Origin of the sequence: Thiocystis minor, from assembly GCF_016653465.1 — a bacterium.
In the GTDB taxonomy this organism is placed as follows: domain Bacteria; phylum Pseudomonadota; class Gammaproteobacteria; order Chromatiales; family Chromatiaceae; genus Chromatium; species Chromatium minus.
On sequence record NZ_NHSQ01000041.1, the window covers coordinates 1 to 41,409 of the forward strand.

The following is a 41,409-nucleotide window of genomic DNA, read 5'->3' on the forward strand; positions in this document are numbered from 1 at the left end:
GCGGCGCCGAATTCCTCTGTGTCCTGGGATTCATCCTCGACGGGCGACCCTTCTCGGTGGCTTGTGACGTGAGGCGTGCCTGGCCCTAATGGTGGCGCTTGATTAGTTTTGTACTGTACTGAGCATATTAATATAAAATATTGATTTTTAAATGTTTTTTAAAATACTAAATTGAAGTCGATATTTTCATTCTCCACTCTTGATTCTGTTGATGTACTTAAGTATTGAGGCGAGTCGAATCGTTTTTCGACTGCATGGACACACGACAAAAACCGCGCTGCCGGGGGAGGACGAAGCTAATGATCCAATCACGCCTGCCTGGGCCTGGGCTGCGGAAGCGGTCGGCACTGAATGTAGAGCCTGCTTGCCCTGCGGCCGCCGATCGATACCAGCCGCTCCTGTCAACGATCTCGGTCGATCTCGCGGCACAAAACCACTCATCGCGCCATCACGGCAAACCAACCGTCGCGCACCGGATCCGTCGCGGGGTCGGCAGCCATGGCGGCGGTACGAATCTCCCCCGCCCGTGTCCTCGGGGATGCCAATGGGAACGAGGCGAGACGCCGGTTGGCCCACAAGGGCGGCTGATCCAGGCGACACCATGCGTTCGCCACGACCGCGTGGCCTGTCAGCATCCGGCGGCAGAGAAAGAGGAAGCACCATGCTAGATGCGCGGACGATCGGCCTGCTGAGGCGCTTGCCAAACAGCTTGGGCACTCCGAAAGAGCATCTTGTCCCTGGGATGGGAACGACAGCGGAAATCGCGGGAGCAGAGTCGGCTCGGTGCGGCAGTGGGAGGGCAAGATTCGTCATCACATTAACCATCCGTTGGATATGGTTCGCCTTATGCCTGGCATCGAGCGTGGTTTTTAGTCTCTAGTTATGTATCATCCATACATTGAGTGGGTGTGTAAAGAAACGGCGCTGGTTCAGTTTGGCTTGGAAATAAAAAACCACCGTCACGACGGGCTTCCGCCCTCCCTTGCGGCCCCGGGCCACGGCGGCGGACAAACCTGCCTTGGTGCGCTCGCGGATCAGATCACGCTCAAATTGTCCGAGCGCACCGAAAACGTGGAAGATGAGGCGACCGCCGGAGGTGGTGGTGTCGAGGGCTTCGCTCAAGGAGCGAAATCCCACACCACGCGCCTCCAGTCCGGCAACAACCGCGATCAGATGAGGCAAGGAGCGGCCCAGCCGATCAAGTCGCCAAACCCCAAGGACATCTCGCGAAGAGGTGTTCTGAGCGGAGTCGTGGTCAGTGTCGATGATTGCCAATCGGTGAGCGATCAACTCACGTGCGATAGCGAGCACGTCGCCGACCTTCATCAAAAATGGTGGAAGGTCGAGGAGGATCACACGTCGCTCAAGTCCAAGGCGGCTTTGGCCAATCACCGACACGGACGCGGCGTACGCAGGGTAACCACGCGATCCTCTCGATCTGCACGGTCTTAGCTCGACTGCCTCACACGGATCCACGCACTCAGTAATTTCGCGCGCCACGCGCAGCTCTCTGTCGAGGCGCTATGGATGGCTGACGGAATTTTCGAGGGGCGTGTGCATAAACCTGCCGCCAGCGGCTAATCTGGCGGTGGTTTCAGCGGAGAAAGTTCCCAGACATGTCATCGACAGCTCCCGACCGTGTTCGATCTGAAAGCGGTCAACCCGACAGCGGTGGTCGATGAGGATACCCGCGCCCCGCAACAGATCATCGGCCATATCGAGGCGCAGGGGCGCATCGTCTCCGAGGCATTGGCCAGGCTCTCGGCACTGCTGGCAGAGGGCGACTGAAGCGATGCCTTGCCTGATTCCTTTCACCTAAAAAAGAGCAGTCAGCTTCCAGCCTCAACATATCCGCTGGCGGCTGGCGGCTGGCGGCTGGCGGCTCATTCTAATGTCCCGTGTCGGCAATCCTGCCATCCAGAAAATGGATGACCCGATGCGCATAGTCAGCCATCTCGGCCTCGTGGGTGACCATCAACACGGTGATCCCTTGGTCGCGGTTGAGTCCGGTCAACAGCTCCATGATCTCGTGACTGCGCGCGGTGTCGAGGTTGCCGGTGGGCTCGTCGGCGAGCAGCAGGCTGGGTTGGGTGACAATGGCGCGCGCGATGGCGACCCGTTGCTGCTGACCGCCCGAGAGTTCGCCTGGCGTATGGTGCTCCCAGCCGGTGAGTCCGACCCGTTCCAAGGCTTGGCGCGCGCGGGTATGCCGTTCGAGTGTTGGCGTGCGGCGATAGATGAGCGGGAGTTCGACGTTTTCCAGGGCCGAGGTCCGGTTGAGCAGGTTGAAGCCCTGAAAGACGAAGCCGAGATAATGACGGCGCAGCAGCGCGCGCTGATCGCGGTCCAGGGATTCCACCAGCACCCCGCGAAAGCGATAGGAGCCGCCGCTCGGGGTATCCAGACAACCCAGAATGTTCATGGCGGTGGATTTGCCGGAACCGCTCGGTCCCATCACGGCGACGAATTCGGCCTGACGAATGATCAGATCCACGCCGTCCAGCGCGCGCATCGCGGCCAGCCCGCTACCATAGACCTTGGCGACCTGCCGGAACTCGATCAATGGCGCCGGATCGCTTGTCGTGGAGGTCGCATCGGGCTGATTCACGAGGCGCGCCCCGGACGCTCCGCGTCCACCAGCACCGGAGTGCCTGGCTCCAGCGGGTCGCCAAGCACCTCCGTCATGACTCCATCGGTGAGACCAATCTTGAAGGTGATCAAGGCCGGCTCGCCATCGCGAAGAATCCAGGCGCGCCCTTCCTTGCCGTTACGCTGACCGGTTTCGGTCTGCCGCTTGGATCTCGGCGGGCGTCTTGGCAGCAAGAGACCGACCAGACTCGGACCGCTCTCTTCCGCCTTGGGCTGGGGCGGGGTGAAGCGCAGGGCGAGGTTGGGGACCAGCAGCAGATCCCGCTCCTCGCGCACCAGGATATCGGCGGTCGCGGTCATCCCCGGACGCAGCGACAGATCGGCGTTGTCGACCGCCAGCAGGGCCGCGAAGGTCACCACGCCATTGACTGTCTCGGGGGCAAAGCGGACTTGGGTGATGGTCGCCGGAAACGTCCGGTGCGGATAGGCGTCGACCGTGAAGGTCGCCGGCTGGCCCTCCGCGACCTGCCCCACATCCGCCTCGTCCACCGCCACTTTGAGTTCCATCTGGGTGAGATTTTCGGCCAGGGTAAAGAGCACCGGCGTTTGCAGCGAGGCGGCGACGGTCTGCCCCGGCTCGACCACGCGATTAAGCACGATGCCGTCGATGGGCGAGCGGATGACCGTTTTTTCCAGGGTCCGACGATCGGCGTCGAGCTGGGCCTGAGCTTGATCGACCTTGGCATGGGCCACCGCCAGCGCGGCGCTCGCCCGCTCGGCCGCCGCGACCGCCGTGTCGAGTTCCTCCGGCGAGGCGAGACGTTTGGCGACCAGATCGCGCGTGCGGCCGAGCTTGCTCGCCGTCTCGTTGGCGGTTGCCTGGGCCTCGTCGACCTGCGCCCTGGCCAATTCCAGCGCCGCCGCGGACTGACGCTCCTTCGCCTGCGATTGGTCCGGATCGAGCCGGGCCAACACCTCTCCCCGCTTGACCCGGGCGTTGAAATCGACTTCCACGCTCTGGATGGTGCCCGACACCTCGGTGCCGACATCGACCTGGATCACCGGCTGCAACTGCCCGGTGGCCGTCACCTTGACGGTCAGATCGCCGCGTCGTATCTCATCCGTTTTGAAATCGATATGATCGCTGTTCTGGTTCCCGAACAGGAGCGTTCCGGCCAATGTCAGTCCGAGCACCGCCAGGGCGGTCAGCCAGAGCCATGGCCGTTGCCAGCCCGGCCGTCGTCCAGCAAGGCCGATCCGTTCGGCGATCGTGGTGTCGTGGGGTTCTCCCTCTAGGGTCATGCGGGTTACTCCAAAGGTTGCCAGACCACCGACCGTCAGGATTCATGGCGGTCCAGGACAGGCTATTCTCGAATCATGGAAACATTGAGGATCCAACCGGTCAATGCCTTCCAATCACGACCAGCGAGGGAGCGCGAATCAAACCATTGCACGGCGGTTTGGAACGGGGCATCCGCGACGATCCTTGTCGTTGTCGTTGTCGTTGTCGTTATCCGATTCGACAACGACAACGACAACGACAGTGAAAACAAGAACGACGACCGCGCGACGGGGTATTCACCCCGTCGCAACGTTTTCTGAACACCGGGATTTTGTCATCAATGCGCGAGGTCACGCATAGGCGTCGACGCCAACGAAGGCGCGAAGATCCTCGCGGACCTGAACCCGTTGAGCGGACTCATACGCCGAGAGCGCGCGCCGCGCATGGAGATTGTCCGTCGCCAGACGGATCGGCTCGGGAGCCCGCTGACGGAGAGACATCGGTTCCGCCTGCTGAACATTCGGCACGGCGCGACGGGTCAAGGGCACCTGCGTCTGCGCCTGCGGCGAAACGAAGGGGATTACCCGAGCATCCCTTTCCAGCCGCTGCTCCACGGGCAGCGGATAGGATGACGGGATCAATGAACCGGGAATCTGCATCTATCACCATGTGCAGCGCCGATGGCTTGACGAAGGAATGGCGCAACTTGAGTATCGTACGAAATGCGCCACCTTACCGAGATCCGTTTCAGACGCCAGCCGCTTCGAGGATTGACCGTATGACGAATCAATGGCGAGATTTTCTCACCGCCCGCAATGCCCATGTTGAAGACGACGGCGGCCTCCGCTTTCCCAAGGTCGATGGCCCGAGCGACAACCGGTTGTTCGATCTGTCTCATCTGGGGCTGATCGCGGTCCGCGGCGCGGACGCGGACACTTTCCTGCAAGGCCAGTTGACCAACGACATTCGCGAAGTCACCGCGACCCATACGCATCTGAGCGGCTACTGTAGCCAGAAGGGACGCCTCCTGGCGAGTTTTCGGGTCATGCGCATCGCCGACACCCTTTATCTTCAGACGCCCGCGGAGCGGTCGCCCGACGCACTCAAACGCTTGCGTATCTTCATTCTGCGCAGCAAGGTCGTCCTGGAAGACGCGAGCAACGACCTGATTCGCATCGGTATCGCCGGCGATCGCCTCGCGGATCTGCTCGCCGGTCAGGGTCTTATACTGCCGGAACGGGACAACGATTGCGCGAGCGATGAAACGCTGTCCGTGATCCGACTCCCCGGAGCAATCCCGCGTTGCGAGATCCTCGGCCCATTCGCTGCCATCGGTCCGCTTTGGGATCAGCTCGCCGGCCAGGCCACGCCCGCCAACCGTCTCGACTGGACGCTGCTGGATGTTCGGGCGGGGATTCCAAATATCCACAGCCAGACCGCCGAGGTCTTCATCCCGCAGATGATCAATCTGCAACTGATCGATGGCGTCAGCTTCCACAAGGGCTGCTACACCGGCCAGGAAGTGGTCGCGCGCATGCAGCATCTGGGCAAAATCAAACGCCGGATGTATCTCGCCGAGGTCGACTCGCCGGCGCCGCCGCAACCGGGCGAGGAACTCCACGCGCCTTCCAGTACTTCCCAGCAGGCCGCCGGCTGGGTGGTCGATGCCGCGCCGATCGACGAAGGGCGCCATGCGCTGCTCGCGGTCGTCGAGGTCAGCGCGGCCGAGGGAGGCGAGGTGCGACTTGGCGAACAGGGACCGGTGCTGCGCCTGCAAGCGCCGCCCTATGGGTTTCCCGAATCCTAACGTCAGGCACGCACGACCCAGATCCGTCGGCCCTGGGGGCTGATCGCCTCGGCGCTGACGGTGCGCTCGGCGATCGGCGGCTGACCCGAGCGACGATCGAAGACGATCAGCCAACCCGTGTCCAGCCACAATCCGGCCAGATACCCATCCAACTGCTCCAGTCCGGCGGCCAACGGATCGACCGCCCCCTCGCGCCAGACCTTGAGTTCCAGGCCGAGCGTGACCGCGCCATACCGCAGACAGAGATCCATGCGGCCCGAGCCGATGGCGTATTCGCGCTCCAGCGTCCCGCCACCGTTGATGACACGATGCAGAAAGGCCATGAGCACCAGATGGGGGGCGATTTCGTGATAGGGCGCGCTTTTCAGCAGCGGCTGGCCATGCTGGCGCCAGAAGGTGAGAAAGGCGTCGAGCAGGCGGTCGGGGTTCAGACTGGCGTCGGCGTTCAGCCAGGTCGGGGCGATCCGGGGCAGCGAGTCTTGCGGGCCGCTGGCGAGGGCGCGTGGCAAGACCTCGCGGTAGATGGGATTGGCGACCACCAGCCCACCCGCGCCATCGCGGCGCAGCAGGCCAAGATCCACTAGATACTGCCGCTCATCCTCCGGCACCGTCTCCAGCGCGGTTCCGGCCAGCATCGGCTCGATGACTCGCCGCACCCGCTCCTCGCGCAGTTTGTCGGCCAGTTGATCCAGATGCGTCACCCGATTGACGATCAGATACTCCTTCGCCTGGTCGATCAGCGCCGCCGTGACCGGGCGGGCGCGGGCGCGTCCCTCCGGCATCTCGAAGCAGACACGATAGGCCAGGGCATTGACCAGCCAGGGCTGCCCCTGGGTCAACGTCCAGACCCGCTCCAGCGCCTCGGGGGTGAACGACTGCCCGGTCTCGGCGGTGTGCTCGCGCAACAGGGCCGTGACCTCGGCGGCGTCGAAATCGCCCAGACGCAGCGATTTTGCCTTGATATTGAAGGCACTGCCGCCGGTGATCGGCGTGGCTTCCGAGCTGGCATGAATCCGGTAGTCGCGTAGATCCCGCACCCCGCAGAGAATGACGGTCTGCGGAAAGGACGCGGGACGCTGCGGATAACCGGCGCGCAGTTGGCGCAGCAGCGAGATCAGGGTATCGCCCACCAGGGCATCCACCTCGTCGAGCAGCAGCACCAGCGGTTGCGGAGACTGGGCGCACCAGCGGGTGAGAAACGCCTCCAGGCCCACCAGCGCCGATGGCCCCTGCAGCACCTCGCGGGCCAGCGCGTCGGCCCCGGCATCCCCCAAGCGCCAGCCGGCGCTATTGGCGATCGCCTGCACAACGGCACCAATCCCGGCCTCGACTCGCTCGCGCGCAGCCTGCGCGGCCTCGATATTGACGTAGAGCGCCCGGTAGCGTCCCTCCCGGTTCAGGTGCTCCATCAGCGCCAGCAGACAGGTGGTTTTGCCGGTCTGGCGCGGGGCGTGGAGCAGGAAATATTTCTTGCGATCGATCAGCGCCAGCACCTCATCCAGATCCCATCGCGCGAGCGGCGGAAGCGTGTAATGATCGGCGAGGCAGTTCGGGCCTTCGGTGTTGAAAAATCGCATGGGGGACTCCTGGACGCCGAGGCGCATCATGTCTTGCTCTCGGGGCGCCGACATCTTGATCGACCGACAAAGATGTGACGACCGGCCGTCAGGTCGCCGCCTCCGGGCGCATGTGCGGAAACAGCAGGACATCGCGGATCGAGGGCGAGTCGGTGAAGAGCATCACCAGTCGGTCGATCCCAATCCCCTCCCCCGCCGTGGGCGGCATGCCGTGTTCGAGGGCACGGATATAATCGGCGTCGAAGAACATGGCTTCCAGATCGCCGGCGTCTTTTTCGGCGACCTGTTGGCGGAAGCGCTCGGCCTGATCCTCGGCGTCGTTCAGCTCGGAGAAGCCGTTGGCGATCTCGCGCCCGCCGACGAAGAACTCGAAACGGTCGGTGACGAATGGATTGTCGTCGTTGCGCCGCGCCAGGGGTGACACCTCGGTCGGATACTGGGTGATGAAGGTCGGATCCAGCAGCCGGCTTTCAACCGTTTGCTCGAACAGCTCGATCTGAATCTTCCCCAGCCCCCAGGTCGGTTTGAGGGCGATCTTCAAGCGTGCGGCCACCGCGCGGGCGCGCTCCAGATCGTCGACATCCTCGGGCGTCAGTTCGGGATTGTGGTGCAGGATCGCCTCGCGCACGCTCATCCGCGCGAAGGGTTGGCCGAACTCGTAGCTCGCGCCCTGATACTCGATGCGGGTATATCCGAGCACCTGAAGCGCCATCTGGCGCAGCATGTCCTCGGTCAGGTCCATCAGATCTCGATAGTCCGCGTAGGCTTCGTAGAACTCCAGCATCGTGAACTCGGGGTTATGCCGGGTCGACAAGCCTTCGTTTCTGAAATTGCGGTTGATTTCGTAGACCTTTTCCAGACCGCCGACGACGAGTCGCTTGAGAAACAGCTCGGGGGCGATGCGCAGGAACAACTGCATGTCCAGCGCGTTATGGTGAGTCACGAAAGGGCGCGCGACCGCCCCGCCGGGGATCACCTGCATCATCGGGGTCTCGACTTCCAGATAACCCCGCCCATTCAGATACTCGCGGATGAACTGAACGATGGCCGTGCGGATGCGGAAGGTCTCGCGCGTCCCGCTGTTCATGATGAGATCCAGATACCGCTGACGGTAACGGCTTTCCATGTCGGTCAGACCGTGGAATTTCTCGGGCAGCGGACGCAGCGCCTTGGTCAAGAGACGGAGACTGTCGCAGCGGATCGACAGCTCGCCGGTCTTTGTCTTAAAGAGCACGCCCTCGGCGCCGAGGATATCGCCCAGATCCAGATCGCGCTTGAAGCTGGCATAGTCATCCTCGCCGATCAGATCGCGCTGGACGAAGATCTGGATGCGCCCCGACAGATCCTGAAGGTGCGCGAAGCTCGCCTTGCCCATGACGCGGCGCGTCATCAGACGCCCGGCTACCTTGACCCGCAGATCGCGCGTCGCCAGCGATTCGGCCTCCTGCTCGCCGTACTCGGCCAGGAGTTCGCCGGCCACCGCATCGCGCCGAAAGTCGTTTGGGAAGGCGATGCCCTGCTCGCGCAGATGCGTCAGCTTCTCGCGTCGTTGGGCGATCAACTTGTTTTCGTCCGGCACCTCATGGGGCGCCGAATTGGGATTGGTCTCGGTCGGGGGTTCGTTCATCCGTTTGGGATCTCCAGGGCAACAGGGTGATTTCCGGAAAACCGCATCTCGGCGCACCCAGGCGCGCAAGGGACAGGATTCACGGGAGTTAGCAAGATTGACAGGATTCTTCGTCTTGGTCGTCGTTCCGAGCACCGTCGGAGCCCCCTGGGAGCGCCACCCTGGGAGCGCCGACTTGCAGTCGGCGCTCCCAGGGCGCTTAAAGCCCGCTTTTGAGGCTAGCCTCGATAAAGGGATCGAGATTCCCGTCCAGCACCGATTGCGTATTGGCGATTTCCACGCCGGTGCGCAGATCCTTGATCCGCGACTGGTCCAGCACATAGGAGCGGATCTGACTGCCCCAGCCGATGTCGGACTTGGTGTCCTCCAGCGCGTCCTGCGTGGCGCGGCGCTTCTGCATCTCCAGCTCATAGAGTTTGGCCTTGAGCTGTTTCATCGCCTGATCCTTGTTCTTATGCTGCGAGCGGTCGTTCTGGCACTGAGTCACGGTGTTGGTCGGCAGATGGGTGATGCGTACCGCCGACTCGGTCCGGTTGACGTGCTGACCGCCGGCACCGCTCGCCCGATAGACATCGATGCGAAGATCCGCCGGATTGATCTCGATCTCGATGCTGTCGTCGACCTCGGGCGAGACGAACACGGAGGCAAAGGAGGTATGACGACGATTGCCCGAATCGAACGGCGACTTGCGCACCAGCCGATGCACGCCGATCTCGGTGCGCAACCAGCCATAGGCGTAATCGCCCTCGAACTTGATGGTGGCCGACTTGATCCCCGCGACTTCGCCGGGCGAAACCTCCATGAGTTCGGTCTTGAAACCGCGCCGCTCGCCCCAGCGCAGATACATGCGCAACAGCATTTCGGCCCAATCCTGCGCCTCGGTGCCGCCCGAGCCGGACTGGATATCGACGAAGGCGTTATTGGCGTCCATCTCGCCGGCGAACATGCGCCGGAATTCCAGTTCGGCCACGCGCGCTTCATGGGTCTGGAGATCGGCGACCAGCGACTCGACGGTCGCCTCATCGCCTTCCTCGACGGCCATGGAGAGCATGTCATCGGTGTCGGTGAGCGCGGTCGTCAGCTCGTCAATGGTGAGCACGATCGCTTCCAACTGCGCACGCTCGCGGCCCAAAGCCTGAGCGCGGCTCGGATCGTTCCAGATGGTCGGATCCTCAAGCTCCCGCAGAACCTCGGTCAGTCGTTCCTGGCGATCCGCATAGTCAAAGATACCCCCGGAGGGACTCGACGCGCCCCCGCAGGTCGTTGATCTGGGAAGTGATCGGGTTGAGATCGAGCATGGTCGGCTCCGGCGGATAAAACCGTGCAGTATAGTGGGCCTGCATCGCCGAATAAACCGCCGTGACAGCGCCTGCTGGCGCGAGCGCGTCCAGAGCCGATGCGCAAGAGAACGCATGTGATGCCTGCGGCGGATTAAGCGCCCCAACCGTCTTGCAGCGACCGCCCGCATAACGACGACCAGTCATCCTCGGAAAGCTCCAGTTCCCGCCGGGCGGCGTCCCGATAGGCGATCATCTCGGGCAGTTCGTGGTTCCCCAGCGAGAGTGCAATCAGGTAATGCGACAGTTGCGCGATGGCGATCAGCGAGTGTACTCGTGGATCGTCCAGCGCATGGTCACGCGCGGCGTGATGATGATAGATCGCCAAAGCCAGATGTTCGGGAAGCTGCCAGGTGCTGGCCAGCAGGAAGCCGACGGTGGCGTGATCCGCGCCCAGGGCGGCGCGTTCGTGCTCCATCAGCGATTGGGGCGCGCCGAAGCGCAGTACCCATTCGTAGCCGTAATTCTCCAGCAGATCGGCGAAGATCAGGCTGCCGACATCGTGCATGAGGCCAAACAGGTAGGCTTCTTCCGAGCCGATGCCCTCGACCAGACCCGAGATGATCGTCGCCACGCGGGCCTGTTCCATGATGGATTCCCAGACGACGCGGGCCGAACCCTTGGCGTCTCCAAGCATGCGCTCGATCGAGGTCGCGGTGACCAGATTGACCAGTTGGTTGATCCCCAGCAGCATGACGGCCTGTTGAACGCTGGCGATCTTGGTCCGGCGCGCGAAGATCGGCGCGTTGACCTTCTTGAGAATCTGTCCGGTCAACGCGAGATCCTGCGCGATGAGATCGGCGACGACCCTCAGGTTCGGTTCCGGTCGGGTCAGTTCCGCGCGCAACGCGAGCACCACATCGGGAATCTGCGGAACCCTGGCTTTGCGCACGGCCTGGAAAGCCGCTTCGAGAGCCGCTTTCGGCGGATATGGCGAAATGATCGAGCACTGGGAAGGCGTTGTCATCTGGTCGGCCCTGGATACGCTGGTCATGACGAGCCTCTGGACTCGGCACCAACGCGAAGCTTAACCCAAACGGCCGGCGCGTCCGCGATTTCCCCGTCACATCCCTGAACCCTGATCTGTGCCCCGCATAAAAGGCAATCGATCTCTCTGGAACTGATCTGACCATCCCGCGACCTAATAGAGATAGCCTGATCCTGGGCGCTGAATCAGTTGCGACTCCCGTGACCAACGTCATGAACACTGATGCCGCCTTACGCCTGCTTGGCGAATCGCCCGACGCGCTGATCGCGACCGACGCTCAGGGACGGGTGATCTATTGGAGCCAAGGCGCGGAGACCGTCTTCGGTTATCCCCGCGCGGAAGCGGTCGGTCAGGCATTGAATGCGCTGGCGCAATGGCTCAAGGCCCATCCGCGGCTGCGCCAGATCCCGCTGGTGGCGGTGACGGCGCTGGCCATGGTAGGCGACCGGGAACGTGTGCTTGCCGCCGGCTTCTACGGTTATCTCGCCAAGCCCATCGCGCCCCGTGCCTTCGTCGGTCAGGTCGAGGCGTTTCTGCCTTGGAGACGGTGGCGACGCTGCTGGGACGGCCGCAAGCCTTGCTGTTCGTGCGAGCCGCCCAGGACATTCTGAACGTCCGCCACGCGGCGGCCGGTCTAATGGATCAGGGTGGCCGGGTCGTCCATCTGGCGACCCGCGGGCTGCCGGACGCGGTGCATCACGCCCTGGCCACCCAACCGCCGAGCGGCCTGATCGCCCAAGCGCTGCGACAGGGAACCCCGCAAAGCATTCGGGACTGGTCCGGCGAGACTCCGCCGCCGGGACTGCCGGACGGCCATCCGCCCCTGCGGACCCTGCTGGCGTTGCCCGTCCACTCGGCAGTGCGCACCTACGGCTGGCTCTATCTCGCCGACAAGCTGGGCGCGGACGCCTTCGCCATTGAGGACGAACAGATCGCCGCCACCTTCGCCGCCCAACTCGCCCTGGCGTGCGAAAACCTCGCGCTCTTCGAGGAGGCCCAGGAGTACGCCCGCGAGTTGGAGCGGGAGGTGACCGAGCGGCGCGCGAGCGAGTTGCGCTTTCGCCACGCGGTCGAGGAAGGGGCGTTCGCGCTGGCCTGGATCGGTCTGCCGGACGGCGAGTCACTGCGACCGCGCGCATGGCGGGCGCGGGATCCGCAGGCGCACCCCCAAGCCATTGGACCAGCGGTCAGCGCCGCGGACGAGGCCGAGGCGCGACGGGTGCTCGACAGCGGGCGGGTGTCGATCCGCAACGATCTGCGCCTGGAGGAGTCCGCCGCCGGGCCGCTGGATCCTCCCTGGGCCTGGATGTCCGGTCGCGGGCCGCGCTCCCCCTGAGCCGGGACGGAGCACTGGTCGGCGTGTTGATGCTCTACGCGCGCGAGGCTGGTTTTTTCGACGCGGAAGAACAGCGCCTGCTCGCGAACTGGCGGGAGATATTTCATTTGCCCTGCAATACATCGCCAAGGCGGAGCGCCTCGACTATCTGGCCTACTACGACCCGCTCACCGCTCTGCCCAATCGCAGTCTCTTCGTGGACCGGCTCGGTCAATTGCTGCAAGGCGCCCACCACGAAGGCTCCCAGGTCGCGGTGATCCTGGTGGATCTGGACCATTTCAAACGCATCAACGATACACTGGGCCGTCATGTCGGCGATGGCGTGCTCCAGGCGGTGGCGGAACGTCTCGCCGCCACACTGGAAGAACCTTCCAGCCTGGCGCGCGTGGGGGCGGATACCTTTGCCATCGCGATCGCCGCGCTGCCCGCCGGAGCCGATGCCATGGCGATTTTGAGACGCTGCATCGTCGATGGAAACGCGGCAGTTCGCGGTTCATCTCCAGCCCAAGGTGAGTCTGCGCGACGGCACGATCGTCAGCGCCGAGGCGCTGCTTCGTTGGAACCATCCGACCCGGGGTCTGGCCTCCCCCGCGAGCTTTATTCCGCTGGCGGAGGAAAGCGGGCTCATCGTCCCCCTCGGCGCGTGGGTGCTGCGCACCGTTTGCGCCCAGCAGGCCGACTGGCAGAAGAAGAGCCTGCGCACGGTTCCGGTGGGGGTGAATCTATCGGCGGTCCAGTTTCGCGAGAGTCGGGGGCTATTTCCTTTTCATGCCGTGAAGATCGACCGCGCCTTCATCGTCGATATCGTCCATAACCCGGAAGACGCCGCCATTGCCAGTGCGATCATCACCATGGCGCGGCGTCTGGGTCTGACCGTGGTGGCGGAAGGCGTGGAGACGGTCGATCAGCTCGACTATCTGCGCGCCGCGGGCTGCGACGAAATGCAGGGGTATCTGTTCAGCCAGGCGGTGCCGCTGGAGACGTTCGCGGCCATGCTAAGGCGGGAAAGCGTCTGGCCCTGCCAGCCGCGCGCGACCGCGATTGACGGCAGCGTTGGCAGGCGATGCAATCAGACGGACGGCGTCGACCAAAACCGATCAAGCGCGACAATCGTCTCCGGGAGCCTCTCCCAATGCGGCAGCCCCAAATTCGGGGCGAGCCGGACCCGCTGCCAGTTGGGATGTCTGGCGACGAACGCATCCAGGTGCTCGAAGGTAATGTACGGATCCTGATCGGCAATCGCCAACACCGGCAGATCCGTCAGCTTGGCATAGAGCCGATCCATCGCATTGGGCGTAAAGAGTTGCATGGAGAGGAAGGTCAGGGGCGCGTGCCGGGCGCCCGGCTGATGGGACGTGGCATGCGCATAGTCGATGACCTCGGCGGGGACATCGCCCACGAAGGAGCGGCCCAAAAAATAGCGGATGCTGGGACGGGATGCCACCAGGTCATAAAGCCCCTGACTCACGAGCGGGATGGTCAACGCCTTGTGCGCAATCCTCGCGCTCCGCAAGCTCGGTACCGGACGCAGGCTGAATCCGGTCGGCGAAATGACGACGAGCGAGGCGACCTGCCCCGGCGTCGCGAGGGCCGCGCGGGCGGCGAACTCCGCGCTCAGCGAGAGCGCGAGGACATCCGCGGGTTGCTGGACGATCTGACGCAAAAAATCCGCGAGGGCATTGGCATAGAGATCTGGCGTATAGGGCCGCGCTCCGCGCTCGGAGTGGCCGAAACCCGGCAGGTCGAGGCTGTACACCGGCCGCTGGCCGCGATACTGCTCGAACAGCGGCCGCATCTCGAAGCTGCTGGGCGCGGCATTGATACTGTGCACCAGCACCAGGGGCCGGCCGTCGCCCTTCGTGTCGACGTAATAGGCGATCCGCCCGGCACGTTCGCTGACGAAATCGAATCTGGGCGCCGTCAAGGCGTCGGCAAGTACTGACTTGTTCAAACATAGCTCCTGAGACGTGGTTTAAGGCATCTCGTCAAGGAATTGCGGTCGTTCGATGGCGTAGCCCTGTGCGTAATCCACCCCGATATCCTGCAGCAGTTCCAGAATCTCGCTGTTTTCCACGTACTCTGCAATGGTTTTCTTCCCCATGAAATGGGCGATCTCATTGAATGATTTAACGATTTCTCGGTCGTGAGGGCTGATCAAAATATCCTTGACAAAGGATCCGTCGATCTTGACATAGTCGACCGGTAACTGTTTCAGATAGCTGTAGGACGACATGCCAGAGCCGAAATCGTCCAGCGCAATACGGCAGCCCAATGCCTTGATCTCGCCCAGAATCATGGCCGCCTGTTCGAGATTCACGATGGCGGCCGTCTCGGTGACCTCGAAACTGACGACATCGACTGGCACCTGAAAACGTTCCAGGCTGGAGCGAATGAATTTCAGCAGATCCGGATCGCTGAGCGACTGTCCCGAGAGATTGATGGCGATACCGCCGATCGCTCGCGCCTGAACCGGATGTTCATTGAGCCATCGGAAGGCGGTCTCGATCACCTGGCGATCGACCTCGCGCATCCGATTGAACGCTTCGGCGGCGGCGATAAAGGATTGCAGCGGGAGCGGAGCCCCCTGGTCATCGTAAACGCTGAGCAGGATTTCGCAATGCGGCGTCAGTTCGCGATTGGGATCGATCGGAACGATCCGCTGATAACGCAGACGATGGCGGCCGGATTTGATGACATCCTCCGCTTGCGCCCAGCCGCGCAAGTGATCCAACTGACGGACAATGATCGCATCGTTCTCGCTGAAGAGGAGGACACGATCCCCCCCCTCCCGATGCGAGGCCAGACAGGCCACGCTCGCCGCCGACATCAGCGTTTCCGGACTGGTCGCGTCGTCGCTCAGCAGCACCATGCCGAGACTGCCCGCCAGCCGGAATGGTTTGCCTTGCAGATCGCAGGGCATCGTCGTCAACCCGGCGCGAATCGCCTCGCCGATTTCGGACGCGTGGTCGCGATTCATCGCCGGCATGAGCAAACCGAAGCGGCATCCGCCCAGGTAGGCGAGACAGAACGCGTCCGGAACCACATTTTCCAACAGTCTGGCGACCGCCACCAGGATGCGCTCGCCAGCCGAATAGCCAAAGGTTCCGGTGAGCGTGTCGTAACGATCCAGTTCCAGGAACGCCAGGGCATGCGTGGCGTCGGAATCCTTGCCTGACAGGAGCAGTTGGGTCAGCGAATCCAGCAAACGTCGCTGATTGGCCAGGCCGGTCAATGGATCGTGCGTTTCGTGATAAATGAGACGTTCCTGCATCTCCGTCAACGCAGCGTCGGCGGCACGGGCGACCACCCGCTTGGCGGTCGGCGCCCCCTCGGCGTGCGCCTGACCGCGCGCAAAGGCCTCGGCCAGGCGCTGGCGGCGCAGCACCTTCACCTTCTTGCCCATCGTATCGGTAATCGCCAGGCGAGAACCGTCGTCGTTGCGCCAGATGAGTCGCAGTACCTTGCTCGCGTCCTTGTTCCGCATCCACAGCAGAGCGCCGAGCGGCAAGCCGCTGACCCGCGCCAGCCCCCGCTCCCAGTCCGCGGCGGACAGATCCGCCGGAATCCGTTCGGGTTCGCTCTCGGCATCCGGAATCAAGGGAGAAAAAATCAGAAAATCCTCATCCCGAGAGAGGGATGCGGAGACGCGACGCACGCCGGTTTCAATCCGCCCCAGCAGTTCATTACTACGGATCGAGTCAATTCCGATGTAACTCAGGCCCGCGCGCAGTTGCTCGATCATCGACTCCAGGGTAAGGGACTCCCGCGCGTCGCCTTCTCCCTCGCCCACGTCCTCGCCACCGCTCATGCGGTGCAGACTCAGCAGGAGATTCCAGTACCGATGCCAGCGCGCCCCTGCAATTCCCCCATTGGCACACGCCGATTCCAGCAGGCTCCGCCAGCCAACCTGAACCAATTCATCGACGGCCTGGTGAATCCGCCGTCCGGTCAGTGCGCTGTTCAGCCGTTCGCGCACCTGCTCGCGCGCCAGGCGTTCCCGCTCTTTCGCCTCGCAGACATTCACCCAGTTGACGATATTGTCTTGATAGTCGCGACCCGCCTTGGATTCGATGGTTTCCAGCCGTTTGGATAGTTCATTCAGCGCGGCGGGATCCCGCTCATCGCTGGAGACCAGCGTTTGAGCCGCTTCCTCGAACTCGCGCTGTAAGCCCCGATCGTCGCCTTCCTGATTCAGCAGGAACAGCGCAAGTTGTTCTAACTGATTCAGCAGGGTGACCAGCGGTTGACGGGTATCCGCCATCGCGCCCGGCTCGGTGACCGCCATGGACAGAAAACGCCTGGACAAGGACTTGATGAGCGATTTGATCTGTGGCGGGGTCGAGGGATCTGTCAGCATGTGCGACAGGAGCCGGTCGGTCACATCGACCCGTTCCTCAACCTGCGGAGACATCACCGGCTGGCGCTCGGGATGACTCCCGTCCTGTTTCGGCTCGGCGCTTCGCAGCCATTGGGCGACCAGTTCCCGCAGCGGGCGGTCTGGGTCTGCCTCGGGGAGTTGGAAATCGACGGGCAGTTGGGAGAGCAGATCGGCGACGCGCCGCCCACCCGCGTAATGGCGCGTCGGTCGCCTCTGCGCCCGGTACGCCGACCCGGAGGGGTACAGAGCCAACCGATCGGCGGCCTGCGTGTCCTGAATCGTCTCTGACTCAGCGCGCTGGACTCCGGCTGGCGCGGCCGCGACGCGGTCCTGGGGGGGGGCGAAATCCGGCGTGTCGCTCGGAACTGCGTATCTCGTGGCATCGGCTGCTACCGAGGTCTGGATATCGGTGTCTGTCGTCCGCGGCGGCTCGATGTCGGCGAGTCCCGAGGACGTCCAGGCCCGCAACACCTCCCGATAAAAAGCGCCCAGATTGCTCGATAAATGGTTGGCGACAATCCGCATGGACAGTCTTTGCAGTTCCTTGCCGAGGCCAATTTCGCTCAGTGCCTGCTCAATGGTTTCGGCCAGTGCCAGGGGCTCCATCGGGAGTGACGTATCCTGGAAAATCGCGGAGACCTGGGTGCGCAGGGCGTCCAGCGGTTCGCGTAACTCTTCCTCCAGACGGTTGGCCAATTCCGATTTCGCCAGCCAGACCTCGAATTCTTCCTGATCGACGAGTTGCAAACCGTCCGCCGGGGGGGCAGCCTCCATTCTGGCGGTTGGAACGGCACCCGCGTTTTTCGCCTTGCCGAGATTCCGCAAGGCGTCGAGCAATTCCTGACGGATCCGGCGCGGGATGCTTTCATCCTGAATCGCCCTGGCCAGCAGGCCGATTTCGCCTGTAAAGCGCGCGCGCTCGGCATCGCTCATCGCGCGCTCGCTGTGCGACCAGAGATCCTCCACGAGGCTCTCCAAGAGCGAATCGAGCATGCTGTCCAGACCCTGCCGTCCCACTTCCTGCAAGACCTCGCGCGCCCGAAGCCGGCCGGGATTCAGCTCGAGATCCGCCTCCGGCGGACGCGCCGCGGCGGCCGTCTCGCCAATAAAACGGGCAAGACGCGCCCGGCCATTCCCCTCCAGCCGGATAAACCGCGCGCCCAGCCCGCGATCGACGCGATGGAGAATCTCGACCACGGCCTGAACGGGATCCATGCTCTGCGCGTCCGGCAGGTCAAAATGCAGATCGACATGTTCGCCCGAGACAAAAGGCAGTTCCGGCGCTGTCGCGGAGCTGTCCAGAAGCACGCCGCCATTGCAGATATTCAGCACCCTGCAATTGGTCGGAAGCTGATTGCGGCCGCGCACCTTTGCGTGCAGATCAACCGGATGACGGGTCTGAATGCGACGCTCTCTATACTGTCTTTGTTGGTCAGTCATGTTCTGGATAATACGTATTGGACCATCGGATGCCAGCAGGAAACCTCAGCGAAGATACACCCCGTCCATTCCGATCTTACCGGGTCCGTTGAGTACATAAATCCCCGCTGAATTCGCCTTGACGTGGAACCCCAGGCGGCCGTCGCTGGCGATTTCCGCCCCCGTCACGGCGTCGCGATACACGCCGGGCTTGACGCCCTCGATCGCGATTTGTTGCTCGGCCCCGATCGCCAGACCGACAATGACATAACTCCCGCCCTCTGAATAGTCGCGCACAAAGCGCATTCCACTGCCCCATTCGGCGAGATGGCTCATCCGCGCCTTCTGCAGCGCGGGAATGGCCCGGCGGATCAGATTCAGACGCTGGATGTGACGATACAGCGGATGCGCCTGGGTCTGAGCGATCCGTTCATCGGTCAGATGATCGCCGAAATAGGCGCGACCGGTCCGATGCAGCGTATCGCGCTCGCCCTCGACATCCTGGGGCGCGCCCTTCATGAACTCGATCTCCTCGCCATAATAGAGACAGGGGATGCCGCGCGCGGTCCAGATCAGATTATAGGCGGCCGCCGCCATCCATTGATCGCCCTTAAAACGGTATTTGAAATCGTTGTCCGGACCGACATCGTGATTCTGCAAAAAGGTCACAAGCTGCGTCACATCGCCATAGATCCAGTCCATGCCGAGGATTTGCGCGGTTCCGGCATAGGTACCCTTGCTCACGGTATCGCGAAAGGTCGAGAACAGACCGAAATCGAGCTGCGGAAACCCCGAGTCCCCGCCCGCTTCTGGATCCAGCGGATCGTGTCCGAGCCGCGTGTACCACCAGGGCCGGATCTGCGACGGGCCATTGTCGCCACCGCCCAGATCGCCCCAGCCATAGCCCTTGACCAAATTCTCGCCGAACACGAACAGGCCCGGTTTGTGCGCCTTCCAGGCATTGATGTATTCGAGCAGATTATCGCGCTCGACATGCTTGACGGTGTCGATGCGCAGCGCATCCACGCCCATGTCCAGATAGCGATTGATGGCGTTGATGAGGTAGTCCTTCACGTTCTGACGCTCGGTGGCCAGATCGATACAGTCGCCCGCCAGATGTTTTTGCTGGAGCGGATGGGCGCTCTCCCAATCGCCGCCGCAGATGAAGCCCTCCTGATGATACCAGTCGGGGTCCAGATCCTGGGCGTCGATCCCGAAGAAGCGTCCGGGGCGATAACCGGGCTGGGGGACGGTCTCGCCGGTCTTGGGGTCGAGCAGCGGCTCGCTGCCATCCGGGTCGCGCGCGTGGCGCTCGCGGTACCACGCGGGCGCGAGCGGATTGTCGATGTCGTCGCGATTCGGCCAGGCATAGTTGCCGAGGTTGCCCTGATAGGGACCGTGATCCACCCGGCCCGGCTCGGAACCCTGCGGCACATAATATTTGATCGGCAGATGGTCGATATGGACCTGTCCGCGAATGCCGTACTGACAGGAATGATTGACCACCACGTCCTGAATGATCTTGATGCCCTTGGCGTGCGCCGCGTCGATCAGATCCTGATAGGTGGCGTCAGGCGACTCCAGGCGCGGATCGATGCGGGTCCAGTCGTAGGGGTGATAGCCGTGATAGTCCAGACCGGAGCGGTTCTCCACCGGCGGGGTGATCCAGATGGCGGTGAAACCAAGGTCGCGAAGATAGTCCAAACGCTGGATCAGACCCTTGAAATCGCCGCGCCAGTGGGGGTCGACCGGGTTGCCGGATTCGTCGAACTGGATACGGTCGCGGCAGAAAAAATTGTTCGAGGGATCGCCGTCGTAGAAACGGGTCGTCAGCAGAAAATAGATGGTCTCCTCGCGGAAATCGGTACGCTCATGCAGCGGACGCGGTTCGCTGGACACCTGAGATCGGGGCGGCGCTGGGGGGATGACGGGCGTGGATCGATGCTCGGGTCTGCTCGCGGACCAATGTCCGCTGGCGTTCAGCCAGCCATTCACGCTGCGGAACTGGTCCTTCGTCTGTCGACCCTGGCCGTCGTGGAAAACCAGGTAGAGCGACTTCAGGCCATGAAACCGGATGCTGAACCAACCGTCGCCCTGGGGCTCCATGGCAACACCCGGCCAATCGCTCTCGGCGCCGCCCGGATGACCGGTCCAATAATGGACATGGATGGTGTCGGCCCAATCCTCGGGCCGTTCGAAATGGACAATCAAATCCGGCATCGTGAACGTCCTCCAAATCAAACTGTAAAGATGCTTTCAGGCGTCAGCCACCGATCCCGTGACACTGCGGAGCGGCGTCACGGGAAGATCGCTGCCACGTGCAATCCGAATCAGCCCCGCCAGGTCGCGAAGGCCCGATCCAAGCTCGCCTGGATGCTCGACAGCAACCGCTCGATGGGCTTTTTGTGGACGCTGTACTTGAGCTTCAACAGTTCCTTCTCCTCGCTCGCCGCCAGCAGATAATCGTCGCTGGTCTGAATGGCGTCCACCAGCCCAAGCTCCACGGCGCGCTGGCCGTGCCAATATTCGCCGGTCGCCACCCGCTCCAGATCAAGGGCGGGACGGTACTCGGCAACGAAGCTCTTGAACAGCTCGTGCGTCTCCTCCAACTGTTCGCGCAGCTTCTGGCGGCCTTCGTCCGTGTTTTCGCCGAAAACGGTAAGGGTGCGCTTGTACTCGCCCGCCGTATGCAGCTCGAAATCGACCCCGTGACGCTCCAGCAGACGATGGAAGTTGGGCAACTCGGCGAGCACGCCGATGGAGCCCAGAATGGCGAAGGGCGCGGCAAGAATGCGGTCGGCCACGCAGGCCATCAGATACCCGCCGCTGGCCGCGACCTTGTCGACCGCGACCGTCAGCGGGATGCCCTTGGCCCGAATGCGCGCCAACTGGGAGGCCGCGAGTCCGTGTTCGCTGACCATGCCGCCGGCATTATCGAGCCGCACCAGCACCTCGTCGCCCGGCTGCGCCTCCAGCAGGAGCGCGGTCACCAGCACCCGGAGCGCGGCGACCTCGCTGGCTCGGATATCGCCGTTGAACTCGATGACGAACAAACGCGGGCGGTCGCTCTGCGCCGCCTTCTCGCGTTCCTTTTCGCGCTTGCGTTCGGCCTTGAGAAAGGTCTTGTAGGCCTTTTTCGGCAGCGAGAATTCCTTGAGTGCCTGGGTCAGCGAACGATAGCGCTCATTGAGATCGGTGATCTCCAGATGTTCGCTATGATCGCTGCCCTGCCGGGCGCGGAGCGCCAGGATCAGAAGCACGGCGATCCCGAGAACCAGCGTCAGGGTTTTGGCCAGAAACAGACCGTAATCGAACAGCGAGGCAAACAGCAGATCCATCATGATAATCGTGGTCAGTGGTCAAGCGTGAAATCCAAAGAGCGCGGCGACACGAAATCAATGCGCGCATCCGCGACGCTCAAGCGAGCGTCGCGGATGCGCGGTGGGGCGCCAGCGTGAAGTTAGCGCGATGGATCATAATATACGGCGGCGTCGAAGACGGAGAAATCACGCGATCGTTGGCGAAATCGCGCGAATCAAAGGTGGAACTGCGCCTGCGTCACATCCTGGCCTGCGACGACATCGAAGACTCGCCGTGCGCTGGCCGTACTGAATAACAAGCCGGATCTGGCGGACCTCGCGTCAACGGTCTGGAACTGGTCGCCGCCGGCATCGGAAAAAAGGAGGCAAAAGAGCGGGCGCAAGCCATTGCCGGGCGATTCGGCAAGCTTAAGGTCAAGAAAGAAAAACGAACCACGCAACGACCTGAAAATCGAACAACTTACCCATTTCAACCCGGAATGAAGAAAGCGCCATCGATGCCTTGGCCTAAGCGGTCTCAGCCCGAGACGCAGACTCGTCCGCGACATCGACGATCGCCCTGACCCAGGACTCCATCGCCAAATTGGCCAGCGGCATGGGCGCTTCCAGAAAGGTCACCACGAAGCTGTCCGGCTTCTCGACCACACCGATGGAACGAGGGCGCACGGCCATCACATGGGCATTCGGCAGATGCGTACCAAAACAAAAGACGATGTGCTTGGCGGCCAGGATGTCATGAGCGATCTCGCCCTCGGGGAGCGCGCTGGTGTGCTCGAAATGATCGAAGGTGGCGATAAGCCGGGCAATTTTGTGCTCGCTCACGCAGTCGTTCAGATAGGCGATGATGGCGTCGACATCGCTGAAGCGGGTCTCGGTCTTCGGCACTTCCAGGGTATAAACGGGGTATTTCTCTTGCAGGAGGAACTGTTGCATAAATGCTCTCTGGATGGTTCGGAGGTGGGTGGATAACCGACTAAAATTCTAAGCAATGTCGCGCGGCAAGCATTGAAGATTCGCAATTCCGACGCGCCACATGCCGAGAGCGCCGCCAGTCAGCTCGCTTGACAAGGCCGGTTTTTGCATTACATTGTTAGCACTCTAACGGGTCGAGTGCTAACAAACCTCGCGCCAAGTGCTTGAGTTGTCCTGACCAACCCCAGCTTCCATCAAACCCTGAGATTCCCCGAGGGAGATCGCTATCCATGAAACTCCGCCCTTTACATGACCGTGTCGTCATCCGCCGCAGCGAGGAGGAACGCACCTCCGCCGGCGGGATCCTGATCCCGGACAGTGCCGCCGAAAAGCCGATCCAGGGCGAGGTGATCGCAGTCGGCAACGGCAAGCTGCTCGACAATGGCGGCGTGCGACCGCTCGACGTCAAAGTCGGCGACCGGGTGCTGTTCGGTAAATATTCGGGCACCGAGGTCAAGCTGGCCGACGAAAAACTGCTGGTGATGCGCGAAGACGACATCATGGGCGTCATCGCCTAGCGTCCCGCCGACGCTTCACTGATCACCGATCACTGACCACTCCATTCTTCACCGAGGCTCGAACCGCATGACCGCAAAACAGATTTTTTTTAGCGAACAATCCCGCACCAAGATGCTGCGCGGCGTGGACATCCTCGCCAACGCCGTCAAGGTCACGCTCGGTCCCAAGGGCCGCAATGTCGTGATCGAGAAGTCCTGGGGCGCGCCCACGGTCACCAAGGACGGCGTGTCGGTCGCCAAGGCGATCGAACTCAAAGACAAGTTCGAGAACATGGGCGCGCAAATGGTCAAGGAGGTCGCCTCCAAGACCTCCGATGTCGCCGGCGACGGCACCACCACCGCCACCGTGCTCGCCCAGGCGATGGTCCGCGAGGGTCTGAAGGCGGTCGCCGCCGGCATGAACCCGATGGACATCAAGCGTGGTATCGATCAGGCCGTCGAAGCCTCGGTCGCGGAACTCCAGAAACTCTCCCGTCCCTGCTCGACCAATAAGGAAATCGCCCAGGTCGGCACCATCTCGGCCAATACCGATGAGTCGATCGGCAACATCATCGCCGAAGCGATGGAAAAGGTCGGCAAGGAAGGCGTGATCACGGTCGAGGAAGGCAAGTCGCTGAACAACGAACTCGACCTGGTCGAGGGTATGCAGTTCGACCGCGGCTATCTGTCGCCCTACTTCATCAATAACCAGCAGAGCCAGAAGGCCGATCTGGAAGATCCCTACATTCTGCTGCACGACAAAAAGATCTCGAACATCCGCGATCTGCTCCCCATTCTGGAAGCCATCGCCAAGGCCGGTCGGCCGCTGCTGATCGTCGCCGAGGATATCGAGGGCGAGGCGCTGGCGACCCTGGTCGTGAACAATCTGCGCGGCATTCTCAAGGTCTGCGCGGTCAAGGCGCCCGGCTTCGGCGATCGTCGCAAGGCGATGTTGCAGGATATCGCCACCCTCACCGGCGCGACCGTCATCGCCGAGGAAGTCGGTCTGTCGCTCGATAAGGCGACCCTGAACGAGCTGGGTTCGGCCAAGAAGATTCAGGTCGGCAAGGACGACGCGACCATCATCGACGGCGCCGGTTCGCATGACGACATCAAGGCGCGTTGCGAGCAGATCCGCAGTCAGGTCGAGGACACCACCTCCGACTATGACCGCGAGAAGCTCCAGGAACGTCTGGCCAAGCTGGCCGGCGGCGTCGCGGTCATCAAGGTTGGCGCGGCCACCGAGATGGAGATGAAAGAAAAGAAGATGCGCGTCGAGGATGCGCTGCACGCCACGCGCGCGGCGGTCGAGGAAGGCATCGTCCCCGGCGGCGGCGTCGCGCTCGTGCGTGCCATCGGCGCGGTCAAGGATCTGAAGGGTGCGAACGCCGATCAGGATGTTGGCATCGCCATCGCGCGTCGTGCCATGGAAGAGCCGCTGCGTCAGATCGTCGCCAACGCGGGCGAGGAATCCTCCGTGGTCATGAGCAAAGTCGCGGAAGGCACCGGCAGCTTCGGCTATAACGCCGCCAACGGCGAATATGGCGACATGATGGCGATGGGCATCATCGACCCGACCAAGGTCTCGCGCACCGCGCTACAGAATGCCGCGTCGGTCGCCGGTCTGATGATCACCACTGAGGCGATGGTCGCCGACGAACCCAAGAAGGAAAAGGGGGCGGCGGGTCCAGGCGCTGGCGGCATGGATGATATGGACTATTGATGATTTCACTCGCGTAAAATCATGTGATTGTTCGATGAGTTAAACAGGAAACGTGCGTGCCCGAACTCGGGCACGCTCGCGGCCTTTCCTCCAAGCAATCTGCCGACAAAGCATGCCGACAGACCATCCTCCCTTTGCGGGTTATTCTTGTCCGAATGTCATTCGGTCGTCACATGATGCGATGTCCGAATGACAATTGTCAATTGACCCGTCATCGAAAAAAGCCGTAAATAGCCCGCTTGATCTTCCGGTGCCCGGATGGCCTTCGCCTGATGGGTTAAACGGGAAGTCGGTGCGCGCGCCTTCATGGATGCGCAATGCCGACGCTGCCCCCGCAACGGTAGACGAGCGAACCGCATCCGACGCTGGATGCGGTTCAAGACGCGACCAGATGCCACTGTGATCACTCATGGGAAGGCGTCGCGTTGGGGTTATGCCCGCTCGTAAGCCCGGAGACCGGCCAGAAGATCCGGGGTCGTCGACTTTTCCTGATTTGGAACGGTGGACGGTCTCTCACCGGGGTCGCGTGGGGCGGCTGGCCGGGATGCTGGCCCCGTCGTTTTCCCGTGGTCTCGCTCTCGTCCCGACTCCTCGCCGATCCTCCCTGGATTGGCCCGCGCGGGTGCGCTCGGGTCGCTGTTGGAGCCTTTCGATGAATTACCCTTTGATGCTGGCTGCGCTAATCGTGCCGCTGACCAGTCTTGCCCTCGCCGACGAGACCGCAACGACGCTGGATCCGGTAGTGGTCACCGCCACCCGCACGCCCGAACCCGAAAGCCAGACCCTGGCCTCGGTCACCGTGATCGATCGTGCCGAGATCGAGCGCCGTCAGGCGCGCTCGGTTCCGGATCTGCTGCGCGGCGTTCCGGGCGTTTCCATCGCCCAGAGTGGCGGGGCCGGTCATCCGGCCTCCATCTTTCTGCGCGGTACCAATGCCGATCATGTGCTGATCCTGATCGACGGGGTCAAGGTAGGTTCGTCAACCCTGGGCACCGCGCCGCTGCAAAACCTGCCGATCGAGCAGATCGATCGCATCGAGGTCGTGCGCGGTCCGCGTTCGAGCCTCTATGGCTCCGAAGCCATCGGCGGCGTTATTCAGATCTTCACCAAACGGGGTGGCGGTCCACTAACCGCCCGCGCAAGTATCGGTGGGGGCACACTCAGCACAGGGAGCGTTTCCGCCGGAGTATCCGGGGGTGGCGACCAGGGGTGGTTCAATCTGGGCGCCAACCTCGACCGCACCGACGGAATCAACGCCTGCGACGGACGCCCCTCCCCTTTCGCCGGCTGCGGGGTCACTCAGCCCGACCGGGATAGCTACCGCAATGTCGGCGTGAGTCTACGCGCCGGCTATGAATTCAGCGACGCGGCCAAGCTCGATGTGCATCTGCTGCGCTCCGAGAACCGTTCGGATTTCGACGGCTCGCTCTTCTCCGGCAACGTTTCGCGCGCCGAACAGCAGGTGGTCGGCGGCTCGGCGACACTAAAACCGCTGGAGCCTTGGACGCTGATTCTGGCCGCCGGGTACAGTTGGGACAAGTACCGCGCCTTTTATGAAGACGCGGCGATCGATCTCGACGATCTCTTTGTCGACAGTTTCAACACCGAGCGCGAGACCTATTCGTTACAGAATAATGTCGCGATCCTGCCCGGCCAGCTTGCAACACTTGGCTTCGATTACCTGAACGACCGGGTCGATGGCACGGTCGACTACAACGAGGACTCGCGCGACAACCTTGGCGTCTTCGGCGAGTATCAGGGCCGCTTTGGCGCCACTGATCTGAAACTCAGTCTGCGTCAGGACGACAACCAGCAGTTTGGCGCCCATGTCACGGGCAACGCGGCGCTGGGATACCTGTTCGACAACGGGATCCAGGTATCGCTGTCTTATGGCAGCGCCTTCAAGGCGCCGACCTTCAACGACCTCTATTATCCCAACTTCGGCAACCCGGATCTGGATCCGGAACAATCGCGCAGTCTGGAACTGGGGCTTGGCGGCAGTCTGCCGCTCGGGACGGAGGCGTCCGGGCGCTGGGGGCTCAGTCTTTATCAGACCGACATCGACGACATGATCGCCTTCGATGCCACGACCTTTGCCGCCGCCAACATCGCCAGCGCGCGCATCCAGGGGGTCGAGGCGTCTGGGTCGGCGCGGATTCTGGATTTCGATCTGGGCGCCAGTCTGACCCTGCTGAATCCGGAGAATCGTTCCGATGACGCCAACCAGGGCAACCTGCTACCGCGCCGTCCCGAGCAGAGCTTCCAGCTCGACCTCGACCGCCAGTTCCAGCGCTGGTCGGCTGGCGCGACACTCTTCGTCGCCGGACGACGCTTCGACGATCTGGCCAACCGCACGCGGCTCGATGGCTACACCCTCATCGATCTGCGGGCCGAATATGCCATCACGCCCGCCTTGCGGCTCCAGGCACGGCTGGAGAATGTTTTCGACGAGGAGTATGAAACCGCCTCTCTGTTCAACCAACCGGGTCGGGCGGCGTATCTGACCCTGCGGTATGAGTTTCAGCCGGGGGCGAAGTGAAGGTTCCAGAGGGCCGACGGCAAAGTCGGCGTTCCCAGGCGCACAAACCGCCCATGTCATGCCGGGCACGGTTACAATGCTCGACGAACCCAATGTCCATTCACCCGGCAACCCGACGTTGATCGCGTGGCCGCTCACAGGAGAAACCAAGCCCATGAACGACACCACGGATTCCCGCTCCCGTCTCCTGATCGGACTGGGCCTGGCTGCGCTCATGGCCGCGACCCGCGGGCAGTTTTTCGCACCACTCGTGCATTTGACCCTGGTCGGCGTTCGCTCCCGTTCGCGAACCGCACGGGTGCGTCCGCAATGACCGATGCACTGCTGAGCGCGCCCGGCCAACTGATCCTGGTCGGCAACGAAACCAACCTGGAGAGCGCCCCGCTGGATGCCATCACCCGCCGGTCCCGCGACCTGGCCGGCACCCTGCATCAGGATCTCGCCGCCCGCTGCGATCAGATCATCCTAACCGTGACCAGTCTGCCATTGACGGTCACGGGAGGCGCGGCATGATCGCTGGACTCGCCTGGCTCAACGAACCCTGTCTTCCGGTCGACCGCACGGCGGCCGAGGCCGCGCGCCGGCGTCAGGACCAGCTCACCAAACCGCGCGGTTCGCTGGGCCGGCTGGAAGAACTCGCCATCCGGCTCGCCGGTCTTCAAGGCAAGCCCATGCCCGCGGCCGACCCAGTCCAGATCCTGCTGTTCGCCGCCGATCATGGCGTCGCGGCCGAGAGTGTCTCCGTCTTTCCGCAGTCGGTGACGAACCAGATGGTGCACAACATCGCCCGTGGCGGCGCGGCCATCTCGGTGCTGGCGGCGGCGCTCGGCGCGCGCCTGGAGATCATCGATCTGGGGATGGTCACCGATCCCGGCCCCATCGAAGGCGTGCGTTCCGAGCGGCTGGGCTCCGGCAGCGGCAACATCGCCCGCGAGCCAGCCATGACCTCCGAACAACAGGCGGGCGCCATGAACGCCGGCCGGGCCGCCGTCGAGCGCGCCATCGATAGCGGCGCCAGACTGCTGATCGGCGGCGAGATGGGCATCGCCAACACCACCCCGGCGGCGGCGCTCGCCTGCGCCCTGCTGGATCTGCCACCCGCCGAGCTGGTCGGTCCCGGCACCGGTCTGGACGCCACCGGGATCGCGCACAAGACCGAGGTGGTTGCCACCGCCCTGGCGCGGCATGCCACGCCCGGCAGCACGCCCATGGAACTGCTCGGTCGACTCGGCGGCTTCGAGATCGCCGCCCTGACCGGCGCCTATCTCACCGCGGCCCAACGCGGTCTGCCGGTGCTGGTCGACGGTTTTATCGTCAGTGCGGCGGCCCTCGTGGCAGCACGCATCCAGCCCGATGTCCGCGACTGGCTGCTGTTCGCGCACAACTCGGCGGAACCCGGTCACCGGGCCATCCTGGAGGCGCTGGACGCCGATCCGCTGCTTGCGCTCGGGATGCGTCTCGGCGAGGCCAGCGGCGCGGCGACGGCGGTTCCGCTGCTGCGTTTGGCCTGCGCGCTGCACCAGAACATGGCGACCTTCGCCGAAGCCGGCGTGAGCGAGGGTTGAGAATGACCGACCGTTTTCTGGATCTGTTGCGACTTCGTCCGCTCTGGATCGCCGGGCGCTTCCTGACTCGCCTCCCCTTCCCCGATCCGGGTTGCGTCACGCCCGCCGAAGCGGGCTGGGCGGTGCCCTGGTATCCGTTCGTCGGATTGCTGCTGGGCGGACTGATCGCGCTGGTCGCCTGGACGCTCGGGAGCACGGACCCCAGCGTCGCGGCGGCGCTGACCCTGCTCCTCTGGGTCTGGTCCACTGGCGGGCTGCATCTGGACGGACTCGCCGATAGCGCGGACGCCTGGGTCGGCGGTCTGGCAAGCCGCGAACGCACCCTGGAGATCATGAAGGATCCGCGCAGCGGTCCGGCGGCCGTCACCGCGATCGCGCTGGTGTTGATCGCCAAATGGGCGGGACTGGCGGCACTGATCGCCCACGGCGAATCCTGGCTGCTGTTGTGGATTCCGCTGCTGGCGCGCACCCAGTTACCGCTGCTGCTCCTGACGACGCCCTATGCGCGCAAACGCGGCATGGCCTCGGATCAGGTCAACCAGCTCCCGCGCCGGGCGGCGTGGATGGCGGGCGTGCTCGTGCTGGCGGGATGCCCGCTGAGCCTCGGCTGGATCGGCGGCTTGACAGGCGTCTTGATGGGGCTGGCGCTGGTGCTGGGATCGCTGCTCATCCTGCTGCTCGCCCGACGGTCCATGCTCGCGCGCATCGCCGGATTCACTGGCGATACCGCCGGCGCCTTGGTCGAAATCACCGAAACCCTGCTCCTGCTCGCCACCGCCCTCCTCGCCATCCCTTTCTGAATTATCCCTTGAAAATTAGCAACCTATTGACATCGTTCGGCATCCTGTGTCAACAATAGCCCCAGAGTGTATGCGGTGCACCTTGTCTCGCTGACCTGATCGATCCGTCCGGGGTGCCGGCGGGCGATGGCCGAGCGCCGGTTGACCGCGCTGAATTCATTGTGACGCGAGGAGAATTGGGCCATGTATAGCTGGATCCAACCCGAAAAATCTCTTTATTATCAAGCGCATTTGATTAAGGATCTGTTCGGCGACTGGACCCTGGTGTCCAGTTGGGGCGTGATCGATTCGCGCCGGGGTCGCGTGCGTAAAACCGGCGTCCCTTCTTACCAGGCTGGACTCGAACGGATCAATGCCATCGACAAACGGCGACGACTTCACGGCTATCGACTCGTACAGGGCAAGCCGATGCAATGAACGGATCCAAGCGCTTCGGCTCGCATTTACGGCAACCGGCACTGTTTCGCGTCATGTTCATCATCACCTTAAATCTCTCGATAGCCTGCGCGAGCGTCGCCCAGGAAGCCGCTCAGCCAGATCCATTCCACGTCGAGTGGAGCCAGTCGCGCCTAAGCGTACAGGCTCACAATATTCCTCTTCGGCGAATTTTGAGCGAAATCGCCAGCAAAACCGACATCCAGATGAATGGCATCGACTCGCTACGGGAAACCGTGACGGTCAACCTCGATCAAGCCCCTCTTTACGATGGATTACGCACGATTCTGGACGGCAAGGATTATGTCCTCATTCATTTCCATGAATCATCGGACCATCCGCCAACCCTGACACTGATGATTTTGGGTCAGCCAGGCTCCTCGCCCTCGCCTTTCGTCTATACTCCTAGTCATACACAAGGCGATCAACAAGAGACGACTCTCGACCCGAACGAACGCCTCTCGCAGTTAGAGGGTTCGATCAAAGAGCAGCCTGCCAATTTGCGAGACATCCTTCATGCGGCTGCCCAGGACAGCGAGCCTTTTGTCAGAGAACTCGCCTATCGACAACTGTACGCACTTGACGAAGATGACGCTCGCAACTTGCTGGAGAGAGACGCATCCAGCGATGACGTCGATCGCCGAAGAACCGCGCTGTCCTCGTTCTTTGACCTCTATCACGCATCTCATCCATCAGACGTGTTAGACATGCTCACAGAAGCCGCCAGTGACGACAATCTTGATATACGAACGACCGCCTTCGAGTCGTTAACTCGCTTGGAAGGCGGATTAGTGGAAATCGAAAGAAAATTGGACGACCCTGATCCAGAAGTCAGGATCGTTGCTATCGATGTAATGGCCTCGCAAGGTCAGGAGTCGGCATGGAATGCCATCTCGCTGCTGCGACAAGATCCGGACGAGCAGGTTCGTTCTCGAGTCAATAACTTGTTTTTAGAATTAAATCATGAGGATACATCATATCCAGCGGGTTCTATCGAGTAAAACACACGTTGATAATGATTTTTAAGTCAATCTACCTTCATCTTTCAGGGCCATGAATCATGAGAAAAAGCCGATTACTCATTCTTACCTTCTGCACGTTACTGACGAATGTTACCTTCGCGGGCGACTTGTCGATTCCAGCGAGCAAAAAAGGTTTTGGATTTGACCCCGGCCTGCGTGCGGGCACGGATTTCGTCGCGGGAGATGTCATCGTGGGCCTCTCGACGAAAGGCAAGCAAGAAGGAGTGTTGAATGCCGCCCGGGCGATGCAAGGTCGACTGGAAAAGAAGATGGAAGATGGGAGTGCGGTTCTGCTTCACTTCGGTAACGAGAAAGCGGCACAGGCAGCAATCAAAGCGTTGGCCGTTCGCAGCGACGTACTATTTGTCGAACGCAACGGGTTCGCGCGCATTCCCCCTCTCCCTGACCTGAACAACATGCGGCCTCAGAAATCGGTTCGGAGCACGGCAAATCCTCGCCCCATGTCGGTTTCGACCGATCCAGGAACGGGATTTCAATGGCACCACACCGTCATCCGCAAGACGGCCGCCTTACCTGTCTTCTCTGCCACCCCGCCGACGGTGGCCGTCATCGACTCCGGGGTCGACTACACGCATCCGGATCTCGCTGGCAAGGTCATCAAGGGCAAAAACTCCGTGGCCAATAACTTCGATCCTTACGATGACGATAGCCATGGAACGCACGTTGCCGGAATCGTCGCCGCCAGGAGCGCGAACGGCAGCTATGGCGAGGGCGTGTGTCCAAATTGCAAAATTCTTGCGGTCAAAGTTTTGAACAGCACGGGTTCAGGTACTTGGTTCGATGTTGCAAACGGCATGGCCTGGGTGGTGTCGGTTCGAGGCAACCCGACTTACGGATCCCCCAAGGTTGTCAACATGAGTCTTGGCGGATCGGCCAGCGCGTTAATTTCGACCCAGGTCACCGCCATGAAGAATGCCGGCATGATACTGGTCGCCGCGGCTGGTAATGACAACACAACAAGTCCTATCTCTGCTTATCCTGGCGCCTATCCCAATACCGCCTTGCGGGTCATGGCGACCGAGCAACATGACTGCCGTGCCTATTTTTCCAATTTCAGCCCGTCGACAGCTCCCGGTCAATACAACATCGCCGCGCCCGGCTTTAAGATCTCGTCCACGGTTCCTGAATATGGATACGCGCAATACTCGGGAACCTCCATGGCCGCTCCGGTGGTTGCCGGTGCAGCGGCGCTGGTGTGGGGGCAATATCCTAGCTTGACCCGTGATCAACTCGTCGCTCGATTAGTGACCACGGGCCGAGGAATTTCCTGCGGTTTCGCGACCCCGACCCGGCGGGTGGATGTCCGTAAGGCGATATACGGCACGTCCGAAACCGCCGCCATTGGCCGTCTGCTCGACCCATTCAGTGGTAAGGCGCCAGTTCCCAACACGACTGCGGCCAACGCCAATCTCTACAATGGGGCGACGCTGGTTAAAAGCGATGCCACCAACAAGGGCGGGTTCTATGAGATGACCGGGCTCACGGCAGGTCCGCGAACCCTGAAAGCGGCTCGGGCCGGTTACATGAGCAACGTCGCGCTAAGAGGTTTGACTGTCAACGCGAGCGTGGTGACACCCCCATCAACCGACGCCTTACCCATGACTCGCACGGTGGGTAACGCGACCATCACGCTGGATTGGAAGAATATGCAGCCGATGGTTGACACGACCGGATGTGGCTCCGGCTGCAACGGGTGGGAATTCGATCTGTTAGCCAAGACGCCAAGCGGCAGCTATATTTATTGGGATAATGCTGGCGATTTATCGGGTGCGCCTTACGTGTTTTATCCACGCGATTCCTATGATGACTATGAGCCACTGGAAATGATTGTGGTCGGAAATTCTGCCTCGCTTGGGATCTACAAGATCTTCGCACGGAATGAATGGACGGGAAGCGATTCTTGGAGTGATTCCTGGGCGCTTTCGGGCGCGTCTATTCAACTTTATAATGGTGCCACGCCGCTTGGTGGGTTATTGTCACCGCCCGCAACCTGTGGGCTAAACGAATACTGGTATGTCGGCGATTTAACGAAAACCAGTGCAACCGCTTACACTTGGACCATCAAAAATACCTGTTCCAACGTGAGCCCATAGAGCGTTCGCGGTCAGACGGTCGATATCGAAGGCGAGTAAACCGCAATACATGATCCCGACTCAACGACCTTGTTGAGTCGGGGATGAGCGCAAGCGGAAAGCGGTTTTATCCTCCATTTCCAGGGCGATGTGTCCACAGACGACCGGCTTGTTCACGCCAACCCCTTGGCCCAACGATGGTGCCGCCGGCCCCTAGCCTGATCTCGACTGCGCCTTCGATCGCCGTATTGAACGCCCCAATCCCCTGCCCCGCCACCCGTGCGCGGACCATCCGCGCCGGAAACCCAAAGTGGTTGGCATATCCCGCGGAGAACAGCACCAGGCCAGGTGCGACGGCATGCAGAAATTCGCCACTGGTGGATGTGGCGCTACCGTGATGCCCGGCGACCAGGATATCGCTGCGTAATTTGGATCCGAGCCGCTCCACCAGTCTCCGTTCCACCCCCTGTTCGACATCGCCGGTCAGTAGAATGGACCGGCCGCCAGTCTCGATCCGCAACACGCATGAAGCGTTGTTCCCGCGCGCGCCTCCGTCCTCCGGATGCAGGAACAGGAATGACACGCCGGACCACGTCCAGCCGTCCCCGGCCTGACAGGACGTGGCGCCAGGAAGATCAAGCTCGGTCGTCTCACCGCTCTGAAGATGATCGAAGGCGATCCGTTCCGCCAATCCCAGCAAACCGCCGGTATGATCACGATCGGCATGACTGACCACCAGCCGGTCGATCCGGTCGATCCCCTGAGCCAGGAGAAAGGGCGCCACGACGGCACTGCCGGTATTGAACCCACTGGTGAAACCGGGGCCGGTATCGTAGACCAGCGTGCCCTCCCCGGTCCGCGCCACCGCGGCAAGCCCCTGCCCGACATCCAGCAGCGTGAACCAGACCTCGCCGGGGGCTGGGCCGGGAGGACGGATCGCGACCAACGGCAGGAGCAGCACTAGCCCCAGCCAGCGTCCGGGCAGTCCACGCGGCGCCAGCAGCAGCATCACGCCAATGGCCGAGACACCCCAGACCCAGGGCAGCGGCGCCGGAAAGGTCGCCGCCGCCCACGGAAGCGTCGCCAGCCAGGCCAGGCCATCCAGGCACCAACCGAGCAGTTCGGCGGTCAGGATCAGCGGCCAGGCGAATCCAGGGATCAGGCTCGCCAGGCTGGCGATGAGCACCAGCGGCAGGAGCAAACTGAACAGCGGAACCGCGACCAGATTGACCAGCGGAGCAATGAGCGAGACGCGCCCGAACATTGACAGGAGCAGCGGCAATAGACCGATGGTTACGGCCCATTGGGCACGACCCCAGCGGGTCCAGAGATCGCGGCTCGGCAGGCGTTGCCCCAGGTTGAACAGCAGTAGAGCCACCGCCGCGAAGGACAGCCAGAACCCATAAGACAGTACCGCCCCTGGGTCCAGTGCCAGGACTCCAACCAACGCGAGCGTCAGGGCATGATAGGGGCGTAGGGTCCGCCGCCAGAAAAACGCGCCGAGCACCACAGCAAGCATGACGAGCGCGCGCTGGGTAGAGACCGAGAAACCGGCCAGGCCCGCATAAACCAGCGCCGCCAGGATACCGGCCAAGGCTCCCGCCCGTGGAGCGGCCAAGGCGAGCGTCAACCGAACGCTCCGTGACCACAGCCAACGCGCCAGAACCAGGAACACGCCGGCGATCATCCCGACATTCAGACCGGAGATCGCGACCAGGTGACTGGTACCCGTCAGGGTCAGGATCTCCCAATCCTCGGGATTGAATCCGGATGTCTCACCGATGGTCAATGCCTGAACCAGCCCCAGTGTCCGGGCATCGCCTAGTACCCTGGCAAGATGATCGGCGATTCCCTGACGCCAGCGATCCAGCCAATAGGGTCCGGAACCTGCATCCAGGCGTTCGAGCTCCTCGCTATGACGCAAATGGCCAGTCGCCTTGATACCCTGTTGAAACAGCCAGCGCTCGAAGTCGAATCCTCCGGGGTTGGCATACCCATGACGCGGTTTCAAACGCACCGGGAGCCGCCAGCGCTCGCCGGCCTTCAGCGCGGGCGCGCCCTTGTACCAGGACAGTCGGACCAGCCCCTGAAAGGGAATCGGGTTCGTGTTCTGCAGAGTGCGTTCGACCTGAAACAGAAAGCGCGTGGCGTAGCCGGTCTCCACTGGAATGGAGGCGATGCGTCCCTCCAGCAGCAGCGGGGCACGGGCAAGTTCGTCCGGGAAGGGTTGGCAAAGCACCGCGCAAGCGTGGAGTTGCGCCCAGAAGATACCGAGCAAGCATGCAAAGGGCAGTCGCAGCAAAACCAGACGCCACGCCAGAACCGCAAGCAACAGCGTCAGTAGCCCAACCAACCACAGAGGGGGCATCACGGGGAACAGGTGAAAGGCCGCGACTCCCGCGGCGAAGGCTAAGCCGGCACGCATGCGCATCGCTCCTTTGCAGCAGGCCAGTCTCAATCCGAGAGCTTAAACAGTGCCAGCGCCGGTTGGTTCATGCAAGGCCGAATCGATATACGCGCACAACGCAGGCACGGACAAGATAAATCAGCGGCATTTCCAGTGTCTGCCCTATACTCGCAAATGAAGGCAAAGAAAGCCTGAACCGCGTCCAGCATGTCATGCGTCGTTTCCGCAACGAATCGACCGCGCATAAACCTATAAACATCGGAGCCTGTTCGGTTTAGGTGCTTCATCTTTCGATTATTTTAACTGCGTCTCACCGATGGCCGTTGGTCGCCAGAGTGGCTGGAGTCAGTCAACGCCTATCACGCTGGACGCGGTTTAAGACCACGCGGAACCTCTGTGTGAAAAAATGGCTAAAGCGCGTCATTCCAACTCCCAAGGCGATCCGAGAAAACGAGCGGATTAGCAACGTCTTCGGCAAGCTTCTGCACGATCCGAATCTGTGGCATCTGAACCGGCGGTCGGTCGCGGGTGCGGTCGCAATCGGATTTTTCGCCATGTTCCTGATTTTTCCAGCCCAATCGCTGATCGCCGCGGGTTTTGCCATTGCACTGCGCGTGAATCTACCGATCTCCGTCGCGCTGGTCTGGACCACCAATCCAGTGACGAGCCCGCCGATGTTTTATTTTGCTTATGTCGTCGGCTGTTGGATTCTTGGCCACGAGGCGGTGGGCTTCGATTTCCATTTCTGGCTGGACTGGCACAACTGGCTGGAGGTCATCGCGCCACTCTTGCTGGGTAGCCTGATCTGTGGCGCAGTTTGTTCATTTGCGGGCTATCTGGCGATTCAGGCCATCTGGCGCTGGAAACTCATGCGCCAAATCCGCGCACGCAAGGAACGCTATCGCGCGATGGCTGCGTCGCGGCTCAGCACCCCGTCATCCAATCGCCAGATCTGATCCATCCGCGACGCCAGTTCAGTGTCGTGAGTGACGATCACCAGACTGGTGCCAATATCCCGATTCAACTCCAGCATGAGTTCGTAGACCCCGCCCGCCGTTTTGCGATCCAGATTCCCGGTCGGCTCGTCCGCCAGCAGACAAGCTGGGCGTGTCACCAGAGCACGGGCGACGGCCGCGCGCTGGCGCTCGCCACCGGATAGCTCTCCTGGCTTATGGGCGCCACGGTGTCCAAGACCGACCCGCTTCAAGAGATCCTCGGCCCTGGCGCGCGCCTCGGCCGGCCGGGCGCCGCCGATCAGCAGGGGCATGGCCACGTTCTCGATGGCCGTGAATTCCGGGAGCAGATGATGGAACTGATAAACGAAACCGAGATGCCGGTTGCGCTGCAGTCCCCGCTTCGCTTCGGACAGGCGGCTCACCTCCTGGTCCAGCCAGCGCACGCTGCCCGAGGTCGGGCGATCCAGACCGCCGACACAATGCAGCAGGGTACTTTTGCCCGACCCCGAGGCGCCGACAATGGCGATCCGTTCGCCAGGGGCGACGCGGAACGTCACCCCGCGTAGCACCTGAACCTCCTGCGGACCCTGCTGAAAGGTCTTGACGAGCCCCTCGACCTCCAGAACCGCTGCGGCTTCATTCATAACGCAGGGCCTCGGCCGGTTGCGTCTGGGCCGCGCGCCAGGCGGGATAGATGGTCGCCAGGACCGACATCAGAAAGGCCCCGCCGCTGATGGACAGCACATCGGCCAGATGTACGTCGGACGGCAGTTGACTGATGTAATAGATGGTCGGATCGAGAAAATGCACGCTGAACAGCGTTTCGATGGCCCCCACCACCGGCTCGACGTTCCAGGCCAGCACCACGCCGGCAAGCATGCCGATCAGGGTGCCGATCAGCCCGATCGCGGTTCCCTGCACCATGAAGACCGCCATCACCCGCGCGGGCGAGAGCCCCAGGGTGCGCAGTACCGCGATATCGGACTGCTTGTCGGTGACCACCATTACCAAGGTCGAGACGATATTGAAAGCGGCCACGGCCACGATCAGAAAGAGGATGATGCTCATCATGCGTTTCTCGATCGCCAGCGCGCTGAAGAAGTTGCTGTGCACCTGCGTCCAGTCGACCAACCGGTAGGAGCCGCCCAGATCGTAGGCGATCTCGCGCGACAGCCGCGGCGCCTCCCACATGTCGGTCAGCTTGATCCGCACCCCGGAGACCGCCTCGCCGTAGTTCATGAGCTTGGATCCATCGCCGAGATGGATGAAGGCCGCGTTGCGATCGTAGTCCGCCATACCGACCGCGAAGATGCCGCTGACCGTGAAGCGCTTGAGTCGCGGCATGATCCCGACCGGAGTCGCACTGACTTGCGGGGTGACGACCGTCACCTTATCGCCCGGACCCACGCCCAGAAAGGCCGCCAGATCGCGTCCGAGGATGATGCGGAACTCGCCGTCGACCAGATCGTCGACCGATCCGCTGACCATTTGGTCGCGCAGATCGGCGACCTCGTCTTCTTCGGTCGGAACGATGCCGCGGACCAGCGCGCCGCTCACATAGGAGCTGTTGACCAGCATCCCCTGGACCTCGACGAAGGGCGCCGCGCCGACCACGTCCGGGTGCGCGCGCACCTGTTTTAGCACCTCGCGCCAGTCTGCCATCCCTCCTCCGTAAGGGTCGGTTAGGGTCGCATGCGAGGCCATGCTCAGGATGCGCTGCTGAATCTCCTTATGAAACCCGTTCATGACGGACAGCACCACGATCAGGGCGACGATGCCCAGCGTGATCCCGACCATCGAGGTGCCCGAGATAAAGGAGATGAAATGATTGCGGCGTTTCGCGCGGGTATAGCGCAGGCCGATATAGAGTGGGAGGGGATGATACATAGGGGCGGGATTTAACCATAAAGTCGTCTGAGGAACCGCGATAATTTTCATCTGGACGCCGCGCCAGGAAGCCGGCCCTCGAACGCCCAGGCGCGGTCGGTCAGCATGCGCGCGATCGACAGCCCGATGGCGATTCCGGCGACGATGAACATGGCCTCGTAGGCGTTGGTGATCGCCTCCAGGGGCATGTCCTGATTCGCGTACACCAGCGCCTGATAGGCCGTCGTGCCCGGAATCATGATGAGCACCGGGGGCACGGACAGCACGATGCGCGGACAGCGCATCCATCCCGATATCCAGGCCGCCAGCAGACCGACCAGCAGGGTCGCAATGGGTGCGGCCACCTGCAACGGCAACGGCACCTCGACCAGAGAGAGTCGCAAAGTATTGGCCAGCATCCCGATACAGGCCGCCGCCAGCGCAATGCGCGGCGGCGTGTTGAACATGATGGCGAAGCCGAAGACGCCGCAGAAGCTGGCAAGCAACTGCAACAGCAGGAGTGTCGATCTCGGCAGGTTCAGTTCGGGCGCCCGCAGCGGAACCAGATGGACCAGTTCGGCGACCAGCCAGGCGCTGATCGCCGCCACGGTGACCACCAGGATCGCATAGGTCAGGCGTGAAATCCCCGCGGTAAAGTCCAGTCGCGCCAGATCCAGCGCGGCGGTAATGAGCGGAAAGCCGGGGATGAGAAAGAGCACCGCCGAGGTATAGCCGGCGGCATGGCGCGCACTGGGCACCCCGAGACTCATCAGGAGTCCCGTGACCCCCAGATAGAGCAGACAGGCCGTCGCCCCCGCCATGAGGGTGACGCCGAGCTGATTGAGCCGATAACGGGCCAGGGTCGCGCGCAGCCACTGTCCCGCGCCCGCCCCGACGGCCACCCCCAGACACTCGACCCAACCCCCGTGATTGAGAAAGCAGAAGGCGGCGCAGGCGACCAGCGCCGCCAGTGCGGTCATGAACGGTCCATAACGAGCGGGCCGGTGCGCGATGGCGTCGAGCTGTCGATTGAAGTCCGCGACACTCGCGCCCGGCTGGGTGCCCAGCGCCAGCGCCTCCATCTCGACGATCCGCCCGGCATTGACGCTCACGGCGGGAATGGTCCCGACCAGCGTATGCGCCTCGCCCTGCCGGATGCCGGTGGCGATGACCGTGTTGAGCGTCACCTCGGCATGGACGGCGTCTAGACCCAGTGCATTCCCCACGCGGTTCATCTCTTCCTTGACGCGATAGGCGCCGGTTCCCGCCGCCGCCATCAGCGTTCCGGCGCGTACGACAGTTTGGCAGATCGCCGTGAATTCGGCGGATTCGAGACGGCTGGTTTCAACAGGGCGGTTGATCGGATGAATCCTCCAGGATCGTGATTGGTGTGGATGCGTCAAGCACGCCCTCTTCCCCAGGCGTTTGGCAGGACGCGCAAATCGTGTCGATGGACGTCCGTCTGCCCCGATCGGCGCCAATGTTCTCGTCGCGATCGCCTGTAGACCGTTAAACTGCGTCGACTCTAGCACGACAGATGGGCGCCCATCTGGCCGACGGCTCAAAACGCCGCCTCCCGTGATGGACGCGGTTTCACTCACAAACAACCGAGACCCCAAAATGCGCCGACTGCCCGCCGAATGGGAACCCCAGAGCGGGGTCATGCTCACCTGGCCGCATGCCGACACCGACTGGGCGGATCGCCTGGAGCAGGTGGAAACGCTCTATGCCGAACTCGCCGCCATGATCAGCCGCTTCGAAAGGGTTCTGATCGTCTGCCGGGATCGCGATCATGCCGAACGTATCAGGGGTCTGGCAACCCCGGCCGGCGCGGATTCCGCACGGCTTGACCTCGGCATCGCCCCGAGCAACGACACCTGGGCGCGCGATCATGGCCCGATCACTGTCCTGACCGATCAGTCACAACACCTGTTGCTGGATTTTCGCTTCAATGGCTGGGGCGGCAAGTTCAGCGCGGATCGGGATGACCGGATCACCGCACGCCTGGCGGCGGACGGCCTATTCGGCGATGCTCGGCTCGAAACCAGCGATCTGGTGCTCGAAGGCGGTGCGATCGAGACTGATGGCCATGGCACGCTGCTCGCGGTCACTCGCACCCTGGTCGATCCACGGCGCAACCCCGGCCGCACGCGTGCGGACATCGAGCACGAACTGACCGCACGGCTCGGCCTCCGTCATTTTCTCTGGCTGGAACATGGTGCCATCAGCGGCGACGATACCGATGGACATATCGATACACTCGTCCGCTTCTGCGATCCGCGGACCCTCTGTTATGCCCGTTGCGAGGATCCGCTGGATGCGGATTTTGCCGAGTTGCAGGCAATGGAGGCGGAACTGCGGGCACTGCGCGACCCCCAGGGTTGCCCCTATCGATTGGTTCCGCTCCCCTGCCCCGCGCCGATCCTGGATGAGGATGGCGCGCGACTTCCGGCGGGGTATGCCAACTTCCTCATCATCAATGATGCGGTTCTGCTCCCTGTCTACGGCGATCCGGCGGATCAGCAGGCGTGCGCGATTCTGGACGATCTGTTCCCGAGCCACGACATTCTGACGCTCGACTGCCGCCCTCTGATCCGTCAGGGTGGAAGCCTGCATTGCATCAGCATGCAGCTTCCAGGTTAGATCAGGCCAACATGCGGGAACGCGGCACCCTGGGGTTTTTCTCCCTTGAGCGAACCGAAGCCGCTGCGCGGATTTGCAATGGGAACCTGACCCCGGCTTCGGAGACCTGACCGTATGCCGTAACAGGCTGATTAACTTGCTGGTTAAAGTCCAGCCGATGGAGTTGCTCGTACACCATTGTAGTGCCCCGGAGCGGCGTTTGGGTAACCAAGGGTCGTGAGTTCCGAGGGT

34 protein-coding genes, 2 pseudogenes and 1 riboswitch are annotated in these 41,409 nt (G+C 62.4%); of the genes and pseudogenes, 19 read left to right on the forward strand and 17 right to left on the reverse strand.

Features of this window, described 5'->3' with window-relative positions:
* Positions 1-876: 876 nt before the first annotated feature.
* Entirely contained in the window at positions 877-1,356 is a 480-nt protein-coding gene (locus tag CCR95_RS03465) for a recombinase family protein (protein ID WP_338115338.1), read from the reverse strand.
* A gap of 282 nt (positions 1,357-1,638) precedes the next feature.
* Here CCR95_RS03465 and CCR95_RS03470 point away from each other — a divergent pair, with 282 nt between their 5' ends.
* Positions 1,639-1,788 carry a hypothetical protein gene (locus CCR95_RS03470; protein ID WP_201091886.1) on the forward strand — a complete coding sequence of 50 codons (150 nt, stop codon included), beginning with the start codon at positions 1,639-1,641 and terminating at the stop codon, positions 1,786-1,788.
* 100 nt (positions 1,789-1,888) lie between these two features.
* Here the strand turns inward: CCR95_RS03470 and CCR95_RS03475 are convergent, their stop codons facing one another.
* The 3 genes from CCR95_RS03475 to CCR95_RS03485 all read right to left on the reverse strand — a co-directional run bounded on the left by CCR95_RS03475 (position 1,889) and on the right by CCR95_RS03485 (position 4,530).
* Positions 1,889-2,608, reverse strand: a complete 720-nt coding sequence (locus tag CCR95_RS03475) for an ATP-binding cassette domain-containing protein (RefSeq protein ID WP_201091887.1) — start codon at positions 2,606-2,608, stop codon at positions 1,889-1,891.
* Positions 2,605-3,891: an efflux RND transporter periplasmic adaptor subunit gene (locus CCR95_RS03480; protein WP_201091889.1), complete on the reverse strand. Its 1,287-nt coding sequence runs from the start codon at positions 3,889-3,891 to the stop codon at positions 2,605-2,607. Before CCR95_RS03480 ends, CCR95_RS03475 begins: the two co-directional genes overlap by 4 nt.
* Positions 3,892-4,221: 330 nt before the next feature.
* Positions 4,222-4,530: a hypothetical protein gene (locus CCR95_RS03485; protein WP_201091891.1), complete on the reverse strand. Its 309-nt coding sequence runs from the start codon at positions 4,528-4,530 to the stop codon at positions 4,222-4,224.
* Between the two features lie 119 nt (positions 4,531-4,649).
* Here CCR95_RS03485 and ygfZ point away from each other — a divergent pair, with 119 nt between their 5' ends.
* Positions 4,650-5,678 (forward strand): CAF17-like 4Fe-4S cluster assembly/insertion protein YgfZ, encoded by a 1,029-nt coding sequence (gene ygfZ, locus CCR95_RS03490; RefSeq protein WP_201091893.1) that lies wholly within the window; start codon positions 4,650-4,652, stop codon positions 5,676-5,678.
* A 2-nt stretch (positions 5,679-5,680) separates the two neighbouring features.
* Here ygfZ and CCR95_RS03495 read toward each other — a convergent pair whose 3' ends face one another.
* From CCR95_RS03495 to CCR95_RS03510, 4 genes are all read right to left on the reverse strand, one after another.
* Positions 5,681-7,255, reverse strand: coding sequence for an ATP-binding protein (locus tag CCR95_RS03495; RefSeq protein WP_201091895.1), 1,575 nt, complete (start codon positions 7,253-7,255; stop codon positions 5,681-5,683).
* Between the two features lie 88 nt (positions 7,256-7,343).
* Complete coding sequence (gene lysS, locus CCR95_RS03500; RefSeq protein ID WP_201091904.1) at positions 7,344-8,882, reverse strand: lysine--tRNA ligase; 1,539 nt, start codon at positions 8,880-8,882, stop codon at positions 7,344-7,346.
* A gap of 199 nt (positions 8,883-9,081) precedes the next feature.
* A protein-coding gene (gene prfB / locus CCR95_RS03505; RefSeq protein ID WP_201091906.1) for a peptide chain release factor 2 occupies positions 9,082-10,180 on the reverse strand; the annotation gives its coding sequence in 2 pieces (ribosomal slippage) (positions 9,082-10,104 and positions 10,106-10,180; 1,098 coding nt in all).
* A 133-nt stretch (positions 10,181-10,313) separates the two neighbouring features.
* Complete coding sequence (locus CCR95_RS03510) at positions 10,314-11,186, reverse strand: HDOD domain-containing protein (protein ID WP_201091907.1); 873 nt, start codon at positions 11,184-11,186, stop codon at positions 10,314-10,316.
* Positions 11,187-11,419: 233 nt separating this feature from the next.
* Here CCR95_RS03510 and CCR95_RS03515 point away from each other — a divergent pair, with 233 nt between their 5' ends.
* The 4 genes and pseudogenes from CCR95_RS03515 to CCR95_RS25140 form a co-directional block, all read left to right on the forward strand.
* Complete coding sequence (locus CCR95_RS03515) at positions 11,420-11,818, forward strand: PAS domain-containing protein (RefSeq protein WP_207188503.1); 399 nt, start codon at positions 11,420-11,422, stop codon at positions 11,816-11,818.
* On the forward strand, positions 11,755-12,543 hold the full coding sequence (locus tag CCR95_RS03520; protein ID WP_201091918.1) for a GAF domain-containing protein: 789 nt from the start codon (positions 11,755-11,757) through the stop codon (positions 12,541-12,543). The genes CCR95_RS03515 and CCR95_RS03520 overlap by 64 nt, the downstream gene beginning before the upstream one ends.
* A gap of 196 nt (positions 12,544-12,739) precedes the next feature.
* Positions 12,740-12,949, forward strand: a pseudogene (locus tag CCR95_RS26255) (GGDEF domain-containing protein); the annotation flags it as partial.
* A 64-nt stretch (positions 12,950-13,013) separates the two neighbouring features.
* Positions 13,014-13,496 (forward strand): annotated as a pseudogene (locus CCR95_RS25140) (EAL domain-containing protein); the annotation flags it as partial.
* A 116-nt stretch (positions 13,497-13,612) separates the two neighbouring features.
* Here the strand turns inward: CCR95_RS25140 and CCR95_RS25145 are convergent.
* The 4 genes from CCR95_RS25145 to sohB form a co-directional block, all read right to left on the reverse strand.
* Positions 13,613-14,494: an alpha/beta fold hydrolase gene (locus tag CCR95_RS25145; protein ID WP_242523042.1), complete on the reverse strand. Its 882-nt coding sequence runs from the start codon at positions 14,492-14,494 to the stop codon at positions 13,613-13,615.
* Between the two features lie 21 nt (positions 14,495-14,515).
* Positions 14,516-18,361 carry a DUF1631 family protein gene (locus CCR95_RS03535; protein WP_201091923.1) on the reverse strand — a complete coding sequence of 1,282 codons (3,846 nt, stop codon included), beginning with the start codon at positions 18,359-18,361 and terminating at the stop codon, positions 14,516-14,518.
* A gap of 45 nt (positions 18,362-18,406) precedes the next feature.
* Entirely contained in the window at positions 18,407-20,560 is a 2,154-nt protein-coding gene (locus tag CCR95_RS03540; RefSeq protein WP_201091926.1) for an alpha-amylase family glycosyl hydrolase, read from the reverse strand.
* A gap of 110 nt (positions 20,561-20,670) precedes the next feature.
* Positions 20,671-21,681, reverse strand: coding sequence for a protease SohB (gene sohB, locus CCR95_RS03545; protein WP_201091928.1), 1,011 nt, complete (start codon positions 21,679-21,681; stop codon positions 20,671-20,673).
* Positions 21,682-21,695: 14 nt separating this feature from the next.
* On the opposite strand from sohB, the gene CCR95_RS03550 reads away from it, so the two are divergent.
* Complete coding sequence (locus CCR95_RS03550; RefSeq protein ID WP_201091930.1) at positions 21,696-21,956, forward strand: hypothetical protein; 261 nt, start codon at positions 21,696-21,698, stop codon at positions 21,954-21,956.
* A gap of 211 nt (positions 21,957-22,167) precedes the next feature.
* Here CCR95_RS03550 and CCR95_RS03555 read toward each other — a convergent pair whose 3' ends face one another.
* Positions 22,168-22,593, reverse strand: a complete 426-nt coding sequence (locus tag CCR95_RS03555) for a DUF6858 family protein (protein ID WP_201091932.1) — start codon at positions 22,591-22,593, stop codon at positions 22,168-22,170.
* A 269-nt stretch (positions 22,594-22,862) separates the two neighbouring features.
* Here CCR95_RS03555 and CCR95_RS03560 point away from each other — a divergent pair, with 269 nt between their 5' ends.
* The 10 genes from CCR95_RS03560 (at position 22,863) to CCR95_RS03605 (ending at position 33,327) form a co-directional block, all read left to right on the forward strand.
* On the forward strand, positions 22,863-23,150 hold the full coding sequence (locus tag CCR95_RS03560; RefSeq protein WP_201091933.1) for a co-chaperone GroES: 288 nt from the start codon (positions 22,863-22,865) through the stop codon (positions 23,148-23,150).
* Between the two features lie 67 nt (positions 23,151-23,217).
* Positions 23,218-24,852, forward strand: a complete 1,635-nt coding sequence (groL, locus tag CCR95_RS03565) for a chaperonin GroEL (RefSeq protein WP_201091935.1) — start codon at positions 23,218-23,220, stop codon at positions 24,850-24,852.
* A gap of 231 nt (positions 24,853-25,083) precedes the next feature.
* Positions 25,084-25,331, forward strand: a riboswitch (cobalamin riboswitch).
* 173 nt (positions 25,332-25,504) lie between these two features.
* The gene (gene btuB, locus CCR95_RS03570) at positions 25,505-27,391 is read left to right on the forward strand and encodes a TonB-dependent vitamin B12 receptor (RefSeq protein WP_201091937.1); all 1,887 of its coding nucleotides are present in this window, start codon (positions 25,505-25,507) and stop codon (positions 27,389-27,391) included.
* Positions 27,392-27,545: 154 nt separating this feature from the next.
* Positions 27,546-27,704, forward strand: a complete 159-nt coding sequence (locus CCR95_RS03575; RefSeq protein WP_201091961.1) for a hypothetical protein — start codon at positions 27,546-27,548, stop codon at positions 27,702-27,704.
* Positions 27,701-27,904, forward strand: coding sequence for a bifunctional adenosylcobinamide kinase/adenosylcobinamide-phosphate guanylyltransferase (locus CCR95_RS03580; RefSeq protein WP_201091939.1), 204 nt, complete (start codon positions 27,701-27,703; stop codon positions 27,902-27,904). The genes CCR95_RS03575 and CCR95_RS03580 overlap by 4 nt, the downstream gene beginning before the upstream one ends.
* Positions 27,901-28,956 (forward strand): nicotinate-nucleotide--dimethylbenzimidazole phosphoribosyltransferase, encoded by a 1,056-nt coding sequence (cobT, locus tag CCR95_RS03585; protein ID WP_201091941.1) that lies wholly within the window; start codon positions 27,901-27,903, stop codon positions 28,954-28,956. The genes CCR95_RS03580 and cobT overlap by 4 nt, the downstream gene beginning before the upstream one ends.
* A 2-nt stretch (positions 28,957-28,958) precedes the next feature.
* A complete protein-coding gene (locus tag CCR95_RS03590) occupies positions 28,959-29,756 on the forward strand; it encodes an adenosylcobinamide-GDP ribazoletransferase (protein WP_201091943.1) in 798 nt (265 codons plus the stop codon).
* Positions 29,757-29,939: 183 nt separating this feature from the next.
* Entirely contained in the window at positions 29,940-30,173 is a 234-nt protein-coding gene (locus tag CCR95_RS03595) for a hypothetical protein (protein ID WP_201091945.1), read from the forward strand.
* Entirely contained in the window at positions 30,170-31,192 is a 1,023-nt protein-coding gene (locus tag CCR95_RS03600; RefSeq protein ID WP_201091949.1) for a HEAT repeat domain-containing protein, read from the forward strand. Before CCR95_RS03595 ends, CCR95_RS03600 begins: the two co-directional genes overlap by 4 nt.
* A gap of 59 nt (positions 31,193-31,251) precedes the next feature.
* Positions 31,252-33,327, forward strand: a complete 2,076-nt coding sequence (locus tag CCR95_RS03605; protein ID WP_201091951.1) for a S8 family serine peptidase — start codon at positions 31,252-31,254, stop codon at positions 33,325-33,327.
* A 106-nt stretch (positions 33,328-33,433) separates the two neighbouring features.
* Here the strand turns inward: CCR95_RS03605 and CCR95_RS03610 are convergent, their stop codons facing one another.
* Positions 33,434-35,731, reverse strand: coding sequence for a DNA internalization-related competence protein ComEC/Rec2 (locus CCR95_RS03610; protein WP_201091952.1), 2,298 nt, complete (start codon positions 35,729-35,731; stop codon positions 33,434-33,436).
* 380 nt (positions 35,732-36,111) lie between these two features.
* Between CCR95_RS03610 and CCR95_RS03615 the strand changes: the two genes are divergently transcribed.
* Positions 36,112-36,669, forward strand: coding sequence for a DUF2062 domain-containing protein (locus CCR95_RS03615; RefSeq protein ID WP_201091953.1), 558 nt, complete (start codon positions 36,112-36,114; stop codon positions 36,667-36,669).
* Here CCR95_RS03615 and lolD read toward each other — a convergent pair.
* The 3 genes from lolD to CCR95_RS03630 are packed head-to-tail and all read right to left on the reverse strand — an operon-like array spanning position 36,612 to position 39,938.
* Positions 36,612-37,313 carry a lipoprotein-releasing ABC transporter ATP-binding protein LolD gene (gene lolD, locus CCR95_RS03620; protein ID WP_201091954.1) on the reverse strand — a complete coding sequence of 234 codons (702 nt, stop codon included), beginning with the start codon at positions 37,311-37,313 and terminating at the stop codon, positions 36,612-36,614. The genes CCR95_RS03615 and lolD overlap by 58 nt on opposite strands.
* Positions 37,306-38,556 carry a lipoprotein-releasing ABC transporter permease subunit gene (locus CCR95_RS03625; protein WP_201091955.1) on the reverse strand — a complete coding sequence of 417 codons (1,251 nt, stop codon included), beginning with the start codon at positions 38,554-38,556 and terminating at the stop codon, positions 37,306-37,308. Before CCR95_RS03625 ends, lolD begins: the two co-directional genes overlap by 8 nt.
* Positions 38,557-38,603: 47 nt before the next feature.
* Complete coding sequence (locus CCR95_RS03630) at positions 38,604-39,938, reverse strand: threonine/serine exporter family protein (RefSeq protein WP_242523043.1); 1,335 nt, start codon at positions 39,936-39,938, stop codon at positions 38,604-38,606.
* A 217-nt stretch (positions 39,939-40,155) separates the two neighbouring features.
* On the opposite strand from CCR95_RS03630, the gene CCR95_RS03635 reads away from it, so the two are divergent.
* Positions 40,156-41,178, forward strand: coding sequence for an agmatine deiminase family protein (locus CCR95_RS03635; protein ID WP_201091956.1), 1,023 nt, complete (start codon positions 40,156-40,158; stop codon positions 41,176-41,178).
* The last annotated feature ends 231 nt before the right edge of the window (positions 41,179-41,409 follow it).

Bases quoted from the DNA above. Each gene is read 5' to 3' on its own strand.
- CCR95_RS03590 (WP_201091943.1), top strand. From the start codon at position 28,959: ATGACCGACCGTTTTCTGGATCTGTTGCGACTTCGTCCGCTCTGGATC.
- CCR95_RS03515 (WP_207188503.1), top strand. From the start codon at position 11,420: ATGAACACTGATGCCGCCTTACGCCTGCTTGGCGAATCGCCCGACGCG.
- CCR95_RS03480 (WP_201091889.1), bottom strand. From the start codon at position 3,891: ATGACCCTAGAGGGAGAACCCCACGACACCACGATCGCCGAACGGATC.
- lolD (WP_201091954.1), bottom strand. From the start codon at position 37,313: ATGAATGAAGCCGCAGCGGTTCTGGAGGTCGAGGGGCTCGTCAAGACC.
- sohB (WP_201091928.1), bottom strand. From the start codon at position 21,681: ATGATGGATCTGCTGTTTGCCTCGCTGTTCGATTACGGTCTGTTTCTG.
- cobT (WP_201091941.1), top strand. From the start codon at position 27,901: ATGATCGCTGGACTCGCCTGGCTCAACGAACCCTGTCTTCCGGTCGAC.
- ygfZ (WP_201091893.1), top strand. From the start codon at position 4,650: ATGACGAATCAATGGCGAGATTTTCTCACCGCCCGCAATGCCCATGTT.
- CCR95_RS03535 (WP_201091923.1), bottom strand. From the start codon at position 18,361: ATGACTGACCAACAAAGACAGTATAGAGAGCGTCGCATTCAGACCCGT.
- CCR95_RS03485 (WP_201091891.1), bottom strand. From the start codon at position 4,530: ATGCAGATTCCCGGTTCATTGATCCCGTCATCCTATCCGCTGCCCGTG.
- CCR95_RS03575 (WP_201091961.1), top strand. From the start codon at position 27,546: ATGAACGACACCACGGATTCCCGCTCCCGTCTCCTGATCGGACTGGGC.
- CCR95_RS03600 (WP_201091949.1), top strand. From the start codon at position 30,170: ATGAACGGATCCAAGCGCTTCGGCTCGCATTTACGGCAACCGGCACTG.
- CCR95_RS03495 (WP_201091895.1), bottom strand. From the start codon at position 7,255: ATGCGATTTTTCAACACCGAAGGCCCGAACTGCCTCGCCGATCATTAC.
- CCR95_RS03540 (WP_201091926.1), bottom strand. From the start codon at position 20,560: ATGCCGGATTTGATTGTCCATTTCGAACGGCCCGAGGATTGGGCCGAC.
- CCR95_RS03605 (WP_201091951.1), top strand. From the start codon at position 31,252: ATGAGAAAAAGCCGATTACTCATTCTTACCTTCTGCACGTTACTGACG.
- CCR95_RS03635 (WP_201091956.1), top strand. From the start codon at position 40,156: ATGCGCCGACTGCCCGCCGAATGGGAACCCCAGAGCGGGGTCATGCTC.
- CCR95_RS03625 (WP_201091955.1), bottom strand. From the start codon at position 38,556: ATGTATCATCCCCTCCCACTCTATATCGGCCTGCGCTATACCCGCGCG.
- CCR95_RS03610 (WP_201091952.1), bottom strand. From the start codon at position 35,731: ATGCGTGCCGGCTTAGCCTTCGCCGCGGGAGTCGCGGCCTTTCACCTG.
- CCR95_RS03595 (WP_201091945.1), top strand. From the start codon at position 29,940: ATGTATAGCTGGATCCAACCCGAAAAATCTCTTTATTATCAAGCGCAT.
- CCR95_RS03560 (WP_201091933.1), top strand. From the start codon at position 22,863: ATGAAACTCCGCCCTTTACATGACCGTGTCGTCATCCGCCGCAGCGAG.
- btuB (WP_201091937.1), top strand. From the start codon at position 25,505: ATGAATTACCCTTTGATGCTGGCTGCGCTAATCGTGCCGCTGACCAGT.
- CCR95_RS03555 (WP_201091932.1), bottom strand. From the start codon at position 22,593: ATGCAACAGTTCCTCCTGCAAGAGAAATACCCCGTTTATACCCTGGAA.
- lysS (WP_201091904.1), bottom strand. From the start codon at position 8,882: ATGAACGAACCCCCGACCGAGACCAATCCCAATTCGGCGCCCCATGAG.
- CCR95_RS03510 (WP_201091907.1), bottom strand. From the start codon at position 11,186: ATGACAACGCCTTCCCAGTGCTCGATCATTTCGCCATATCCGCCGAAA.
- CCR95_RS03580 (WP_201091939.1), top strand. From the start codon at position 27,701: ATGACCGATGCACTGCTGAGCGCGCCCGGCCAACTGATCCTGGTCGGC.
- groL (WP_201091935.1), top strand. From the start codon at position 23,218: ATGACCGCAAAACAGATTTTTTTTAGCGAACAATCCCGCACCAAGATG.